Origin of the sequence: Methanobacterium petrolearium, from assembly GCF_017873625.1 — an archaeon.
Taxonomy (GTDB): Archaea; Methanobacteriota; Methanobacteria; order Methanobacteriales; family Methanobacteriaceae; genus Methanobacterium; species Methanobacterium petrolearium.
The window spans coordinates 140,343-198,013 of record NZ_JAGGKL010000001.1 but is presented as its reverse complement, the minus strand read 5'-3'; the positions used below and the strand labels follow the sequence as shown (position 1 = coordinate 198,013).

Below are 57,671 nucleotides of genomic sequence, written 5' to 3'. Positions count from 1 at the left end.
TTCACGGAGATGACTTTGTTCCGGAAATTCGAAACAAAAGAAAATCTCTTTAATCAGGTTTTAATAACAAACCGGGAAAGGTTAGTGAAAGATTTTGATTCTTTACTGGCCCCATATGATGCTGAAGATCCCAAAGTTCATTTTAAGACATTGATAATGAATCTTATGAATATGATGGATAAAAACTTTGAATTCGTTAATATAATAATCTACGAAAGGGAAAGGGTTTCACATTCGGTTACTAAAAGATTCGTTGCTCACCTTGCCCAGTATCTAGAAAAAACGTTTCCCCGTCCAAATTTAGATTACAGCATGCTGTCTTTTACGATTTTAAGTTTCCTCTTTTTCATTATTTTCAATAAAAAAATTGGAGACAACTCTTTTAAGGTTGAAGGTCCTGTTGAAGAGTTTATCAAATATCATTCCCACTGTTTACGACTGTAACAGTAGAATAATAGTAAAAATAGTATTTCCCCCTTTTTTTAATTTATTTTAATCCATCTAATTTATTTTTTAAAAAGTTTATACTCCCATTTCCCTCTTCAAATCGCTTAATCTGTTTTTGGAAAAATTAGCCTATAAGCCAGTTTAAAATGGCTTTTTGAACGTGTAAACGGTTCTCAGCCTGGTCCCATACCGCAGATTGTGGTCCGTTTAAGACTTCTTCCGTTATTTCCTGACCCCTGATAGCAGGCAGACAATGCAAAACCATGGCTTCAGGATCTGCTAGATCCAAAATGTCCTGGTTAACCTGATAACCCTGTAAATCCCTTACTCTCTGGGTCTCTTCAATTTCATCCCCCATACTAACCCAGACATCAGTGTAGATCACATTCACAGCATCCACAGCTTCCCGGACATTGTTGGTGACTTTGATGGTTGATCCAGATTCTTTAGCCACTTTTTTAGCTTCTTTTAAGATTATGGAGTCCGGTTCGTAGTTAGGGGGGCAGGCTACAGTGAAATCCATCCCTACCATGGCTGTAGCCAGTAAAAGGGAGTTGCAAACATTGTTACCATCACCCATGAAGGTCATTTGAAGGTCTAAAGTATTTTTCCGCTCCTGAATGGTGAAAATATCCGTGAAAGCCTGGCAAGGATGTTCAAGGTTGGTTAAACCGTTTATCACCGGCACATCTGCGTATCGGGCAAATTGAAGCACATCATCATGTTCACGTGCCCTGATCATAATGCCATCAACGTATCGACTCATGGCCCGGGCTGTGTCATCGATAATCTCTCCCCTACCCAATTGAAGGTCAGAAGCTGATAAATAGAGAGGATAACCCCCTAACTGATACATGCCAACTTCGAAAGATATGCGGGTTCGAGTGGAAGATTTTTCAAAAACCATGGCAAGAGATTTGCCACTTAATGGTTTTTCAGGACCCTGACCTTTTTTAAACTGCTCGGCTTTCTTCAGTATATCCCATACATGATCTCGTGCGTCTAACGCGGATAAAAGGTTTCTCATAGCCTCATCCCTTACAATCGTTGTCATATTATCTGAAATATGAATTAAAAATTTTATATGAACGGTGCCACTTGAATTAACACCTAGTTGAGTATTACTTTACTTATTTTTTTGAAGGAAGTTGTAATATCTACTTGTACCTTTACTTAAAGTTTATGAAAAAGCTATCACTCAACCAAATTCACGTTTGTAAACTCTTTTGATGGTTTCAAGCTGTTTTTCACATTTTTTTAGTTTTTCTTCATCTTTAATTGTTTCTTCAACATTTAGAATTCATTCATCACGATATTTCTGGGATTGGTTACTAAAACTATTTACCAGACGTTTTTGGGCTTCCTTTGCCACTTTTTCGTGTTCAAGGAGGGATAGTTACCTTCATCAATACAAGATTTTGACTGATTAAAAAGCTAAGATAGACCTTCACTGATCTGGTCATTGGCCCGCCCTGAATTTAATTAAACATTTGAATGAAGTTCGATTATCCACTAATTTCCTTCATATGCTGGATACGCTTTTCAATGAGTTCATTGGTCCCCACATCACTGCGATGATACAAATCTCCCTGTACATATTTTGTGGCCCTTTCACATCTTTCTTCAGCATCTTGTATGCTGTTCGCAGCAGTTACTACAGCCAAAGCTCGAGATCCAGTGGTTAAAACCTTATTATTCTTCTGATTTACTGCAGCGTAGAAAACCATTCCACCTTCGGCTTCTATTTTTTCTTCATCCACCCGTATGGGTTGACCTGCTTTTCCACTCTCAGGATACCCCTTAGGCACTAAATACTTACAAACTGTTGCTTGCGGATGGAACTGGGCTTTTTTCAGATTTCCATCAACTACACCCTGGCAAAGTTCAACCATACTGGTTTCCAGAAGTGGAAGAACATTCATGGCTTCAGGGTCTCCAAAACGGGCATTGTATTCCACCAGGCGGGGTCCATCCCGACAGAGCATGAACTGACCGTAAAGCACTCCTTTATAGGGATTTCCCTCTTTTTTAACCGCTTTTATGGTTTTTTCCATGACTTTAACCGACGCATCATAGTTTTTCTGATCCAAAAATGGCAATAAGCCGTTTTTTTCAGAGTATGATCCCATTCCACCAGTGATGGGTCCCTGGTCACCTTCATAGGCATGTGGATGATCCTGGACTGCAGGCATGGGCACCAGATTGTCTCCGTCTACCATGGCCTGTACTGTGAATTCTTCTCCCAGCAAACGTTCTTCAATAACCACACTGGCGTGTCCCCCAATTTTATTATTTATTATCTTTTTTACGTAAGTTTTAGCATCTTCAGAGTCTTTAAGATGTTCTCCTACGATTTTAACACCTTTACCCCCAGTTAAACCTACAGGTTTTACTACAACGTCCTCTCCAAAGTCATCGATGAAATCCCCAGCATCTTTTAGATTGTCAAATACTCCATAGGCTATAGACCCAGGAATTTTATGTTCTTCAAAAAGATCCCTCATGAATGCCTTGTCAGTCTCGATCCGGGCAGCTTGACTGGTTGGTCCCACACAGGGAATTCCGGCCTCCTGGAGCGTGTCCACAATACCGTGTTCTAAAGGTGCTTCTGGTCCGATTACGGCCATTTCCACCCTCATTTTAAGGGCGTGTTCTTTTACTCCTTCAATATCCATTTCACTTCCAATCTTAAATTGGGAAATTCGAGCTATTCCCGGGTTTTGGTTGCTCATTATAGAATAAAGTTCAGCTTCTTCATGCAACGCCTGGCAAATGGCGTGTTCCCTTGCTCCAGTTCCTACCACCAGAATCTTCATATTAATAATCCTCCATTGTATCCTAGTTAAACATCTTTAATTTCACACATATATTCCTGTCTTTTTTATGCACTAGTTCAGATTGTAGCCTTCATGAGAAAGTCATAATCTTACATGAAAATACATATACCATGAAAAGTAAAACCGGCATATAAGTAAAATTATGTCATGGATTTTTTTTCTATTGCCATGAACTTTTGTAAAACGAAACACAAATGGTGTTAAAAATGAAAGGCAGTCAAGCCATAATTAAGTCACTAACCGATGAGGGAGTGGACGTAGTCTTCGGATATCCTGGAGGAGTTCTACTCCCCTTGTACGATGTAATCTACGATTCAGATCTCAAACACATACTAGTAAGACACGAACAGTGTGCGGCCCATGCAGCAGATGGATATGCTCGGGCTTCAGGCAAAGTAGGTGTCTGCATAGGTACCTCTGGTCCCGGTGCCACTAACCTGGTAACCGGCATAGCCACCGCATACATGGATTCAGCTCCTATTGTAGCTCTGGCAGGACAGGTAGGTACTTCTATGATTGGTAATGACGCTTTTCAGGAAGTAGATACCATCGGCATGACCATGCCCATTAGCAAACACAATTATCAGGCCATGGGTGCATCAGAAATTCCTCAGATGATAAGATCATCCTTTTACATAGCCAGAACCGGAAGACCCGGGCCTGTGGTGGTGGATCTTCCTAAAGATGTTCAGGAAGGAGAATTAGATTACCCTGAAAACATAACCATTGATCTACCCGGGTACAAGCCCACCAAAAAAGGACATCCCCTCCAGGTGAAAAAAGCATCTGAACTTATATTGAAATCTAAAAAACCGGTGATACTTGCCGGTGGCGGAATAATTCATTCTGAATCATCGAAAGAGCTTCAACATCTATCAGAATTGATTGGAGCTCCAGTTACCACCACTTTAATGGGTAAAGGCTGTTTCCCAGAGGACCATCCTTTAGCCTTAGGTATGCTGGGAATGCACGGGCGTGTGGCATCCAACATGATAGTGGATGAGTGTGACTGCCTCATTGCTGTAGGTTGTCGGTTTTCAGACCGTACCACTGGAGATGTGACCAAATTCGCCCCTAATGCTAAAGTGATTCATATTGACGTGGACCCGGCCGAGATTGGGAAAAATGTGGCTGTGGATTTACCCATTGTGGGTGATGCTAAGATCATCCTCTCCCATCTTGTGCGGGTGATATCCCAGACTAAAGACCAGGGCCCCCCTGACTGGGTGGATTATGTTAAGAGTTTCCGTGCCAGTTGCATGCCACGAATTTCATTTGATGATGTTCCTTTAAAACCTCAACAGGTTATAAAGGAAATATCTGAAGCAGTTACTGATGACACCATCCTCACCACGGATGTTGGTCAGAACCAGATGTGGATGGCCCATTATTTCACCTCCATGAATCCCCGAAAATTCCTATCATCAGGAGGTCTGGGAACCATGGGATTCGGATTCCCATCCGCCATGGGGGCAAAGGTGGCCATGCCAGATAATGACGTGGTAGCGGTTTGTGGAGATGGGGGTTTTTTAATGGTCTGCCAAGATCTGGCCACTGTTAAAGAATATGACATCCCCGTGGTGGTTTGTGTACTGGACAACCGGTATCTGGGAATGGTGGCCCAGTGGCAAAAATTATTCTATGATGAACGTATTTCCCATACCAAACTCAAAGCCATGCCTGACTTTGTTAAACTGGCCGAATCATTTGGAGTTGGTGCTTACCGTGTTGAACGTCCAGGTGAGATGAAAGAAACACTCCAAGAGGCCTTAAAATCTGGAGAGCCCAGTCTGATTGATGTTATGATCGATCCTGACGAAATTCTTCCCATGGTGCCACCAGGATGTGGTATAACCGAGATTGTGGGAGAATATAAGGTTGAACGGGAAAATCCAAATGAAATACCCTACCGGCCCTCTGCCCAGGAAACTGGAGGTGACTAAAAATGGATGAGCAACGGAATCATATCATAAGTGCTCTTGTAATGCACCGACCCGGTGTATTACAGCGTGTTGCTGGTCTTTTCACCCGTCGAGGTTTCAACATCGACAGTATCACTGTTGGTCCCTCAGAACAGGACGGATTGGCGCGTATGACCATCATCTCTACCGGTGATGAAAGGGTTCTGGAACAGATTACCAAGCAACTGAACAAGATCATCGAAGTGATTAAAGTCCGGGACCTGGATGCAGAAGGTACAGTGACCAGGGAATTGTGCCTGATCAAGACCCATGCCACTTCTGAAAGGGCCCGTTCAGAGATCATTCAGTATGCCAACATATTCCGGGGAAGAATCGTTGATGTGGGGCCTGAAAATCTCACACTGGAGATCACAGGAACACCTGAAAAAATAGACGCTCTTATAGACCTTCTTAAGAGTTATGGTATTAAAGAAATTGCCCGTACAGGTCCAACCGCCATATCAAGAGGTTCAAAAACTATTTAAGAGTTTAAATAGACGAAGTCCTCTTTTCTATTTTTTTACAGCCAATTTACGATCAAAAGTTGCTACCGTGATTTTTATTCTAAAATATTTGATTTCATTACGGTATTTTAGATTTTAAGAGCATTTTATCCCCAGTTTTTCAGGGTAAACTTTATTAATGAAATTCCAACAATTATTAGACATAGCGATTTGAGGTAAAAGTATTTCTTATAACCCCGAAACGGTATTTCTTTTCAATTTTAAAAGAGGTGACCTTATATGAAGATTTATTATGAAAAAGATGTGAATATGGATGTACTTAAGGATAAAACCGTAGCCGTTATAGGATACGGAAGTCAGGGAATGGCCCAATCCCGAAACATGGCCGATAGTGGGTTAGATGTTATTGTAGGACTTAGGAAAGGCGGTGACTCATGGGAAACTGCAATTGAACATGATATGCCAGTTATGACTGTTGAAGCAGCGTCCAAAGAAGCGGATGTTATTCATATACTCATTCCAGATGAGATACAGGCCCAGGTTTACGAAAAAAACATCAAAGATGGTATTAAAGAGGGAAACACCATAAGCTTCTCCCACGGATACAACATTCACTATCAGTACATAAAACCACCAAAAAATGTCAATATTACCATGATAGCACCTAAAGGGCCTGGTTCCACAGTCAGACAACAATATTTAGATGGATTTGGTGTTCCTGGATTAGTAGCTGTGGAACAAGATTACACTGGTGATGCTCTGCAGATTGCTCTGGCCATGGGCCAGGGAAGCGGCCTCACCCGTGCAGGTGTTCTGGAAACTACTTTTAAAGAAGAGACCGAAACCGATCTCTTCGGAGAACAGGCCGTACTATGTGGAGGGGCCACTGAACTCATCAAAGCAGGTTTCCAGACCCTGGTGGAAGCTGGTTACCAGCCAGAAGTGGCGTACTTTGAAACCTGCCACGAACTCAAATTAATTGTAGATCTGATATACCAGAAAGGCTTCGCTGGCATGTGGAATGATGTGAGTAACACCGCAGAATTCGGAGGCCTGACCCGTAGAGATAGAGTTATAACCGAAGAATCCAGGAAAGAAATGAAACAAATCTTGAAAGAGATTCAGACTGGTAAGTTCGCTAAAGAATGGGCTATTGAGAACCAGGCGGGTCGACCTCAGCTTAACAGGATGCGTGCCATTGAAAGTGAACTGGAAATTGAAAAAAAGGGTAAAAAACTGCGGAAACTTTGCGGTTTAGAAGAATAACCCTTCTATTATTTTTTTATTCCCAATTTTTTTAAAATCTTCAATTAGATAAATTCCTTAATTTGATACTTAATAACCTAAATCTGTATGGTGGGCTAAAAATGGTATTCGTTGGTATGGATCATGGTACTACCGGTGTTTCTTTTACAGTTTTACACGATGAACCTGTTCATTTTAAGATTGGTAGGGATGAACTTTCAGCAGGTGATGTTTCCGCTGTTGAAGAACTTTCAAAAAGGGTCAAACTTGATTCCATCCAATTAATGGCCATCACTTATGCCATGGGGGATGGCATAAACAAAATAACCCCCTTAAGTAAGGTTAAAGATCGTGGGATTCTCTCCATTGAAGGGGCAGGGAAGGTTACTGGAGGAGGAACCGCAGTTTATGAAGATATTGAAAACTCAGGAATTCCCACTGTTTTAATTCCCGGGCTGCATAAAAACACCCCGTGTATGGATCCTCGTTTCAAAGCGGCTTATTCACATCATGCCAGTGCAGAAAAGGTGAGTATATGCTACAATGCCCATCTTGAAACCGGTTTTGAGAATTTCATTGTGTCTGATATTAGCTCCAACACTGTCAGCATTCTTCTGGAGAACAGGAAAATCAAAGGAGCTGTGGATGCCTGTCTTGGTTCCATGGGTATTGTTCATGGTCCCCTTGATCTGAAGATGATTCGTGATATTGATGAAGGCACGCGCACTGCCAATCAGTGTTTTTCCCGTGCAGGGGCGGTTAAAGTGGCAGGGATAGATGAAAAAGTTGCCCATGCCAAGGATGTGCTCCTGGAAAAGTATCGCAATGGAGATTCCCGTGCCCAGCTGGCAATGGAGACCATGCTCATGACCATAGTGATGGAAATTTGGGGTCTGTTTGGAGTTGCCCAGGAAGAACTTCAGGGAGTGGTACTCACTGGTTCAGTGGGATCCATGCAGGACCCATTTGATTTCTACAGTGCACTTAAAAAAAGAGTTGAAGATATGGGAAGAGTAGTTATGCTTCCACCCACCTCTGGATCAGTGGGCAGTGCACAGATTGCCAGGGATGTTTTTAAAGGTGCCAATGACATTCTTGGAATAGAAGTACTATAACCTCTTTTTTGACCGTTTTAACCAAAATAAACATTTTTTTGACCATATTCAATGGCTTCTACTGTAGAAAATATGCTCATTCTGCCAACCAATTCCAAGATAAATTTAATCTACAGTAGAAAATATTTTGATAAAAACCCAATAAGATCACCATTAAATTCATGGCTTTGGTCTACAGTAGAAGTGATGATCCTTGATGAACCCGGTTGAACAGAAAAATAGAGACTGGTGATACCCATCAAATCCAAGACCATGAACTACTGATTAACCTCCACCATACCCCGGACCATCATTATGATCAGAGATCTCAGTGGGAGCTATGGATCTGAATCCTCTGGAACGCAATACCTTCTCTTTGATACTCATTTTCTTTTTTGATTTTTTTTGAGGCTGTTGTTGGCCATCAAACAACTCCAGATAATCAGAACGGTACAAAAGTCCTGTGGAATCTATTCGAACCCATGTTCGGTTATTGTTTGTGGATATTTCTTCTACTTTTCCTTGGGTTCTGGTTCCAATGTATTGTACCAGGGATCCCTTCTTTATTATCCTGTTACGGACGTCTCGGGCCATCATCAAATCACTTTAATAAACAAACTATTTTCTGTTGAATACTTTGATAGTCATGGAAAATATCCTTTGGGAAATCCGAACTAATTAGCTAAATGGTTCGATTGCTTCCATCATCCCCAAAAAAATTGTACTTGTATTAAAAATAATCCAATTATTCCAGCCAATCATTCATTAGATCGAGAGGAGATGTAGAATCCAAAGTAATAGGGGTTACTGTTGCACATTTTTCGCGTTTAAGTGTGTGTACATCGGTGCCTTTTTGATCATCCTCAACAGAATCCCCATCTATCCAGTAGTAGGGCCTTCCTCTGGGATCGAGGCGTTCTTGAATATGTATCCGGTACATTCTCTCACCCAAACTTGTAAGCTTGATTTCGTCACTTTTAGGGTGAGATGGAATGTTAAGATTTAAAAAATCAACTCCACTTGGTAAACCTTTATCCAGTATCATCTTGGCCACTTTCTCTGTCATTTTTTCAGCATGAGAAAAGTCTATTCCCACCTGACCGTCGTGGAATTTCATGTCATCCCTAGTCACTTGCAATGATACAGAAAGTGCAGGGACACCATGAACAGCAGCTTCCATGGCCGCTCCAATGGTCCCAGATGTCGTTAACTCAGATTTACCCAGGTTTTCTCCGATGTTAATTCCAGAAATAACTAAATCTGGCTTTTTTTGGGCAATTTGGAAGATTCCTATAATCACCGCATCGGTGGGGGTTCCAGAAACCATATGCGCTTCAGTTCCATCAGGCATGTTGGTGTTGGTAACTCTAACAGGCTCAAAAAGAGTCAATGCGTGTCCTATTCCACTTTGCTGAGTAGCTGGGGCCACTACAATAGATTCACCCAGGTTTTCGGCGGCTTTTTTGGCTGCCATGATGCCTGATGAGTTTACCCCATCATCATTAGTGAGGAGAATGGTCATAGGGGCAAATTTATACCTTCACCTCTAAATAGTTTGCGTGATGATTACTGGTTAAGGAAGGGAACAGTTTTAAGTATAAAGAAGTAGAAAACAAATAGTATAATCAAATAGATAATGAAATTATGATTTGATGTTAAATCATCCCTGTTTGAAGGTGGGGTAATTGGACAAAAACAGATTAATAAAGTTCATGGCAAGGATAATGGAAGAATCCGGCTTCAAGGTCTACCGAAACTTCCAGACCTCCAGACACATTATTGACATATATGGAGTTCTGCCCACCGTTCTTGGCGATATTGGAGTAGTTGTAGCCTGTAAAAACTATGATGACCGATGGGAAGTTGGTTTAGACGTTTTGAAGGAAATGGAAATGGTTGCAAAAACCCTTAAAGCTTCTAAGGTCGTGGTGGTAACCACTTCCTACTTCACCAACAGTGCAATTAATTATGCTGGTAGAAGGAACATTAAAACCATTGATAAAGATGGTTTAATGGTGTTAGCCAAGAAATTCTCCGCTCAAAGGAGTGAATATGGTGGAGCTGAAGTATATGAGGGAGAAGAGGCAGGTGCTGCCGAAACAACCGAAGAATACACGCCGTCTTCAAAAACTGCGTCATCATTTCCAAAAAATTCTTCCAGTTTCTTCAGTCGTGGGAAGGGTAGTTTAGATAGGGGTAAAACCCATGGCGCGTTCTCAAAATCCATTTCTTTACCTGAAACTCCTGGTTTAAAACCAATCCTCACCAATACCGTGTCATTAATCATTATTGTCTTTCTACTCTCATCGCTCATTACCTATTTCATGAGTAACGGGACAAACACAGCCACATTTGGCATTTATAAAATAATAATCGCTGCTTTGCTATCTTATGGCTTGGTGCTAGTTTCAGATCGTGATTTGAATACTATTCTAACCAAAGGAACCATTGTATTCTTCGTTGTCCTGGTGATCTACGTTCTTGCCATTATATTCTTTTAAACTATAAATTAACTTAAAATTTTTAAAAATTAGTTTTAAATAGGGAATACTCTAGTTTTAAATAGTAAAAATGGATTTTTGCCAACTTGAGAAATAACTTTTTCTACCAGTTAAGTGGAAGAATCCCATTTTTCTGCACACCGAAGAATTCTTAAAAAAGTGAAGAAGTATTTGAAGTGTGACCCAGTATGATGTTAATTTTATCATAGCCACACGTAATTTGTGAAGAGCAATATCCGAATCAGTTACAAGAAAGCAGAATGGGCCGGAGGAGATTCGAACTCCTGATCACCTCGGTGTGAGCGAGGTATCATACCCCTAGACCACCGGCCCTTAAAGATTTAATAAGATTTTAAAAGGATTTATCTACTTTTTTAAAGAAACAAAGACTAAATAAAGATTTTAAGAGTGGGCCGGAGGAGATTCGAACTCCTGATCACCTCGTTGTAAGCGAGGTATCATACCCCTAGACCACCGGCCCATAGTTAGCACTTCCATGGTTTGGCTGCTAGATTATATAAAGTTTTCCAAGATCAGACTTGTCATAAAAACAATGATGGGAAATACAATTTAATAACTAGTTTGACCAATAGATTTGGGAAGAATCTATCTAAATATATTTATTTTTTATGAGGGATATTAATGGCCTTTGACGAGTCAGGAAAAATATGGTTTAATGGAGAGTTCGTTGATTGGAAAGAAGCAAATGTTCACGCATTATCTCATGTGGTTCACTACGGATCAAGCGTGTTTGAAGGAATACGATGTTATAATACTAAAAAGGGGCCGGCAATACTCCGGTTAAAAGAACATGTGGAGCGACTGTATAATTCGGCCAAGATCTATCGGATGGAAATCCCTTACACCCAGGATGAATTCTGTCAAGCCATCGTTGACACCATAAAGATAAATGAACTTGATGCATGCTATATTCGCCCGGCCATATTCCGTGGATACGGAGAACTGGGAGTATATCCCTTGAATTGTCCTGTTGAGTCCATTATTGCTGTTTGGGCCTGGGGAAAATACTTGGGAGAGGAAGCCCTTGAACTGGGTGTGGATGTGGGTGTATCCACTTGGCGCCGTATGGCCCCTGACACCATGCCCAATATGGCCAAGGCAGGGTCCAACTACATGAACAGCCAGTTGGCCAAGATGGAAGCCGTAGCCAACAATTATGATGAAGCAATAATGCTGGATTACCAGGGAATGGTCAGTGAAGGAAGTGGAGAAAACATTTTTATAGTTAAAAACGGAGTTTTACAGACACCACCACGTGCTTCTTCCTTGCTGGATGGGATAACCAGGAATTCGATAATAACCCTGGCAAAAGATATGGATTTAGAAGTTAGAGAAGAAGAAATCCCTCGGGAAATGCTTTATACTGCTGATGAACTCTTCCTAACAGGCACTGCAGCAGAAGTCACCCCCATCAGATCTGTTGACCGCATAACTGTGGGTACTGGGAAACGTGGCGAAATAACAAAAAAACTACAGGAACGGTTTTTTGAAATTTTAAAAGCCGATGCAGATGATGTTTATGGTTGGCTGACCTTTATTTAGTTAAAAATACATGTATTTAGTTAAAATTTTATTTATTCCTTTTTACCGTTATTTTTTTCACACACCCAATTAGAGATTTATTCATCAAGAATACTATAACAGTTAGAGTTGGTTGGAAATTGCAGGTAAATTAAAGTAAAATGACACTGAAAACTGGAAAAACTTTATTTTACGGTTTAACAATTAATTAAATTGAATGTTCTGGATGTGTGCTGATCTGAATAAAATGCTAAAACTTTTAGGAAATAAGTAATTATAAATATTTGAAAAAAACCCCCATTAAAGGTGTAAAAATATTTTAACATGATTTAAAGCACGAATTAATAATAAGTTATAACTTATAAGTTACAATTTATAAGTTATAAGCACAGGGTTTACATGGAAAGGTAGTCATTAATTCTTGTAAGTGAGATGTAAGGAAAACCATCAAATTAACAAAATGAAAATAAAGATATTATCAAAGAAAGGGAGATTTATTCATGGACATTATTCAAGCAATTATCATGGGCGCTGTTCAGGGTTTAACTGAATTTTTACCCATCAGCAGCTCAGCTCATTTAGTTATAGTACCTGAAATAATGGGTGTAAAATCAAGTTTAGCCTTTGACACCCTTTTACATGTTGGAACAATAACCGCTGTGGTGGGATACTTCTGGAAAGATATTTTAGCCATGATACGGGCTTTTATATCCAGCATCATCGACATTTTCCAGGGAAACTTCAAAAAAAATCTCAAAGAAGACTCATTTAAAAGACTGACCTGGTTGGTGATCGTTGGTACCATCCCTGCCGGTTTGATGGGAGTGATCTTTAAAAATGAGTTTGAAACCCTCTTCAGTTCAGTTGCTGCAGTTGGTTTCTTCCTTCTCATAACTGGAGTTATTTTATGGGGTGCAGAATGGATTGCCAAAAGAAACAAGGATAAGGAAGATAAACAGATTAAAGAAGTTACTTTCACCAATTCGCTGGTCATAGGACTTTTCCAGGGATTTGCCATTGCCCCTGGAATATCCCGCTCTGGATCAACCATAGCTGCCGGAATATTCTCAGGATTGGAAAGAAAATTAGCAGCCCGTTACAGTTTCCTACTTTCCATACCTGCAATACTGGGTGCTGCGCTTATACAAGCAAAAGACATTGTTAGTTTTGATACGAACATGGGAGTGGCAGTTGCTGGGTTTTTATCGGCAATGATATTCAGCTACCTGGCTGTTAAATTTATGATGAGCTACATTCAAAAGCACAGCCTGGTAATATTTGCCTACTACTGCTGGATAGTTGGTGCTGTAACCTTAATTCTGACTTTCATGTGGAAATAACAGAACAGAATGATTCTCAATTTATGAATTTTTAAATTTAATCGATTTTATTTAATTTCATTTTTGAGAAATTTCAGCCAGAACTGTGCATGGAGCACCATCAAGATCTCCCACCTGCCAGGGCACAACCAGGACTTCCTGGATCTGAGTGTTATTATCAATGCCTGAAAGGTCCAAATCTTCCACAAACAACAAAGGTTTTCCAAAATCTTCATTCTTTCTAAAGGCAGTTTGATGAACTTCCATTGATTCTTTTGCATGACCATATCGAGACATAGATACTGAATCTATTCCAACACAGCGTAAATGAGGAAAATTATCCCTTAAATAGTAAACTGCCCCTGGAGAAATTCCAGGATTTTGTTCAAGATACAATTCCCGGTCTGTATCATGATACTGATGAAACCCTGTGCAAAGCAGGAGACAGTCCAGGTTATCATCAATAATTTTTGAAACATCTTCCACATCAACCAACTGCCCTGGTTTTTTAGGGCAATCCAAAACCAGAGGATGTGTAAATCTGAGTTCTTCTGGCCCGTAATCAGAAATAAATCTCCCACCAAGAACAAAGTGTGCTGGAGCATCTATGTGAGTTCCGCAATGGTTTTCAGCTGTGATTGAAGAAGTGTTATAGTTATCTCCCAGACTAATACGGTTGATGGGCTTAATTTTAAGTGGATTTAGCCCTATGTGAACCGGACTGTTTTCACGAAGAGTATATGAAAGCCGGATATATGGAAAATTTTTATTTTTACTATCTTCAGACATTAAACATCTCCCCCATCATTTGAGGTTATTGTTTTGAGTTGTTATATCCTTTTTCCAGGTCTAATTGGTGTATTTTTCCAGGAAGGCATCTTCAATTTTCCAACCTTCGGGTACTAGAAAAATGGTTGAATTTTCCCAACAAATTAGATAACGCATGGTAAAAGGGATAAATCCCTTTTTAATCCTCCCTTAAAAAATTTCCCGGCAAAGTTCCTCTGTTTTTAATCTGATATCATCTACCGAGACCCCTTTAAGATTAGCAGCTAGCATTGCCCCTCCAGCCCCAACACCTTCTTTAACCACTCCCCGGGTGTAATTTATAAGTCCATGGGTTTCTGATTTTTCAAATCCAGGGTCAACTGCAAATATGTTCAATGGTGCAATTTGCCGGGCAATGAAGTTGATATCGGAAGTTTCATCCTTGGCCACGAATATGGTGGTGGCAATAGAAACCTCATCAAAATTAAAATCAGTGATTGCTTCTTTTAAGAATGCACACACCGCAGTCATCTGTGTTCCGCCTGCCAAAATCACAGGTACAGTACTCCCTGCAGTGATCCCTGCCACTGCAGGAATCATTGGATCTCCAACAGCCCCCACTGCTTGGTATGGATCCAGAGGAATTTTATCCAGTAAACCAGCTGCCTGAAGACCTTTTTCCACGGTTTGGCGTTTGAGTGAGTGGGGGTTTTCCGGTGTGCTTCCACTGACCTTACCCCAGGCATCATAGCCCATGGCCTCCAGAACCCCTAAAGCAGTGGTGGTGCCGGCAGGAGTGCTTTCACCAATTACAACGTAACTGGTGAGTCTGGAAAGGGTTTCTCCCAACATTTTACCCTTGTTAAATATTTTACCGGGATTTTCAACTGCTTTGCCGGTTAAAATATTTTGTCCCTGTTTATCATTTATATTAACATAGGGAAGGTTGGGTTTGACAGCAGAACCCGCATCCGCTACTAAAAAAGGAATATCGGCCATTTCAAGGGATGCTTTAGTGATTACTGCTGGGGTGGGTGCGGCCTGATCTTCCACCACTGTTTGTGGTATGTCCGGAAGACATTTGGGTTCACCATGAGCAATCAACTCCACATCTGCGGCTGGTGTGTAATCAGTGAGCTCAGGTGAAGCTCCCGCACCAGTTATATCAGGTATACGTGATGTTAATGTAGATGCAATTACGCATAAAAATAATGAATCCTTATTCTGTAGTTTGTGTAGTATGTCTCGTGATCCGAAACTTTTAACGGTCTTATCCATGTTATCAATCCAAAATCCACTAGTGAACCTTCACTTATAAAGGATAGGGTGAGGTGATATATAAAATAAAAACTTGTTACCAGACAAATAAGTTACTGTATTTTGTAACCATAACATAGGAATTACAAGAAACTATCAATTAAACGTAACTAATCTAAATCAATTTATTGATTAAATTCATTAAAATAACATTTTCAGAATTTTAAAGTGTGATCCAATTGATATGTATAGGATTAGAGGGAACAGCCGAGAAAACTGGTGTGGGAATTGTAGATTCTGAAGGCAACATTCTGGCTTCCCAGGGTAATGCTCTCATTCCAGAGAAGGGAGGAATACATCCTCGTGAGGCAGCCGAACATCATGCTGAAAACCTGATTCCGCTTATTAAACAAGCACTGGAAGAAGCCAATCTAGAGCTTGACGATGTTGATCTGGTGTCTTTTGCCCGTGGACCGGGTCTGGGACCTGCTCTACGCACCGTGGCCACAGCTGCACGTAGCCTGGCTCTCATGCTAGGTGTGCCCATAATAGGTGTGAACCATTGCATAGGCCATGTAGAAATTGGCAGGCTGACTACTGGATGCCAGGACCCCCTGACACTCTACGTCAGTGGAGGGAACACCCAGGTGATTGCATTTGATTCTGGTCGTTACCAGATCTTCGGAGAGACCCTGGATATCGCCATTGGCAACTGTCTGGATCAGTTCGGCCGTGAAGTTGGTTTAGGACATCCTGGGGGCCCCAGAGTAGAAGAACTGGCCAAAAAATCTGAAAATTACATTAAATTACCCTACACTGTGAAGGGTATGGATTTATCCTTCTCAGGGTTGCTCACTGCTGCCATCCGTAAATATGAATCTGGATCTCGTCTGGAAGATGTCTGTTACAGTCTGCAGGAAACTGCTTTTTCCATGCTGGTGGAGGTGACTGAACGGGCACTGGCCCATGCCAATAAGTCAGAGGTACTGCTGGTGGGTGGTGTTGCCGCCAATCAGCACCTGCGCAAGATGCTGGAGATCATGGCCAGAGAACATTACGCAGAGTTTTACATGCCAGAAATGAAATACTGTGGAGATAATGGTGCTATGATAGCCTGGTTGGGTCTTTTAATGCACAAACATGGTGTTAAACAGGCCATCAAGGATACTAATGTTATACAGCGTTACCGTACCGACAAGGTGGATGTTCCCTGGAGGGAAAAATCATCCCTGAAACTGGAATTACCTCCAGAATTAGTGGCTAAAGGTGCAGAGGCCAACATCTACCCTGATCACTATCTTGGTGAGGAAGTGCTCCTAAAAAAGAGAATCCCCAAAGGATATAGAATCCGGGAGATTGACACCTATCTTCGCAAGAAGCGAACCAAAAAAGAAGCAAAGCTCCTGGGAGAAGCAAAACGTTGTGGGGTTGTTACCCCCCTGATTTACGATGTGGACCCGACTGAAAGCATCATCACCATGGAAAAAATTCCAGGAAAAGAAGTTAAAGAAGTTTTCAGCAAGAAAACTCCCCTAGATATATCAGAAATAATTTCAATTTCAGAAGGTATTGGTGAAAATGTGGCCCGCCTCCATGACTGCAGCATAATCCATGGGGATCTCACCACCAGTAACATTATTTTAAGTCCAAATACGGAAAATGAGGACTATAGACTGGTTTTTATCGACTTTGGCCTGGGAAAAATCTCTGATCTGGTTGAAGATAAGGGGGTGGATCTTCTTGTATTCAAGAAGGCCATTAATGGAATTCACCATGACATCAGTCAGATCTGTTTTGATGCCATAATTAAAGGATATGGCGGTGCTAGAGATAGTAAAGAAGTTGTGGGTAAAATTAATGAAATTGAAAGCAGGGGTCGTTACACCTCCTAAAAATAACTAGAAAGTTATAACTTATTAGTTATAAGTTATAATTTTTTTTATAACCACACAAAAAAATATTGAGTAGGAACATTCAAGGAAGATATAATTATATCAGCCCATTAACTCTACTAGTTTAGATCACACTAGTTTTTTAAATGTTTATTTCCATTTTAACAAGTATTTTAAAGTGATATTACGATTTAAAACTTCCATATAAAGCATCCCACATAATAATTTTTTGATCTAAGTTAATATAGAACCATGTTGTCGGAAAAAAATTATATGAAACCATCTCCATAAAATATACGCAGTGATTCTATGGAAAAAGAAATAATTGCAGCAATTATGGCTTCAACCTCCGATATAGATATGATGACCAATGATCGGATAGAAGCTCTGACCAAAGGTCATGGTATGTTAAACATCGCTGCCATATGCGCAGCAAACTCCATTGCTGAAGATGTTCTGAGGGGGACAGAAATAAGACTCACTGACCACAACGTCCAACGATTACCGATAGATGACGTATTAAGAAAAGCAATAGAAGCAGCAGAGCTCGCAGGAGCTGACCCAGCAAATGCCGCCCTCATAAGTGCTTGTCTTTGTTATTTCGCAGGTACCAATGCCCAGGCAGGAGTACCCGCAGGTAACAGGAAGTTAGGGGCAATGGCCAGGATAATCGCAGGAGTAGATCGTTGCGGTGTCATAGCCGTGCCCACCGCCAAGGTAAACAACAGGATATCTGGATATGCGGCAGTTAGAGCTGTATATGATGCTGTTTATGAGAATAAGATCATCCCCGAAGTAGACGGAAGCATCATGCCCATGGGTGTGGGTGGAGGGCCACTTTATGGCCACGGAGCCCTAGGAGAAGACGTAGCTTTCCCAGAAATTGCGAAAAATGGCGCGGCCGCAGGGGCAAAGGGTATGTTAAAAGCTTATGCCAACGTAGGCATGCCCCCCAGCCCAATAACCGCCGCAATATTTGGAGCTGCAGCTATACTGGAAATAGTCCATCCTGATTCCGAAGTCGGGGAGGAATACGGCGCAATTTTCAAAGACAACAGTGCATACGTTGCCGGAGTAGGTGCAGTTCAAGCAACGGGACTCCCTGAAAAACTTCATATCAGAGGAACCGGAGAGGAATATGACACCGCGCGCCTGGTGGGTGATTTGGGTGTTATATTAAAAGATATTGGAGGACCTTCAGTTATAGGTATGATGGCCTTCGAAGAAATGTTATCCTCATTCGAAGAATCCCTGGCCATTGGTGCAGGTTTCTCTGGTGGACCATTACAACCCCCACTAGGTCATATGACTGCAGATGCGGTACTGGCCATGAAAGTGCTCATCAGCAGCGATGGAGACTTGGAGGCTGCCTCAGAAAAAATAAAAGAAATCAAAGAAAACTTTTGGCTTGAACCAGAACTGGCCAAAGTAGCCACCAACACCATATCTCGTAAATCAGAACAGGTTAAAAGAGGACCAGTGACCAAAGCAATGATACTGGCCACAGATGGTGGACTAACACGTGCAGTATCTGACCGAGCTAAATTCACCTACGATAAACTGAAAGAAGGCAACAAACTGGATAACATTGTGCGCATGCTGGACGATGAGAAAGTGGAAAATGTGGAAAATGCCTGCAGTGTCCTTTTCAGTCAAATGATGGGAAAAGATATAAAGATAGATATAACCCGTTACCAAGGATGCGCTAGAAGAAGTCCTAATGCCTTCCTTAAAAGATACTGTGGATTCGACACAGACGCAGCAGTAGAAATAACCATTGATGGAAAAAAAATAGTACTGGATGGTTTATCCCAGAATGTGATCCCAGATGCAGTGATCAACAAAAAAACTGACATATTGGAAGTGATTCCATTAGCAGCTGTTCCAGTGACCGAATTACAACTGTGTGGCCATACTATTATAAACATCATAGTACCGTCAGCCGTGGCTGCTGCAATGGGAAGCGACCTAACACCAAACGAAATAGCCAAACAGGCCGTGAATGGAGCATACGTATCTTCAGCAATTCCTGGAGGAATTCAAAGAGCAGAAGAAGTTTGTAAACGTGCTATAAAAATAATGGCAGAACTTTAATCCATGAGGTAAACAATGCTGTTGATGACTACTGTTGATGATCTACCAGCCGAAGGCTTGCCTTACGTGATTGAAAGGACTATGGAGAAAGGAGCCAAAAACATACACGTCCTTAATGGTATCACTAAAAAAGGACGTGTTGAATATATTTTTTTAGTGGATGTTGACCAACAACACCAGGAAGATGTATCTGCTTTACTTGCCCTGGAATTAGGTACATTAGGAATAAAAACTTTTAAAACAGAACACATCCCCCTCCCATTTGAGATTAACTCCCGAAAAGTGACAATCGAAGCTGGAAATAAACTGTTTGAGTCAGAAGTACGCGTTAAATACCTGAAAAATGGTGATGATCAAGTTATATCCTTAAAAGCAGAATATGAGGATATTAAAAAAATTGCATTAGGCCTTGAATCTAAGGGGATACAACTTCCTCTATCAAAGTTAAAGACTATTATTGAGGCCGAAGCTTATAAAAAAATCCTTAATGAGGAAAATGTGGTTATTAAAGTTGATTAAATGACTATCCATTGAAATTTCTTTTTCTTAAACTTTTTATTAAATATGCCTTTACCTTTTAAAAACATAATTCTCTGTGATTAAAAATTTTGAATAAAAATTCTAAATAAGGAAATAAGTTCGCTTATTGTGATAAGATTTAAGCTATTACTAACCAAGAATCTATTATTTCGGTGAAACATTATGAATAAAAATGAAGATAGTTTAGTCATAACCTTTATAACTGGTAACCAACACAAAGTAAAAGAAGCTCAAGGAATCTTCCAAAAGTTCGATATCGAACTGGAACACATAGATCTGGGCTACCCAGAAATCCAAGGAGAACTGGCAGACGTTTCCATCTTCGGAGGAAAAGATGTTGCCAGACGATTGGAAAAACCAATCATTGTAGAAGATGCTGGTCTGTTTATTCGCTCTCTTAAATGGTTTCCGGGTACCTATTCATCTTACGTGCAAGACACCCTGGGTAATTCGGGCATTTTAAAACTGATGGACAATGTCCAAGACCGTTACGCTGAGTTCAGGTCGGTAATTGGGTTTGCAACACCCAAGACCGAGCCCAAGACTTTTTTAGGCGTAGTCGGAGGGCAAATAGCACATCAAGAAAAAGGAAAGCATGGCTTCGCATACGATCCACTTTTCATACCAGAAGGATACGATAAGACCTTCGGTGAGCTCACTAGAGAAGAAAAAAATGAGTTATCCCATCGCCGACGTTCCCTGGAGAATTTTGCCTGCTGGTATAAAGATTTATAGTCACCAGGAATTAATTAATCTTAAACCCCAGTTGACTTATAGATGAACTAATTAAAATGAACTAATTAAATATCAGGTTAATTGATTAATAAAGAAAATTGAAGATTATAGAGGTGATTTAATGGCAGCAAAGCCTGAATGGGTTGAATACTCAACCGAAGAAATAGAAGAAATAATTTTAAAACTTAGAAAAGAAGGAAAATCAACCAGTGTCATCGGAGTAATCCTGAGAGACCAGTACGGAATTCCGGACGTTAAAAGTGTAACAGACATGAAAATAACCAAGATCCTGGAAAAACACGGCCAGACCGAAGAATACCCTGAAGATCTCATGAACCTCATCCGTAAAGCAGTGAACATCAGGGACCACCTTAAAGAAAACCCCAAAGACCTACACACTAAACGGGGTCTGCAACTGGTTGAATCCCGAATCAGAAGACTGGTGAAATATTACACCCGAGAAGGAGTACTCCCTGAAGGATGGAGATATGAACCAAAACAAGCAGCACTACTTGTTAAATAGGGCTGAAGAAGCAGGTGTGCTCCTCAAAGAGCATTTAGATGGTGATCATGTGGTGAGAGTGATCTCCCACAATGATTCGGATGGCATATCGGCTGCAGGTGTTATCTGCAATGCCATATCACAAGAAGGAGGGAAATTTCATGTTACCATGGTCCCTCGACTTAAAGAGGAAGTCCTAAATCGTCTTGCCAGGGAAAAATATGAACTCTTCTTTTTCTGTGACATGGGTAGTGGTTTTGTGGAAAGAATCAGCCGACTCAATGGTCAGGCCATAATCGCAGACCACCATCAGACCATGGACCAAACCGGAGACGATGCGGAAAGTTTGATACATGTAAATCCACATCTATTTGGACTGGACGGAACCCGTGATGTAAGTGCATCCGGAGTAACATATCTAACTGTACGCCCATTAAAAAAAGTAGAATTGTCAGGATTGGCCCTGGTAGGTGCTTTTGGAGATATGCAATACTCTAATGGTTTTCAAGGAGTCAATCAAACCATCCTTACCGAGGCAACTAAATCTGGGGTGGTTGAAGAGCAAGAAGATCTCAAAATAGCCTCCAAGGTCGAACCACTCTACAAAGCCCTTGCTCACACCTTCCAACCGGCAATTCCTGGAATATCAGGAGATCTTGAAGGAAGCCAGGCCTTTCTGGAAAAAATAGGCATATCTTACGGTATAAAATTCACGGACCTGGCCAATGAAGAGAAAGACTTCCTCACAGAACAGTTAACCAAATTGAATCCCCAAATCTTCGGTAACGTGTACAGTATCCCTAAAGAAAACCCTGCACTGAGAAATCTGGAAAATTACGCTGAAATTTTAGATGCTTGTGGTAAAAACAAACGTTATTCTGTTGGTTTGAGCATTTGTTTAGGTGATCGGGAGTCTGCTGTAGCTGAAGGGGTGGAATTTCTCAACAAATACCATGACTCCCTTATCAAAGGTATCAGCTGGATCAGGAGAGAGGGTTCTCAGGAAATGGAATGTGTCCAGTACATCTACACTGAAGATAAGGAAAAAAAGAAGATCATGGGAACTTTAGCTAGTTTAGGCATTGACCTGGATCTTCTAAATCCTCAAAAGCCAGTTATAACCCTGTCACGAATGCATGACCAGATCAAGGTTTCTGGCCGCACCACTATGAAGATGACTGGTAAAGGAGTTAACCTAGGATTTGCACTTGAACAGGCGGCTAAAAGCTTTAACGGTGCTGGTGGCGGGCATACCATTGCTGCCGGTGCTGTGGTGCCCTACAGGGAACTTGAAAACTTCAAAAATTTGGTTAATGATATTGTAAGCACCCAACTCAGTGGCTGAATAAAACCAATGCAACATAATTTACAGTTACTGTCAATTTAACTCCTTTTCCAAATTTGAAGGAGATTTTAAGAACTAAAAAAGGATTCTGAGAACTAAATAAATATCTAAGAATTAAAAAATCTACAAATGAGGCATTTCATGCATCTTACCCGAGAAGAGGAAAAAATGTATGCAGGCGAATATGGGCCTGCTGTGGCAAAATCCATGGAAATTTTGGTTGCTCTGGGAGATATTTACCAAGCCAATGGTATGGTAGAAGTAGTATCCGCCCAAATATCCGGAGTTTCCTACAAAACCATTGGGGATGCAGGTTTAGAGTACCTGGAGGATCTGGTTGGTGAAGGTGCCCAGGTTCGTGTTCCCAGCACCCTCAACCCGGCAGGCGTTGATCTGGACCAGTGGCATGAACTTGGTTTTAGTGAAGAATTCACCAAAAAACAGCTCCTTATTGTAGACTCCTACCGTAAAATGGGAATCAGCACCACCTGCACCTGCACTCCCTACCTTGTAGGTAATGTGCCCATATTAGGCAGTCACGTTGCCTGGTCAGAGTCGTCTGCTGTTTGTTATGCTAACTCAGTTTTGGGAGCCCGGACCAACAGGGAAGGAGGTCCAGGAGCATTATCCGCAGCCATATGTGGAAGAACCCCTAATTACGGTTACCATTTGGATGAAGGAAGAATTCCCAACCTGCTGGTAGAGGTTGAAACCCCCTTAAATGGCTCTGATTACGGTGCACTGGGATACCAGGTTGGGAAAACAGTGGGAAGTGGTGTGCCCTATTTCCAATTAAAAAGTAACAAGCAAAAAATCCCAAAAGTTAACGAGTTAAAAGCCCTAGGTGCTGCGCTGGCTTCTTCAGGAGCTGTGGCTCTTTACCATGTGGAGAAGGTAACTCCAGAATATAAGGATGTAAATAAACAGCTTGCCAATTTGGATAAATTAACCATAACCCGGGAAAATGTCAAAGAAACCCGGGAAAAACTATCCATTTCCAGCAAAAAACCGGATTTGGTATGTCTTGGATGTCCTCATGCTTCTTTAGAAGAGATCGGTGAAGTTGCCAGGTTTTTAACGGATAAACGGCTTGACAATGAATTGTGGGTGTGCACCTCCATCTCCATTAAAGCTGCTTCTGATAGAATGGGCTACACTAAAACCATTGAAAAGGCAGGTGGTCATGTTGTCTGTGATACCTGCATGGTGGTAGCTCCTATAGAAGACCTGGGTTTTAAAGTGATCGGTGTTGATTCTGCCAAGGCAGCAAACTACGTGCCCAGTATGTGCGGATTAGATGTAGTATTTGATGACTGGAAGAATTTGATATCCATAAAAAGTTAATTTATGGGATTAACATTATTTTTCTTATTTTCCAAAGCTTTCAATTCAGATAAATCAATATACTAACCCCCTCCTCAACACTGAACTCTAGGAAAATTGGGGTTTGGTTGAATACTACCCCACACAACATTGAAAATGATTAGAAATCTAGAAACGTCACATAGTAGTAATGTCTGTGAGAAGACTTATTAGGAACAAAACTCAGCCTCCCCCCCCTGCTTTTTTTAAACTTTGTACTCTGATTTTTTAGAATTCGTGGTGATCGGGCGAAGATAAGGCTTATGAGGTTTCCACGCGGGGTAATTCTGGAACATCCGATTCTAGTTTGCATAATACATCCATAATTGGTGTGATTACCCCGTTTTTAATAAATTTAAATATCAAAAATGAAAATAAAGCTAAATTTCTAATTTTTAATCATGATAAATCGTGATTAATGTTTATGTAACTTAAATTTTATTTATTGAAAAATCGTGGAAAATCAATAATTTTTTATTACTTATTAAATTTGTATTACGATTAAACTCTATTTTTTATTTTAGTAATAAGATAAAAGTATATATATTGTATTACACTAGTAATGCTGACCCAAATATAATATTAAAAAAAAGGAGGTGAAAAAATATGAGAAAACAGGTGACAAAACAAATGTTTCTATTATTAACCTGCCTTGTTTTCACATTAGCTCTTTCTGGAGCAGTATCAGCAGAAAAAACCACGGATGGGGTGATAGAGCAGAATCCAATTTCAACAACAGACCCCCATGATATAGAAAATAATTCGGTTTCTGAAAACCAGTTGTTGAATACAGTGATTAAAGGGCAAGTTTTAGACTGTACAACCAATGAACCATTCCCTCAAGTGACTGTAAATGCGGAAAATGATGGTGAATTGCTGGCCAGTACTTTAACTGGTCCAGATGGAAAATACGAGTTACAATTTTTAAGTAATTTAACCGGTTTTAATGTAACCGCAAATTACCCCAATCATAAACCATCATCCCAGCAAGTAACAACCAATGTTTCCGAAAATAGCAGTCAACTACAGACAGGCAATGTTGATTTCCATCTTGGTAAACCAAAGGTTTTATTCCTTCTTGGAGGCCTTGGAGGAACTTCAAACATATCCCCTGCGTTAATTGCAGCCATAAACAATAGACAGGACATTGAAAGTACCATAATAAGAAAAAATGCCATACCATCAGATATGGACTTCAAAAGTTTCGACATGATCTTTGTAGATGCAATATGGCCCAGCACACCAGACTATGAATCTCTAAAAATTCGACTTCAGGAAGCCATGGCATCTAATACTATAGTCGCTACCCGAGCCATATACAGCATTGCTGATTGGAGAGAAGTGGGTAATGTTAACATGACCCAACATTCCTGGATCCCTACCTACTGGAAAAATACAAATTTGTACATGACCACCACCAGTGTTCACAATTCAAACAATCTGATAGATTATCTCTGCGTTAAATTATTGGATTTAAACTCAATTAATGCAGGTGGAAATCCACTAACCCCAATAAAACTTCCTAAAGAAGGAATATACCACCCTGATGCCACCACATACTTCACTAATTTAACCAGTTACTTAAGCTGGTATACGAACTATGACAGTGCCCAACCAACAGTAGCTATCTGTTTTGGACAAAGTGCCTACAATAATTTAAACACTGCAGTTATTGATGCACTGGTAAGAGCTTTTGAAGCACTTGATTACAACGTTGTACCTTACTTCTACGATCACGAAGGATATGCGCAAGGACAACCAGTCGTTGACCAATATCTAATAAAAGATGATGCATCCATTGCTGATCTAATAATCCACTACAGAGCAGCTAGCTGGAACACAGTGATCCCTTTGGATAACGTAACTGTCGAACTGGAACGTTTGAACGTGCCTATTGTAAAGGCATTGACTTCCGATGGAACATACGAAGAGTGGTTAAATGCAACTATAGGTGTTTCTTCTAGTGATCTATCTTACACTATGGCCAACATGGAAATACAGGGAATCATTGAACCAATTGTTATTGCTTCAGAAGAAAAAACCGCAGCGGGTATCACGATAAATGTTCCTATCGACAGACAAATTCAGTGGATGGTTGACTGCTGCAAGGCATGGATTAAACTCAACCCAAAATACACTCCAAACTCCGAGAAAAAAGTAGCTATTGTCTACTGGAGTCCAACTGGTAAAGATAAAGGAGTAGGAGCATCTCATTTAGATGTTTACGCCAGTATACCAGAACTATTGCAGGCTTTGAAAGACAGCGGATACAATTTAGGTAAGGAACCGTTACCTGATACTGAAACGTTGGTTAATCTCACCAGGAATCAGGGCTTGAACATTGGACTCTGGGCACCAGGAGAATTAAAAAAACTGGTTGAGAACTACCCAGTAATTTTAATATCTGAAGAAGAATATTTAAACTGGTTTAACAGTTTAAACGCCGCTAAACGTCAAGAAGTCATTGATATGTGGGGAGAACCACCAGGTGACATCATGATGTACGAAAAAAATGGTAAAAAATATCTGGTTCTACCCGTGATCCAGTTTGGTAATGTTATAATAGCACCAGAACCCTCACGTGGATACAACCAGGATCAGGACGCACTTTACCACAGTGGAACTGTGCCACCAACTCACCAATACCTGGCTTTCTACTTCTGGCTCAACAATGGATTCGGTGCAGATGCAGTAATTGACTTTGGAAAACACGGAACTGTAGCTTGGCTACCTGGTAAAAGTGGATCTGGACTTGACTGTGAAAATGACTGGCCAGCAATAGTCAGCCAGGACATGCCTGTGATATATGTATTCACGGTAGAAGGAAGTGAAAGTACTCTACCTAAAAGAAGGCAAAATGCAGTAATCATCAGTCATTTAATACCCTCAATGACCATAGCCGGGCTTTACGGAGACTTGGCCGTACTTTCAGATAAAATAGAACAGTACGAAACCACCATAGATCTCAGTGTTAAAGAAGAATACAAAAAAAGCATTACTCAACTGGTCCTGGATTTAAAACTCAACGAGGACCTTAACCTAGATATGACCCTGGCAACAACAAATTTCGATGCATTTGCAGATAAAATTCATGACTATCTGACAGAACTTGAATCGGAATTCATAACCAATGGTCTGCATATTCTGGGAACAGTTCCCACAGGAGATAAAATGCTCTACATGGTACAATCGCTCCTTGGATATAATTTTAGAGAGTACATGCAAAACAATAACTTAACCGATGAACAGATCTATCAGCTGCTAAATCAAACCTTAATACAGAACAAAACAGTTTCAGAGGCCCAAAACGCAGTTTTAGGAAAAGAATCTCCAGAAATGACTAATTACCTTAACCTAGCTATAAAATACAAAGGTTATTTAGGTGAATGTAATCAGGAAATTGATAGTTTACTCGAGGCACTTAATGGAGGTTATGTTCCTTCTGGAGCTATGGGTGATCCTATTAAGAATCCTGAAGTTCTTCCAACAGGTACTAACCTTTATTCCTTCGATCCTAGAGTAATGCCAACAGAAGAAGCGTGGAATATTGGAGTACAACTTGTTGATGAAATGCTTGCTCGTTATCTGCAAGAAAAAGGAGAGTGCCCAACCAAAATCGCCTTCATGCTCTGGGCCACACACACCATACAAGATAAAGGGGTTATGGAAGCAGAAATATTGTACCTTTTGGGTGTAAAACCTATTCGAGATCCTGTTTCCAAGTACATAACTGGTGTGGAACTCATTGAAAATCTGGGAAGACCAAGAATCGATGTCTTGGTAACTACAACTGCACTTTATCTCAACGACTATCCTTACACTTTAGACGTCTTGGATAAAGCCATTAGATTAGCAGCAACCGCTAATGACACTACATATCCCAATTATGTCAAGTTAAATTCTGAAGCCATCTATCAGCAACTAATTGCACTAGGATACAATGAAACCCAGGCTATAAATGCCAGCACGTCACGTATATTCTCACAAGAACCTGGAAATCATCATAATCCATTGGAAGATGCTATTGTTATGAGTGACACTTGGGAATCAGACGAAAAACTGGCTGACTCCTACATTGAAACCTTTGGAAATGTCTATGGATTAGGTGGAAGTTCAGTGCACACGTCTGACCTTTACAGCATGAACCTTGCTTCCAGTCAGGTTGCTATGTTCAGAAGGTACGTCGACGCCAACACGTTACTAAGTGGAGATGACTACGCTGCCTACTTTGGTGGTTTAGGACTGGCCATTAGAACTGTTTCTGGTAATGATCCCTTAATGTGGATCAGCAACCTAGAAAACCCAAATAATCCCCTTATTGAATCCCTTTCTGAATCTCTGGCTAAGGATGTGAGGACCACATACTATAACCCCAAATGGATTCTGGCCATGCAAGGTCACGGATCAGCGGGTGCCCGTGCAATCACTGGCTTTGTGGAAAATATGTTCATGTGGGATGTAACCAGTCCGGGTTCAGTGACTAATGGAATGTGGGATGATGCGTATAAGGTGTATGTGCAGGATAAATATGGTTTAGGTATTAAAAATTGGTTTAATTCCAACAATCCATATGCTGCACAATCCATGTATGCTAAAATGATGGATGCAGCTCGGAAAGAATACTGGCAGACTAATGACGCCATAAAAATGGATTTGGCTAATCAATGGGCTGAATCCGTTATTACCAGTGGGGTAGCTTGTTGTGATTGCACATGTGCTAACATGGCCCTAGTTGAGTGGGCATCCACTTATCTGAACCCAGACATGCTTTCCAAGTTGAATACTAAAATGTATGAAGCAACAGGACAAGCACGATTTGCTCCAAGTCCAACACCATCGCAGACTCAACCCCAATATTCAAGTCAGCCTCAATCTACTGGTACTACTTCCCAGTCCTCCTCTCAAAGTAGTGGAGTTGTTGGTGAAGCTAGTGAACAGTCCGAATCTCAAGAAAGTGTCAGTCCAGGTGAACAGGGACAGGCTAAAGCTTATGAAGTTTCAGAAGAAAGTAATTCTGGTACTTCTGATTCCAGTTTACCAGCCGCGGCTATTGTTGGTGTGATAGCGTTGGTCTGTTTGATAGGGTTTGGTTACTTCCGTGCTCGATAAAAAAATCTTCCCCCCTTTCTTTTTTTGGGGATTAACACTTATTTTTTATTATTCGATATAATCGTCTTCAAGTGAAAAAGGATCCACAATAAAATTTTACCCTAACTGATTTTAGTATCATTTTAAAGTTGATAAAATAGAATCCAAGTAAATATGATGTAACTATGGATATTCTCCTAAAAATCCACAAATCTTCTTTTAGACCGTGATTCCACATATTTAGAATAAATTTGATTATTTTATCGTCCATTGATTTTAATTTTTGTAATAGTTTTATAGATTGCAAACATAGTATTAGTTCAAGATATGTCATTCTAACAAACCAAACTCAGGATATTAAAAATGGTTGAAAATAAACATCAAAAAGAAACCCACCCTTCAACAAAATCGGTAAGGTGGATACAACACCCTCTAATAAACCCTGAAAAAATAGAAGCTCGTCTTTATCAGCAGGTACTCGCAGCTAATGTGATTAAAAAGGGGAATACTATGATAGTGGCCCCCACAGCTTTGGGTAAAACTATTGTGGCTGCTTTGGTGGCTGCAGAACGACTTAAAAAATATCCAGATAGTAAAATTCTCCTTTTAGCCCCTACCAAACCACTGGTAGTACAGCACGAAGAAACCTTCCGAAATTTCCTTAAAACAACAACCAGTAGTTTAACTGGCGCTATAAAGTTAGAAGAACGTGTTCAAAGATGGTATGATTCTCAAATCATCTGTGCCACTCCCCAAACCATTGAATCAGACATAATAGCCGGACGCTATTCTCTCAAAGATGTTTCACTGTTGATATTCGATGAATGTCACCGGGGGACTGGATCCTATTCCTACGTGTTTCTGGCAAACCGATACTCTCAAAAAGCTGAAAATCCCCTTGTACTGGGGTTAACTGCCTCACCAGGTGGGGAAGAAGAACGAATCCAGCAAGTGTGCCAGAATCTTTTCATCAACGAAGTAGTGGTGAAAAATGAGGATGACCCTGATGTCAAACCATACTTCAACCCCATTGAAGTAGAATGGGTCAAAGTAGACTTAAAAAAGGAACAACTGGCCATAAAAAGCCATCTGGATACTGTTCTTAAAAATCGTCTTAAGGGTTTGAAAAAACTGGGAGTGATCAGTTCCGTCCACCAGGTTACCAAGAAAGATATTCTAAGGGCCCGGGGAAAAGTACAAAACCGGATGTCACGAAGTGTAAAACCCCCCAGAAACTGTCTCCTGGCAATTTCCATGTTAACCGCTGTTTTCAGTGTGATACACGCATTGGAACTTTTAGAAACGCAGGGTATCAGTAACCTGGACTCTTACTTTCAAAGAATGCGACAAAAAAAGACCAAAGCAGCGAAAGGACTTTTTAATGATGAACACTTTAAAAACTCTGTTTATCTAACCAGAAAAGCTCATAAAAAAGGAGTGGAACATCCTAAACTGGGAAAACTGATGAAAATCCTTAAAAAAGCCGAAAAAAATAACCAACAGGTTATTGTGTTCAGCCAGTACCGGGATACAGTTAACGAGATCCATGATAAGTGCCAAAGTGAAGGTATTAAGGCTGTGAAGTTTTTTGGACAGGCAAATCGGGAGACAGAAAAAGGACTCACCCAAAAAGAGCAGAAAAAGATCATTAAATCATTCCGGATGAAGACTTACCAGGTACTGGTGTCCACCAGTGTAGCAGAGGAAGGTATAGACATTCCCACTGTGGATCTAGTGGTGCTATACGAACCAGTCCCCTCGGAGATAAGGATGATCCAGAGACGTGGCCGAACTGGAAGAACTACTAAGGGCCGTATGATAGTTCTCATCACCAAAAACACCAGGGACGAATCATTCTATTATTCCAGCGTACATCGAGAAAGAAGAATGAAACGACAACTGGCCGATGGATATGATCAGCCTGAAAAACCGTTGGTAGCTGATGAAGAGGATGTTAAAGTTCTGGACAGGAAAAAAAATACCGATAACAATGAAAAACAGTTGATGGTGTACATCGATCACCGTGAGGCCCGGTCAGGTGTTACCAGGGAATTAAGCAACATGGAGGTGAACGTTAAATTCACCAACCTTCCAGTTGCGGATTACCAAATAAGTTCCCAGGTGGCGGTGGAAAGAAAAAGTAGTAAAGACTTTGTAAGCTCATTACTTGATAAAAGATTGTACAAACAGGCCAAGGAACTGGTAAAGAACTTCCCCCGGCCAGTGATGATCTTGGAAGGACAAGATCTCTACAGCAGTGGATTACACCCAAACGCTATCCGAGGGGCTCTGGCTAGTCTGGCAGTTGATTTCAACCTACCCCTAATACCTACCCGCAATCCTGAGGATACTGCAGCCATGATCCATCGGCTTGCTAAGCGAGAAGTTGAAAGGGGCCCCCATGATGTGCAAGTACGGACAGAGAAAAAACCCTTAACCCTGAAAGAACAGCAACTTTTCATTGTTGAATCACTGCCCAATGTTGGCCCGGTAACTGCCCGAAAACTTTTAGAAGAGTTTAAAAGTGTAGATGGTGTTTTCAGTGCCAGTGCAGATGACCTGAAAAAGGTGGAAGGAATTGGAAATATAATCGCCAAAAGTATCCGGGAAATAATTGAATCTAATTACCTGCTTTCATCAGATGAATTTGACCAGTTGCAGACATCTATAGTGAAGGGTAAAGATAAACCCGAAAAAGAATATCAATTAAGAAAAAAAAGTAAGGGAAATGATGATAAATGAAAATACTAATCAATGAAAGGGGTAAAAAATTTTTGACAGGTAACGATGACCTGCACACTGATCATGGTTATATTAAAAAAGAGGAGATTGAAAATAGCAGCTCTGGAGATGTTTTAAAAACCCATCTTGGCAGGGAATTCAGAGTGTTAGAGGCCAATGTAAACGATTACATTGAACTCATGGAGCGGAGATGTTCCATAATCCTCCCTAAAGATTTGGGTGTTATGGCTGCCTACACAGGACTGGGATATGGGCAGCAAGTGGTGGAAGCCGGAACTGGTGCTGGTGCAGCCACCATATTCCTGGGAAATCTGGTGGGAGAAAATGGACATGTTTACTCCTATGAATTAAGGGAAGATTTTGCCCAGGTGGCGGAAAAAAACATACAAGGCTTCGACCTTCAGAATGTAACCCTGAAATGTCAGGATGTTAGTGAAGGTATTGATGAAGATGGAGTGAATCTGGTATTTCTGGATCTGCCCAAACCATGGGAGGTGGTGGAACATGCCAGAGCCTCCCTTAAAATTGGAGGATTTGTGGTGGCATACACTCCTTACATAGACCAGGTGAAACTCTTCACCAGAATCCTTAAAAAACGTGATTTTTCTGATTTGAAGAGTTTAGAATGTTTGGTGCGTGAGATGGAAGTGAAAGATAAGGGTGTACGTCCCAAAACAAGGATGACTGGCCATACAGGTTATTTAACCATTGGAAGGAAACTTTGAGGATTGATGAATGTCAATTGTTGTATTTTCAAACAAAGTAAGTTGAAAAATAAATAATCAAAAAAAACGTGATGTAAATGATAATGTTATTAAAGATATAATGTTTTAAAGAGAATAATAAAAGAATGTAAACAATATGTGGTGAACAGTATGGGGTTCAATTTAAAAAATATAATTTCCATTAAAGACTTTAGTAAGGGGGATATTGAATACATTCTAAAATTAGCAGAAGAAATGGAACCCGTTGCCCGTTCTCAAGAGAAATCTGATGTGCTTTCTGGATCTCTTCTGGGAATGTTGTTTTACGAAGCTTCCACCAGAACTCGCCTTTCATTTGAGACTGCCATGAAACGGTTAGGTGGGAGTACTGTTGGTTTTGCCGAGGCTGGAACAAGTTCTGTTGCTAAAGGTGAAAATTTAACTGACACTGTTCGTATCGTTGCAGAATACACTGATGCAATGGTAATTCGCCATAACATGGAAGGTACAGCCCGTTATGTGTCTGAAATGGTGGACGTTCCTGTGATCAATGCTGGTGATGGTGCAGGGCAACATCCTACCCAGACATTACTGGACTTATACACCATGAAAAGGATTTTAGGTGATATTGAAGAACTGCACGTGGCACTGGTGGGAGATTTGAAGTATGGTAGAACCGTACACTCTCTTTCATATGCACTGGCCATGTTCGGAGCCAAAATGAGTTTTGTGTCACCACCAGAACTTAAAATGCCCCGTGAAATTCTCCATGATCTGGCAGATGCCGGGGTGAGTGTTCAGGAAACAGAGGATATAAGAGATGTTCTGGCTTATGCTGATGTTTTGTATGTTACCAGAATACAGAAAGAAAGATTTCCGGATCCACAGGAATATTTGAAAATAAAAGGAGCTTATACCATTGACTCCCAGCTTCTTAGAGGGAGTGAAGCCATTGTAATGCATCCTCTACCCCGTGTTGATGAAATCTCCCATGACGTGGACAACACATCCTATGGAAGGTACTTCCAACAAGCTTTTTACGGAGTTCCCGTGCGTATGGCTCTGTTAAAAACAATTATCAAATAATGTATTTTAAAAACTATTGGCCTATACTAAATTTTAATACTGATTTTAGGATTGAAAAAAAGTGAATATGAATAATAAAAACGTTAATATGGACAATAAATACTTAAAATTGGTCGATTATCGTTTAAAAAGAGTGAAAAAGAATAAGAATATTATAAAAGTGTGGGAGAATTTAACATTCAACCACTCCACATTGCATCTTCCAATAGCTCCATGTCACATTGTAATGTAATAAGATTTGTTCTTCCCTTACCCCTTCCACGTGAAACTGTTTTTGTTGATATAAGTCCTAACATTTCTAGTTCATTGATAAAATCAAAAATTCGTCTGTATGATACAGAATCACCCTTAGTTATGTCTTTATACACATCGTAGAGTCTGCCTGATGTGATTTCTTCTTTATGTTTTGTTAAGAATATCAGTGACTCCAGGACTTTCTGCTGCTGACTGGGAAGGGTCATTACAATGTCAGTCACTTTATTGTGTTCGATCTGATCCTTTGCTTCCCTAACATAATCTTCATAGACCATTTCTGTTCCTTTTTCATCTGCTAATTCTCCAGATGTGCGTAACAAATCAAGAGCATAGCGAGCGTCGCCTTCTTCTTTGGCGGCAAGTGCTGCACAGAGGGGTATGACTTCTTCTTGGAGAACTCCGCTGTTGAAAGATAAATCAGAACGTTCATTTAGGATGTCCACCAGTTGTTGTGCATTGTAAGGGGGAAATACAATCTCCCGATCACGAAGACTGCTGCGCACTCTAGGTTTAATGAACTGTTTAAAATCAACGAAGTTACTTATAGAAGCAATGGAAACATTATCAGTTCGTGTAAGAGTGTAAAGAAGACCATCGCCATCATTTTTTAAGAGAATATCGATTTCATCAAGGATTATAATCAAAATTAGATCATTTCCAAAAACATTCCTCTTGAAAAGATTACGAAACGCGTTAATAACTTCTGCTTTGGTCCACCCACGGTAGGGAACATCTTGACCCATCTGTTGACATAATCTAGCAATGACTTGATATTCTGTTGTGAAATCCGTGCAACGGATGTATTCCACTCTTACATTAACATTTTTTTCTTTGGAAATTTGATCCAACTGTTTTTTAGCAAATTTAGCAACTGCTGTTTTACCTGTGCCTGTTTTACCATATATCGTCACATCAGGAGGTGTTACATTGGTTAATGCTTCAACCCAATATTTAGCCACCGATTTAATCTGATCTTCTCTGTGAGGAAGATTATCTGGCAAAAATCTGTGATCTAAGAATTTTTTACATTTAAAAACCGACTGTTTCTCGCCTAATTCCTCAAATATGTTCATATTCACCACTTCGTATGATAAAAATGATTTACGTGCTATGTGCAGTGAAAATGACCAATTTATAAAGATTTTGAATAATTTCAATACCCTAAAACCATGATTCATGGCTTTTAGATAATCCCATAAGTTGGTTGACAAAATGCGCAATTTACTGCATGTTTTCTTACACATAAATACATAAATAATTCGACTAGTTTCCCCCTATACTTCACATTGTCTAAAATTGAGTTGACACTTTGTGACTCAATGGATTTTTCATGATGGAGCAGTTTTTATGAATGTTATGTGAACAGTTGAAAATTACGAACGAACTGTCCAATGAAGTATCCAACAGAGAGCAATTTCAAGTGTAACATTACCATGTTGACTAAGTAAAGATGTACTTCAAGTGTAAGTAACTAATCCTATATTAATCATTATGGTGAGGGGTGCATTTCAAGTGTAAAAATTTAGTTTTTGATTTTCGTCTGAAGTAGAAAGAGGTGCATTTCAAGTGTAAAAAAATATGTTGTTGTTATGAGAACCACATGGAGAATGAGAGGTAGATTTCAACTGTATTTACACAAACAAATAAGAAATATTAAGTAATAAAAAAATAAATTAAATTATTATATTAATAAATATGAATAAAAAATGAAAATAATTATCATTTGTTCGTAAATAAAACAAAAATTTTGGGCTATTCAAAAAATACATACAAACAAACTATATTTTACTTCTTCACTACTTGAAAATATTTGTATGGACAAAGGGTGTGATATTGTCCACTAACAAAACAGGTTAAGATGCTATTAAATTAATTTATACTCAGTAATTAAATATTATTTTTACACTTGAAACGTATCTCTCCATAGAATGATTAGTATCTGAATTTAAATGTAAAATAATTATTTTATAATTAACTTCTTAAATACACTTGAAATTCACCTTTTATATAAAACATCAGACATATTTCAGAGATTTACACTTGCAATCGTCCTCTTTCTCACGTGTCTTACAAATGTTGTTATTTTTACAGTTGAAATGTACCTGTGAATCTCTACTCCACTTCAATGAAAATTTTTCGTACGAACTAAATTAATAAGTTATACTGACATTTTCTTATTCGAATCTGCGAGTGTTGGAGATATGTTACACTTGAAATGAGTGTCTTACTCTTTTTTTTATAAATAAATATTTTTTTTTCATTTTATATTATTATTATTATTATTATTATTATTATTATTATTATTATTTAACCATTAGCAAATGACTAATAGATAAACACCAACTATGGGCCGTAAAACTATATACATTCAGCACTATTATTGAATTGAGGGAAGCTAATGGAAATCATTTTTTTCACGTCATTATTAATCATTATTCTGCCGTTTTGCATTGATTTATTAACAGGTGAATTACCTGCTACCATCCACCCAGTAGTATGGATGGGAAAATCAATTGAAAAATTCAAACCAGTATTTTTAACTGAATCTCCAATTAAAAACAGATTTATGGGATTTTTCATGACTATGTTTCTTATTTTTGTGTTCGTCGGTGGATTTGATGCGGTATTGATTATTTCTTCTTTTAATCAAATTTTGTATTTAGTACTGGCGGTGTTGGTTTTGTCTACAACCTTTTCAGTTAAATATCTGTTAAGATCCGCCTGTGAAGTAGGTGAAAATCTCTCTGAAGATTTACAAAAAGGCAGAAAATCAGTATCATTTCTAGTCAGTAGAGATACATCTAATCTATCATCTCAAGAGGTTGTTTCTGCTACAATTGAAACTTTAACTGAGAATTTAACCGATTCTGTGATAGCTCCCCTATTTTACACTTTCATTTTTGTGTTAATTGGCTTATTTGCAGTTTCATCTTCGCAATCGGTTCCAAGTGAATTCATAAATCATTCATATCAAATTCCCATTCTTTTGGCTGTAACTACAGGATTGATTTATCGTGTGGTCAACACCTTAGATGCTATGGTGGGTTATAAAGACCCAGAAAACATTGACATTGGCTGGTTCCCAGCCAGGTTAGATGATTGTTTTAATTATATTCCTGCCAGACTGACAGGTTTACTTATGGTTGTGTCATCTTTCATCACCAGTTTGGATTATAAACAGGCATGGAATATCATGTTACGTGAAGCTCAAAACACTCCCAGTCCCAACTCCGGATATCCAATGGCTGCTGCTGCTGGAGCTTTAAATGTTCAACTGGTAAAACCAGGAGTTTATACATTGGGTAATTCTAATGTACCATTAACTAACGAAAAAATTGATGAATCCATTAAATTAAGCAAAGTCACAATATATCTGTTTCTGATGACGATTGTGATTATTTTGTTAATTGTTTTATTTTGCAGTTTTTAATAGAAGATTATAATAAAAATAAAAGATTATAATTAAAAAAAAAGATTATAATTAAAAAAAATTATAATAAAAAGATACTGAAAATTATAATTAAAATCATATCCAAACGTGGTTTCATGAATCTCGCAATTATTAGTGTCACTGATGAAGGACAGAAACTGGCTGAAATAATATCATCATACCTTGAAAATGATCCAACGGTGATAAATGTTGATGTATTCCATAAAAATGTTAAAAAAACACTACAACAGTCTTTCAGGAAATATGACTGTTGGGTTGGTATTATGGCCACTGGAATCATGGTTAGGAGTATTTGTCCGCTGATTGAATCCAAATTCAATGACCCTGCTGTCTTGGTTGTTGGAGAAAATGGTAAGCACATTATTAGTTTATTGTCTGGTCATATGGGAGGGGCTAATCATTTTGCTGTTAAATTAGCAGGATTAATTGGTGCTATTCCTGTTATAACTACCGCAACAGATTTGAATGGAAAAATAGGTATTGATACTTTAGCATATCAATATTGGCTGAATATTGGTCCAAGTAAACTCACTGAGAAAAGTGAACTTATTAAAAATATTAATCAGCACCTGGCTGCAGGGGGAAATGTGGATCTGTTTTTACCCCAACAATACACGTTTTTAGAGAACCATCCATTGATATCCACATCTTACCATACAAAAACATGGGGGAATTCGTTTATTCGGGCTTCTTTATGTGGGAATGATCTGGATTTAAGTCCTAAAAGGATGGTTGCTGGTGTTGGTAGTAGAAAAGGAGTGACAGAAGATCAAGTTTTTTTTGCCCTCCGTTCAGCTCTTCAAAGTCTTCATTTACCTGTTGATCGGTTAGATGCCATCGCCACTGCTGAAATTAAGAGTGAAGAAAAAGGTATTGAGCGTGCTGCTTCTAAAATTGGGTTAAATTTGGAAATAGTACCCTTGGATGATATTAAAAATTTTTCACATCCTGATTGCACACCATCAGACCTAGTTAATCGAAAGTTTGGTATTCCAGGGGTTGCTGAACCAGTGGCACTTATTGAAGCTGGGGAAAATTCACGTTTGATCCTGAGGAAAACAGCTTACAATGGGGTAACAGTTGCGGTAGCTGTTAATGAAGTTTGATTAATAAATTATCGAAAAAGAATTAATCATCGAAATAGTTTATACATAAGTGTTTATAGGTAAGTTATGTATTGATAAAGAAAAAGAACCGTTTATGGTTTGTTAAAGCCAAATAATGGGTTTTGAATCATTTTTTTCCAATTCTCTACCGAAACCTTTTTAAAGGCTAAGATATAAACCAACTAGGATAAGGCTTTTTATGAATTGTAGTTTTAAGCAAATTAAATCTAAACATAAATTTAAACAAGATTAACCCGACGGAGGCATTATTATGAGTACAGAATCATTTGAACGTTGTGATCAAATTTTGAAACATATTATGGGAGATACAAGTGTCCCTAGGAATATAAGAAGGGCTGCTGAAGAATCTAAGAATTTATTATCTCAGGAAGACGAAGAACCCACTATACGGGCGAGCACAGTTATTTCGATTTTAGATGAAATAAGCAATGATCCAAACATCCCTATACATGCCAGAACACTTATTTGGAATGTTTTAAGCGAATTAGAGTCTGTTCGTGAGTAAATTAATATAAATCTTTTTTCAATGATTTGTAAGCATACTTGACGTTATTTTTACGGGAAAAATTGATTTACATGCCTTTTGGTGGAATAAAAAAATTATAATAAAGTGGATAATAGAAGATTGGAGTTCAGATTTATTTTGGAATAAATAATTAATAGCGTATAAATTAATAGCACTATAACTCCATATCACTTAAAACACGAGAAATAAACTGGGTTTTTGCTACTTCTTCCACAAATTCTGCCAGGAGAGCTGCTTCAAATAAGTTGCTACCAGTTGCCACCAATCCATGGTTTCTTAAAATAATCACATCTTCTTCATTTAAACCGTTACTAACTGATGCTGCCAGTTCCATGCTGCCAGGTGGGTAATATTCAACCATTTTTAGAAATGGTACTTCACTTTTTTTAAGGCCTTCTACCCGTTCTATCATTTGCCCTGCACGGGCAAAACCTGTTGCGTAGGGTGAATGGGTGTGAACAATTCCCTGAACATCCTTCCTGTTTTTATAGACATCTAAGTGGAGTTGAAATTCTGATGAAGGTTTTTTTCTCCCGGCAAGTTTTTTTCCATCTATACTGAGTAGAACCACATCTTCAGGTTTCATGTAACCAAGAGACATTCCACTGGGGGTTATGGCTACAGTGTCATGGGATCGGACACTCATATTACCTGATTTACCTGGAGAAAGGCCTTTACTGTAAACATACTCACCAGTTTCACATATTTCAAGTGTTAATGGGCTTTGATTCATTTTTATACTCCAAAATCGGGTTAAATTAATTATAATTCAGTTATTTCCTTTTTAATGCATTTTTGAGGTTTTCACCTGTTTTATATGAATTTCAAATTAGATTATTTAATTATTGGTTTTTTTAATTTAGTTATAATTTACTAACTGAAATCCAGCATTTTTAGGCTGCCATTGTTAAGCACTGGGACCTGTGCACAGGTAGGGACTATGTTGTAGATTTTCTGAAACTCGGTCTGGGACTGGAAGGTTCCACTGTTTATAAGGTGGATTCCCTTGTATCTTTTATAACTGTTAATGTGAACGTGTCCAGTGTGAAAAACATCAGGAATCTCATCAATAACCAAATGGTCCTCAATTTCAGACGCTAAAGGAGTTCTTTCTCCATAGATAGGGGCCAGGTGTCGTTTTTCCAGAAGTTCTTTCATAATCAGATCTGACTGTTGGTGGCTCATTCCCTTAACAGTCATGGCCATATCATCAAAGCTGCGCCCATGATAGATCAGAACTTTCAAACCATCTAAACTCACCATAGAAGGATTACTTAAAAATTCAGCATTTTTCAGATCGTAAAGGTCTTTGGCATAATCTTCAGGTATGGCTGGCTGTGGTTCGGCTAATCGACTGGCATCGTGGTTTCCCGGGGTAATGATAATTTTAACATTACTTATGTCTCCAAATAATCTTGCAGCTTCCTCGTATTGCTGGTGAATGTCTTTTATGGTTAATTCTTTATCCTGGCTAGGGTACACTCCAATCCCATCTACAATGTCACCAGCCACCACTATGTACTTAACATTGTTGGCAATTTCCCGTTGCTCTTCATCACCATAATCTCCGTTAATCCAGCGGATAAACCGGTTGAATGCATCTTCAAGGAATGTGGAACTACCAATATGGGTGTCACTTAGAAAAACCGTCCCGAAGTCCATTTTTTTCTCATCCACACGAGGCACACCCGGATTTATGAGTTCACTGGCCATAATGAGACTTCCCTTTCTACTTCCAACCACACCAATTACTTCGTCTTTAACAATTCGTTCTGCCTGTTCAAAGAGTTCATGATTTTCATTGTGAATTAACACCGTTGCACTGCCAGTTTCATCTTCCAGTTCTATTATTTTATGGTTGTTTTTGGTGTTACGTATGTCATTTATCATGCCCACAATTTTCACCACATCGTCAAGACTGGTAGCTTCTTTAACAGAATTGGCATCGGAAAGCTCACGTTTACTGATGAGCATCTCTCTGAGTTTCTGGTAACGGTTTTTAAAGTAACTGGAAAGATCTTTTATTTCTCCATTGGTGTAAGATTTGTGGCTAGCATCTTTAATGATTTCAAAATCAAATTCCTGGGGCAACAACTTGCTTTGGGCCAGTTCACTAATTTTCCCATGACCATTTGATATTCCTAAGTAATTGTCCACTACTTCACCAGTGAGAATCATCATCTCCTGTGATGATATGGTTAGATGATCTATCAGCGAATCTACTAAATGGGAAGAATCTTCGTAATTTTTTATTTTATGATAAGCTGTCTCATCTAGAAGTATTTCCGCATCTGCGAATTTTGATATGATGTTGTTGGTCATGGTTGCTCCAGGAACAATTTATATTATGGAAATTATTTATAAGATTATTAATCTGCTTTAATCATATAATTGAACGGTTTACATCAGAATTACATGGTATTACAATTGAATCAATTCATAAAATTTATACTATATTTTATGTGAGATGAGTTTATCAATTTTATCAATTTGTATAATTTCATACCTTTTCATAGCTGTTTTAAATAATAATCTACTTCTTGGCTCAATTTCATAAAGTCTTTTCTGAATTTTTCCAATTCATCAATTGATGTTTTTAATTTAACAGATGCATCATCATTTAAACCATTTTTAGCTAGGTTAACATGCTCTGAGTTTGTGACCACAGATTCTTGTAAGGTAGTTGTCACAGATAATAAATTTATTTGCAATTGTTTACATTTTGAAGGGGGGTTTAACCTTTCAAATTTGAAAAACATGTTTTCTAACTGTTTTCTAACTTTTTCCAGTTTATGGTAGGCTTCTTCAAGGTCAATGTTTTCCTTGGTTTCTTGGGTGTAAAGTTCCCTTATTAAGAGTAGTTCAATTCCAAGGTCTTTCAGATAATTCTTACTTTTTTTTAGGAATTGTTTTTTGCTCATTCCAAACATTAAACATCGCCTAACCTGTTCATTTTAATGTTTTTGTTGTTGTTTGTTTCTGGTGAGGGGCTTGGTGTTTATATGTTAATATTTCTCAAATTTTGGGATTTTCCCAGATACAGAATTAAGTGTGTGATCATTGTATTGGATGATCTTCAAGCCATAGGTTTTTCTATGATCAAGATCTATAAATGGTTTGTCAGACTATAGATACTAAGATTTACTAAGATTGGTTTATGCCAGACCCTGATCATAGCTTCATTATAAATTAAATAGTCAAGTAATGGGTGTCAGTTAATTTATCCAATGTTTAATATCAAATCCGACATTAATTCAAATTAATCCAGAGTTTAAGGTGATATTTTGTCCAGAGCTATTAAAATAATACTTTTCCTAGTCTTTTTCTTCATTTTCTTTGAAGCAGGTTTATTTGCATCCTACACCATTGTAACACAACAACCACCCAATCCCAATGATCTCATTGAAATGCAACTTAACGGTATTAGTTCATTGTTAAACCTCAATACTCCAAAAATTGCAACTCAAAATAATCTGAAGATTGTTAATAAGAATGAAGTGGCCAGGGCTTTAGAGGCCAAAACTGGTGTTGATGGGATTAACCTAGAGACTCTTTCAGCTCAATCATATCAGAATGTTGATGATGAGAATATAACTGTTAACATCACTGCTGTGGGTTATAAGGATTCACAGAGTGGTACTTCAAGCAATACAAGCACTATTGTGATTAAATCAAATGAAACATACAGTATAACCGCAACTGCCCTTGCATCACCAGCAACTAATGGTGTGAAGATCAATGTGGCTACTATTGTTATTACTTCATCTCGTATAATCTACAACAAACAGTAGTACATTTTCTTGTAAATTGGTGAAAATATGATTAAAATTGTGGGTATTGGTCCTCGAAGGGAGGACATGACTATCATGGCACTGCAGGCCCTTGAAGAGGCAGACGTTGTTGTTGGATATGGAGGTTACACAAGGAAGATAAAGGATCTTCTGGAGGGTAAAAATGTTATCTCCAAAGGGATGGGCCAGGAAGTTAACAGAGCTGAACTTGCCATAGAATATTCTAAAAAAGGCCATAACGTGGTTTTGGTGAGTAGTGGTGACCCTGGAGTTTATGGAATGGCCAATGTACTGTATCAGATTATGGGCAAATATTCTGAAGTTGAGGTAGAGGTTGTACCCGGGGTGTCAGCGGTTAATTATTCTGCCGCTCTTTTAGGTGCACCTTTACACGATTTTGCAGTAATCAGTCTTAGTGATATACTCACTCCACTATCGGAGATTAAAAGAAAGATCCGTGCTGCTGCTGAGGCTGATTTTGTCATTGCTTTTTACAATCCCCGTAGTAAAAGAAGGACTGAACCATTTAAAGAAGCATTGAAAATACTTTTAAATGTTAGAAAGCCAGAAACATTGGTTGGTTTGGTTAAAACCCAGAATAACACTCCTTCAGTCAAAATTTTTCCTCTTAACCAGCTTAAAGAGGAAGATGTGGATATGAACACCACCCTAATTGTGGGTAACACCTTTACTTACTCTGATGGTGAAAATATGGTAACGCCCCGGGGTTATGTTCTTCCCCATTCTCTTCACCCCTTAGCATATGAATTTTACGAAAAATATCTTGCTGGAGAGGGAAATAAGGGGCCGAACACGAGTTGTGAGTACTATCCCTGCCACAATCACCCTCAAAACTGTACTTTCTGTTATTGTCCTTTCTATCCCTGTGGAGACCCATCTACAGGTGGAAGATGGATAAAAGAAAAGAAAGTGTGGAGTTGTGAGGAATGCACATGGATACATCAGGATGATACAGTGCAATGCATAGAGGCCAAGTTACCTAAACTTCTGGAGAAAACAGAAGACCTTCAGGATAATAAGAAAGAGCTTCTTAAATTAAGACGTGAATGTGTTTATCTGACTAAATAATTTGGACTTCAATTGAGTATTCTATAGGGATTTCTTAATCAAAATATTATATTTTGAAAATGATGACAGGGTATGGAATTACAGCCCTGACATGAAATGGTCATTTTTCCATCTGTTAATAGTACACTTCTTCAAATCCATACAGGGAGTTTATGATTATTAATTTTTTGATGGAAAATATGGCAACGATGTTATTTCACTGGGGTACTGACAATATTCCAAAAACTAATGTACCAGGTCAAACATATTTATGTTAGTGATATAATGATTCGAATAAAAAGAGCCTACCAATCTCCTGCCAAAAAAGATGGTTACAGGATAATGGTGGATCGAGTATGGCCTCGTGGAGTTTCTAAGCAGAGATTAAAAATGGATGCATGGTTTAAAGACATTGCCCCCAGCCACGATCTACGGAGATGGGTATCTCAAAATTCTCAAAAATGGGATGAATTTAAAAACAAATATCAAGAAGAGTTAAAAGACAAATCTGAACTTTTGAACCAGGTAATTGACTTGGAAAAAGAGAAAGAAACAATCACCCTGGTCTATACCTCTGGTAATACAGAACACAACAGTGCGATAGTACTAAGGGAAATTTTAGACAAATTAAAATCCTAAAATCAAATTATTTCTTTTTTTTAGTACACAGATTAATTCAGGGGTTTTTTTTCTTGATAACCCCTTCAAAAATGTCCAATGCTGTGTCTAATTGATCATCAGGAATTGTGAATGATGGTATCAACCTTAATATGGAAAGGTACCGGCCCTGACCTCCAGACATGGTGATAATTCCTTGTTTGAATAGTTCATTCTGGATTTGGGTCTTATACTCAGCCATTGGTTTATCTTTACCATCACGGAAATCAATAGCCTTAAGAAGTCCCCAGCCACGGCACTGCCACACATTCATATATTCAGTCCATTCACTGAAACGTTTTTCAATGACCTCCCCTAGTTTTTTAACTCTTTCCAGAAGCCTGTACTTATCAATGTACTCCAGGGCGGACATATTCCCTGCTAAAGAAATCGGAGCGCCACCATAAGTAGATCCATGATAGGCAGGAACGTTTTCCATAATTTCATCTTTTATAAAAGCCGCACTCAGGGGGCTGACTCCACCACCCAATGATTTGGCACTGGTGAAAATATCAGGCATAACCTGGTGGTGTTCATGGACCCACATCTTCCCACTGCGACCCATACCACTCTGCACCTCATCAAAAATCAGGACAATACCGTTATCGTCACATATCTCCCGGGCAGATTTGAGAAATTCCACAGGAGCAGGATTCATCAGCCCACCAGTGGTATAGGGCTCCATTATGAATGCCGCTACTTCTTCTGGACTAACCTGATAGGTCAGAACTCTGTCTTTAAGGAATTTTTCAATGCAATATCCGTTGCAGTCCTCAGGATGTTCACAGAACATGCAGTTGGGGCAGTTGGCACCCTCGGCAAAGTAGATGTTGTTGGAGCGTAGGGAACGGAAAGTATCAGCATCCTGGGATTTCTGGGCCATGCAGGATAAAGAACCCACAGTTCTACCGAAAAAACTCCCCATGAATGAAGTCACACAACTTCGCCCGGTGTAACTGACAGCAGTTTTGATGGCTGCTTCATTAGCTTCTGTACCGTCACATGCATAATGAACACGGTACTGAGAACCATTGGGGATAGTTGACAGCAATTTTTTGCTTGTATCAATCATTAGGGGTAAATTGTAGTCATTGGAAGGGAAAATGCCCAGCACACCATATTCTTCCATAATCTCCTGGGCACGATTCCAGATTTCTGGATTGTTGTAGCCAAAATTAGCGGTGGAAATACCAGCATTCAAATCGATATACACGTTTCCATCCACATCCTCAATGAGGCTATTGGCCACTCTATTAACGGTTAAAGGAAGATCCCAACCATCAAAGGACTCTTTTTTCTTACCAGTCCAGTAGCTAGTTACGTATTCTTTTGCTTCCTGAATTTTTTCCATAGATTTGGGTCCTGGAGGAGTTGTTTCAATGAATGGGACTCCATTATCATTTAAATTTCCTGACCAATCGTTTAAACTCATTGAAACACCTTTCAAATCATATTCTTGTTAAAATTCGAGTTAGTTTCTCTCATAATGAACATGTGTTAGAATTCAAGTTCCATTATTCCTTCGAACACTGAAACAGCATCGCCTTCCATGAATGCACCCAACTTACCATCCTTCTCATAGACAGTTATTTGGAGTAATCCACCTGGAAGGTGGACTAAAACATCTTTATTCAAAAGACCCAGACGATAACCACTGATAACCGTGCTGGTAGCTCCGGTACCACAGGCCATGGTGAAACCAGCACCCCTTTCCCAGGTGATCATCTCCACTTCCTTAGGACCGGTAACACTCACAAAATGGACGTTAATCCTCTCTGGAAATGCTTCATGATTCTCAATCAAAGGACCCAAATGATCCAAGGCTATTTTTTCCATGTTTTCAGTGAAAATAACTGCATGGGGGTTTCCAACACTAATGGATGTGAGTTTAATAGGTTCATCACCAACTTTCAGTTCTTGGTCAACAAATTCCTCAGCATCACTGATCATGGGTACATCTCTGGTTTTAAAGGAAGCTGTTCCCATATCAACCCTGATTAGTTCCACAACACCTCTTTCAACTTTTAGAACTAGTTCTTTAATTCCTCCCAGGGTTTCAACAGTCATTTTTTCCTGTTTAAAAACATCGTTCTCATAGACGTATTTTCCAAAACATCTGATTCCGTTACCGCACATCTCGGCTTCACTCCCATCACTGTTAAATATACGGAATTTGATGTCAGCTACGTTTGACGGAGATACGAATATAACTCCGTCAGCACCTATAGAAAAACCTCTCCTGCAAAGAGACGTGACAACTTCAGCTTTTTTATATTCAGGGATCAACTCTTCTGAAGATTCATCAATCACCACATAGTCATTTCCCAGACCGTGCATTTTATGGAAAAGCAGAACTATCCTTTCACTCATTTTAAAAACCTCAAAGGAACGTTTTGTTTTGATAAAAGGTCAGCATAAGTTTCTTTTTCCCTTATAACATCTGCTTCACCGTTCATTACAATAACTTCGGCAGGTAGGGGGCGTGAGTTATACTGGCTGGCCATGCTGAACGCGTATGCACCAGCATTCATGATGGAAAGAACATCTCCTTCCTTGATTTCAGGAACTGGCCGATCTCTGGCGAAAAGGTCTCCAGATTCACAGACATTCCCTGCCACATCAATGTTCTGGGTGGGTGTTGCTTCTGGTTTGTCTGCAACCATGATATGATGATATGACCCATACATGGTTGGACGTAGAAGGGTGTTAAAACCAGCATCTACTCCTACAAACTTCCGATAACTTTGTTTAACAGTGTTAACCCGTGTTAAGAGGTAAGATGCATCTCCAACAATGTAACGGCCTGGTTCTATGCACATGGTGGGATTATCAATACCGTACTCCTGAAGTTTGGTCCTGTACAGAGCCACAATTTCCCTGGCAAATTGTTCAATGTCCAGCACTGGTTCTTCTGGAGTGTAAGGTATTCCCAGGCCACCTCCAAAGTCGATAAATTCAAATTTAACACCAGCATCCTGGTGTACCCGGCCGGCAACATCCATCAATACCTCTACCGCCAGTTTGAATGGTTCCGGATCCAGAATACCTGAACCAATATGGGTGTGAATTCCTACAGGCTGAAAACCAAGGTCCTGAGCTTTTTGGTAAATTTCAACTGCTTCATGTTCCATTATCCCAAATTTAGATAGTTTTCCACCAGTTATGCAGTGGTCATGATGTCCTGCGCCCACCATAGGATTCACCCGGAAGGATATTTTAGTCCCTTCTGCTCCAGGTAATTTTACCAGGCGTTCCAGCATGGACACAGAATCCAGATTCATGCGTACCCCAGCATCCAGGGCATATTTCAACTCAGGGGTGGTGACATTATTCCCAGTAAATAGTATTCTATCTGGATCGAATCCAGCTAGAAGGGCGGTATATATTTCACCAGGGGAAACTGCATCAATTCCACTTCCTTCCTGTTCTAATATCTTCATAACTGCCAGGTTGGTGTTGGCTTTGGCAGCGTAGAATATTTGAAAGTCTGCATATTCCTGGCTGAATGCCTGGTGCACTCTTTGGTAGTTATCCCGCACCCTCATCTCATCTATAACATAAAGGGGTGTTCCATATTCTTTGGCAAGTTCAAGGGCATCGGCTCCACCGATATCCAGGTTGCCTCTTTCATTGGTCTTAAAGTGTAAGTTCATTATTATCCTCCGAAAAGAAGTAAACATCAAATATATCATTTTGTCATTATATATTTGTTACGATTAAAATTGTAGGAAAACCAGTCACCCTTCGCATAAACATGTTTCATATTAAAAAAATGAGATAAAACAACAAGGGGAGATAAACGTAGAACAGGAGCTACAAGTTCAAGATCACAAAAACATAAGATACAAGTTTAAAATCACAAAAAAGAGGAGATACAAGTTAAAAATCACAAAAAACAGGAGATAAATATTAAAAAAACACGAAAATAAAGGATAAAAGTTTTAGAACTGTAGTTAACCGGACACACGTACTAAAACTTCATCCAAATGGTCAATCACGTTATTAATCTGCTCCTGGGTGATTACCAGTGGAGGAACGAATCTGAGAACATTGTCTGCTGTGCAGTTCACCAGAACCCCCTGTTCGCGCATGTCATCAACCATGTGGGCACATGGCATATCCATTTCCATACCAAGCATCAGACCCACACCCCGCACATCTTCAACCAGTCCATATGCCTGGAAGATTTCTTTTAACTCATTTTTGAAGTAAAGTCCGTTTTCCCGTGATTTCTGGAGTAATCCTTCTTGCCGGATGGTTTCAACCGAAGCAATTCCAGCGGCACATGCCAGTGGTCCTCCCCCAAAAGTTGCGGCGTGGTCACCCGGTTGAAATGCATTTCCCACTTCTTCACTGGCTAAAATGGCTCCCATTGGGAAACCACCAGCTATGGCTTTGGCTAAGGTAGTTATATCTGGGGTTACTTTGAAGGTCTGTGATGCAAACATCTCCCCAGTCCGCCCAAAACCAGTTTGTACTTCGTCAAATATGAGTAAAACATCATTTTCATGGCAGAGTTTCTTTAAATCATCAAGATAACCTTCAGGAGGTATTATTATCCCACCTTCTCCTTGTACCGGTTCTACCAACACCGCTGCAGTTTTTTCAGTTATTGCCTCAGCCACAGCTTCAAGGTTTCCATAGGGGACATGTGTAAATCCGGGGGGGAGTGGTCCGAATCCTTTTTTATATTTGTGCTGGCCAGTGGCAGTGATGGTGGTTATGGTTCGTCCGTGGAAACTGTTTTCCATGGCTATGATGTCTCCTTTACCAGTGTATTTTCGGGCCAGTTTGATAGCTCCTTCATTGGCTTCTGCTCCGCTGTTGCAGAAGAAGGCTTTCTGATGGGGAGAGACTTCTACTAGGAGTTTTGCTAAACGTACCTGTTTTTCAGTGTAGTAAAGATTGGAGGTGTGGATCAGTTTTTGGGCCTGCTGGCAGATGGCCTCAACAACACGAGGATGGGCATGTCCTACATTGTTCACCGCAATACCCGCCACACAGTCAATATAAGGATTGCCTTCTACATCCCATACAACAGCACCCTTTCCTTCTTTAAGGGCCAGGGGCTGACGACCGTAAGTTTGCATGACATAATCTTTATCTAAAGCTATAATTTCTTCTGTGTTCATCCTATCACCCACATAAATGTAATTTAATTACCTATAAATCTTAAATGAAGTTTTACTATCCAATGTCAGGTTTTACTTCTCATGATCTGGCTGATGAGAAATATTATTCATTTTGGTAAACCACGTAATTTAAGGCTGTTTGTAAACTTCAAGATATATATTAACTGTATAATCTGTATAACTGGTCATGGTTATAAACATTTTAATCATATAGAGTACCACTGTAATGTAATACTATGGCAATGGTTAAATATGAGGTAAGACAATGGATATTACTGTAAAATCTATTTAATGGAAATTCTTCTGCAAATGTTATTTTAACTAGCATATAATATCCATTAATATCATTGGGGAGGTTTAAAGGCAATGGATAATCGGAAACTCATTTTGTACATAGGATCGATTCTTCTGTTGATTATAGGAATTTACACAGTATACATTGGCCAATTATCTCAGGGTGTGGTCTGGTTTGTTTTAGGCATAATATTCCTTTCAGTTTCCCCGCAACTTGGACGCCCTATTAAAGCAGTAAAAATAAGAAAAACTATCATTTTGCTATGTGCCATTATATTGTTAGGTATAGGTGGATTCATGCTTTACGCGGGGGATTTATTAGCTGGAATAGCTTGGATAGTTGCCGGAATCCTCGGATTGCTAATTTCATTCATGTTAGTAGGGCATCAAGGGGTTTTGGATCCAAATCAGCCTTAAATACTCTTTTGTCATTATTCATTCTTCGAAATCTAAATGACTATCTTTAAATTATTGCATCAAACATTTATAAACAAGGAAAGTGAACGTTGTTTAGGTGAATGATCATGAAAAAAGCCATTATCGAAACAGATAAAGGAAACATTGAACTTGCACTTTTTGAAAAGGAAGCACCTAACACGGTTGCTAACTTCGAAAAACTGGCTAACAGTGGTTTCTACAATGGATTAACCTTCCACAGAGTCATCCCCAATTTTGTAATTCAGGGTGGATGTCCTAAGGGTAACGGAACCGGAGGGCCCGGTTACACTATAAAATGTGAGATAAATCCCCATAAACATGGCACAGGAGCCCTTTCAATGGCCCATGCAGGTAAGGACACTGGTGGAAGCCAGTTTTTCATCACTCACTCCCCGCAACCCCACCTGGATGGTGTACACACCGTCTTCGGCAAAGTGGTCAAGGGAATGGATGTGGTTAATGCCATCAAACCGGGCGACGTGATGAACAAAGTTACGGTCACTGATGAATAATTAAAATCCTTTATAATAACCAAAAATCCTCTATTTTTTATATTTTTAATCTTATTATTTTTATTTAGAAAAAATTATTATATAAATTAGATTTTAGGGCTATTTTTCATTGTAAAGCAGTTCTTTGAGGATCACGGCATAAATATCTGCTATTTTCTCAGCAATTTCCACAGATTTCTGGGTGTAATCTTCTTCAGGATTCCCAGCCACGATTTGTCCAAGAATATCTTCATTATAAAGCACAGGAACTGATAAAAATTGATCAACCGGGTCATGGCCGGGTGGAATACCATGGGCAGCAGGGTGACTGTTTATATCATGAACATATATTGATTTACCAGTATCCAGGGAGTAACCTAAAAGTCCACCATAGGTTCCATCTTTTAGGACCTTGAATCTGGCTTCACCCATCTCTTCGTACATCTGACAGGATTTTGTTAAATGGGAAAAGGATATGCCTACACTGTCTCCATTTTCTGGGTCGATAAATGCCACATAACAGCTTCTACTTTTAAGATTTTTTTTGGTTTCTTCCAGAACAAGATCGGATACTTCTTTTAGGGTGCAATCAGGCAACATAGACAGTGCTTCAGTTCTGAAAACATCAAAATTATTTTTGATGGAATCATTGTTGATAGACATCTAACCCTCCTCGAAAACTTTTATTAACACGCCGAAAACTGATTCTAATGGGAGTATTCGTTCATTGTCTGTTTCAACATACCAAAAGTTACCTTCATGGTATGTTTTTTGTACCCGTGCTGTCTGGAATGGAAAACCAGCAACCAAGGCACAAGTGCCTACTAAAGGATGGTCTGATTGTTCATCTGGTATTAGTATTTCATCACCAACCCGTACACGTTTTGGATTTACTTTAACTTTTATCCAGCTATCAGGAGCCAAATCAGTATTTTGCCAAGCTTCAACCTTCAAAATGATCGTTTTTTCTCTTTGGTTCCCACCCTGATGTTTAATCCTTTTTTTAAGCATCCTATTCATTAATGCTTCTAGTTCAACCGAGACAACTCCGGTTTCAACTAACTGGCTGATGATCCCTTCTTCTAATGCTTCCTGGAGCAATCGTCCAGAGTGAAGCTCACGACATCGTGATTGGGTGCTGGTGCTGCGCATTGGGCATTTCCAACAGTACTTATCCTCTAGGATCTTCATGATCTCGGAGTATGCAGTTTTGCAGTGTTCTTCAAAGTCCATCTGCCGTTTCTGGAGGACTCCCATATAATCACTATTTTTCGTGTAACAGCCCATTAATATGCGAATCTTTTTAAGTTACTTTTCCTTCTTGATTATAGGTTGAAGGCCTACATTATTATTAATGACGGCATAATCTAATAAACCATCAAAATCAATAGAATTTAATATTCAAATTTGATTAATTGGGAGAATTATTAATGGCGAAGGATCCCCTCAATGACTTAGATGATTTAACTAAACAAAACATTGCCCTGGCCCTCGGGATGAAGGAATTCAAGGCTAAAAAAGTACCTAAAAATGTGAAAAAACAGATTTTAAGTAATAAAAACAGTCCTGAAAGCTTCGGTAAGCGGATGCATCACCGTATACAGGATCTTCTGGATAATCCTGATTCTTTCACTCCTAACTACAGGAAAAGGTATGAAAAACTTCTTGAACACTGTAACCTGCTCACTCCCCTGCAGGCATATGCCATGAACCATCTTTTAGGGACAGATAGTAGCAGAGGCTACCAGAAAATACCTGATGAATCAAACATAGAGTTTCCCAGGGATTTCACCCCACAACTCGGATACCAGGTAGGCTGGCACTTCTTTGTGGGCAACTGCCGTGACACCCTGAGAAGGGAATACGGAATTTTGGTTTCATTTTATCGTTACTCACTCTTACCCCCAGAGATGGCACACAGTTTTGGTTTAACAGACCTGGATAATCAAATATTTGAAATGCAACTAGCAGTGGCCAGGGCAGGTGAAAAACACCTTCAGGCACGGCCTTTTGCTATTGCAGGAACCACCGGATTATTAAATATCTCCAACGAACCCTTCTGTTATGGGGCGGGGAATAACAGGATAACATCCCTACAAGAGGATGAATTATTCCCCCTCAGAGTCCAAACCTGGGGAGTGAACCAGGGAGGAGAGGAAGAAGTGGAGATGGAGGTAGATTTGGGATTTTCCTCCAACAAGGACTTTTTACTCCAGGGAAACAAGGGATGCCTCCCATGCTGCTGTGGAATAGGTACCTTGTATTATTCTGCCACAAACCTTCGTCTGGAGCCGGGTAGTCTCTTGAAACTAGATGGAGAGGAGATTATTCTTAATCAGGGTCAGTTCTGGTTCGACCACCAGTGGGGTAATGCTTTGGAACCATTGGGTAACAGCCGATGCAAGGTGGTAAGAGCAGCCAACCTTCTTTCAAAATCATCCCAATCCAGGGGATGGGACTGGTTCATGGCTCAATTCGACGGTGACCGGGAAATGACCATGTACGCACCCCACACGGATAAAAACCTAGGATATTACTGGCAAACCGGGGAAAAACCACCAGACACCATGACAGTGCCGGTGAAAGGACAGTACATTGATGCTGAACACAACGTAGTGGATATAAAAGGAACATTGAACATTGATAAATGGGTTAAGAGTGTTAAATCTTCCAATCCAGAAAATTACTTCATCACCAACACTTGGTACCCGGACCGGTGGGAATTCCAGTTCCAAAATATGGTTCCAGAGGATATAAGACATTTCACCATGAACCCCATAGTTAAAGGGGGGCAGACTGGCTACAATGCCAGTGGAGCACAGTACTCTGAAGGAGGAGTGAATATCAGGAATTTTGAGGGGAAGTTCCTGGGTAAAGGTTTTGCTGAGTCAGTTTACTATGCAGATGCACACACCAACTTATTCCACCTTGCTGGTATCCCTGATACTCCGAAAATGCGGAAGTTAATGGAAACACCCAAACCATCGGCTTTGTTGAAGTTGAAGGCTTTATTGTACACTGCCTGGCCACCTCACCAGAGGAAAATTAAAAAAGTGCTTGAAAAATGCCTGGAACAGGGTTTACCTGCGGATTTCCTTGATTAAAAAAATGTCTTGATAAAACAAATATGGGTGCAAGAGATTAATATTTGAGTTGAAATCTTTGACAGCTAAGGGAAAGTTGAAAAGGCAGCATAAACCGTACATAACCGTGCCCAAGGAATGGGCCTGCACAGAATCTACTGGACCCGGACCATTCATCACCCGGGCCAAGTTCAAAACAGCCACAAATAAAGTTGTTTCTTGGAGCTCACGCCAATACCGGAAACACCATTTTAGGCTGGACACGAGCTTCGGATCTACTTGGTGGGCTCCTGGAGCAATTGGATGGTGGATAGGGGTTTTGTTTGCAATAGGTGCCACCTTTTTCGCCCTGGGATCTATACCACCCTATGCCAGTGCTGTGGGTAATTTTTATGACAGTTTAACCTATTTTATTGGTTCCATATTTTTTACCAGCGCAGCTCTCCTGCAGTATTTGGAAACATCCAGCACACCCCACCAGTTCGGAGGAAAAATCACAGAAGAAATCCATTTCCTGATTTGGGAACCAAAACGGATTGATTGGTGGTCAACTTTAATACAACTGGTGGGAACGGTTTTTTTTAACATCAACACCTTCACTGCCATGCTCATCACCTTCTCAGCAGTGCAGACCGAATTTTATGTATGGGGTCCGGATCTTTACGGTTCTATATGTTTTTTGGTGTCCAGTTATCTGGCCTATTCTGAGGTGGGGCATGCTTTTTTCTCATTCAACATCAGAGATCTGTCTTGGTGGATAGCGTTCCTTAATTTATTGGGTTCAATATCATTTGGTGTCTCAGCTGTCGGTGCTTTCATAGTTTTACCCACATTTCAACCATTTGATCCTTTCTTAATGAATTTGGGAACATTTACAGGAGCAATATGTTTCTTTTTAGGGGCGACACTTTTACTGCCAGAACGTACCCAGATGTGCAGAGCAAGGACCATAAAAAACTGAAAATAAGAAAATTGATGGGAATATAGGGTGTAAGGAATCATTTGAGAAATAATATGGTTTTATTTTTTACGGAGTGATTCTAATAAGCCTGATTTCCGGGCATAATGAAAAAGATACAGCTGCACATAACCAGCATAATCACCAAACCTTTCCATCCCAAATTCACGAGCCTTTTGTGGTTTCAACTCTTCATGGGGGAAGTAAAGGTGTTCTATTATTCTTTTGATCCACACATCCACAGGGAAAGCCTCTCCCATACCAAAACCATAGAGGAGGATGCAATCTGCCACTTTCGGTCCCACACCGGGTAGCCCCTGGACAGCATCAAAGGCATTATGGTATTCCATTCTTGCCAGTTTATCCAAATTCATATCCGATTCAACCATCCGGGAGGCATTAATAATGTATTTAGCCCGGTAACCCACTCCACATGCTTTAAGATTGTTTTTGAAAATGTAATCTTCAGGAAGGTCATCCTCGCATCGTTGCATTTCCTCCAAGTCATGTTCAGGCACTTTACCCAGGATTTCAGGGGAGGGAAAAGTGTAAAAATCATCAGAACTAAAACGGAATCCTTCACCCCATTTCTGTTTAATATCCCTGATGGAACGAGTCCAGCGGATTATGGAACAGTTAGAGGATGAAATAGATGAAATAATGCATTCAAATTGATTATGGGCCTTGAAAAGCCGAAGACCCTGGCAAAAGTCAATGGTGGGTGCTAATTTCGGGTCGTCACTTAAAAAATCGTACAACTGGCTAAGATCATCGGTAAGGCCAAATATTTCCCTGATTCTCTCTTTGATACTTTTTTCAGGAATCTTTTCCAAAGATTCGGCAATGATATGCACATCATCTTCAGGATTAGAATCTTCATGCCTGATTTTCACCAGACAGGGGTTACCCTCCACCAGGATCAGTTCCTGAAAATATTTATTCTCTTTTTTCCAGGGCGGCTGGCTGGTTTGACCACTGTTCATGGTAAGGGATAAGTTAAGGGGTCCCTTGAATTCTTTGGTGGAGATATAAAATTCAGTCATCATCACTAATGTGATTGGTTTTGGTGATTTAAAAAAAGTTATCCTCAACTTATGGAAATCTGCAAAATATGAAAAATGGAAAAATAAAGCAGATAATCAGAGAGTGTCCAAGGATTATCTGCAAAATAATTTAGTTTTTTTAACCCTGTTTAATTGAACCCTGACCATTAACTTGTTGGTTCACCTGGGGGCTGCCAGTATAGGTTATGGAACCCCCACCATTTACAACTGCGTTGAGGGTAGAAATGACATTTACATTGGCTTTACCATCTCCGTTAATAGTTACAGTGGCACTTTGAGCTTCTAAATCATTAGCGGCAATGTTACCGCCTCCATTAATGGTAGCGATTAGATTCTCTGCTTTACCAGTCAGGGTCATTTTACCATTGTCCAGGGTCACCGTAAGTTTATCTGTGTCTAGGCCAGTCACCTCAGAGTTACCACCACCATTGGTAGTGAGAGTATTTAAATCTTTAAGGGTGATGTAGATTTTCACAGCTCCATTCCCAACACTGTTCAAGTTACTGACGGATAATGTGTTCCCAGAGACTGTGGTGGAAATTTGGGCCATAAGGTCCTCTTTTGCTTCAATTCTATATGATTCATTATCTCCCTGCTGAATAATCAATGTTCCAGGGCCATTTAACGTAACGCTGGTAACTCCACTGACGTCCGGGGTCTGGTTCCCAGTTCCGGTTTGGTTAGTACAGCCTGATGCAGCTACAACAATACACAACAATATACCTAATATAACAATGCAAAACATTTTTCCCATAAACTCACCTCTGTATGATTATTAGTTGATTATAACTAAATATTTTTTCATGAACTATCAAGGTTACAACAGTTAATTCATCAATAACTCTCAACAATCCTGTATTTCATATATCCATTCTTATGAATCTGGTTTATTTGGATTATCCTCACGATTTAAAAAGTTAGCAAAGCAGATAAAAAATAATAAAACACATTATCTTTAGAATCTCATATTGTGTGGTGATCAAAGTAGTAGTAATAATTATAGCACGGATTTAACACTTAAAACAATATTTTAACAAAAAAAAGTTAAAAAGGGAAAAAATGGATGTTTTTATCTCCTTTTGGGCATTATCATACCACTGACAATCAACAGGATGACCAGTATCATGTAGTTGATTGGTGTTCCTGTATTTTGCATGCCAACAGTATTTCCTGTTTTGGTAGCTGCTGTTACTTGTGTGTTTTTGGGTGTGGTTGCGTTGCTGGTGATGGGTGTTATGCCCAGTTGTTGGCGTTGTAGGTTTTTGAGGTGATGGATGCAGTGAATGGATATTCTCCAGTGGTGGTGAACCATCCGGTAAGGTACAGGTAGGGATCGGTCACGTTGAGGGTGGTGAAGTTCCAGATTATGGTTCTGTTGTTTTCATTATAGTTCCAGATTCCATCCCCCTCTATATTTGCTATTTTAAATCCATCAGGTACCACTATGTAAACTGTCACATTTTCAGCTGGATCAGGTCCTTTGTTTCCCAGTCAATAGGTTAAAGTGAACTTTTCACCCACCAAAGGATTCTTTTCACTGTAATCATGAATTTGAGGAAAAGTGAACTTTATTATGAAGCAGAGACATATAAATCGATATTGTAATTATGGGAAGTAACTCTTAGAAATTACTACGGGATTTCTTGATTTCTTGGACTCTAATATGGATTTAGGGGGTTATCCACATAAAAAATTTAACTTCACGGTTAAAGGGAACCTTATTTAGTGGTTTATTACCCCTGGACCGCAGCAGATTCATACCTGAACTGATTGCAGGCATAGTCATGGCTGCAATATTCATTCCAGAAGTC

At 39.6% G+C, this 57,671-nt stretch carries 51 protein-coding genes and 2 tRNA genes (2 of these 53 cut by a window edge); 30 read left to right on the top strand and 23 right to left on the bottom strand.

All coding sequences use genetic code 11. From position 1 onward, the window contains the following. On the top strand, positions 1-444 hold the 3' portion of the coding sequence (locus tag J2743_RS00925; protein WP_245247899.1) for a TetR/AcrR family transcriptional regulator. The gene continues 138 nt to the left of window position 1, outside the view; 444 of the gene's 582 nt are visible here — the last part of the coding sequence; its start codon lies beyond the left edge, outside the window; it ends in the stop codon at positions 442-444. A 127-nt stretch (positions 445-571) separates the two neighbouring features. Here J2743_RS00925 and argF read toward each other — a convergent pair whose 3' ends face one another. Beyond that, positions 572-1,474 carry an ornithine carbamoyltransferase gene (gene argF, locus J2743_RS00920; protein WP_209624880.1) on the bottom strand — a complete coding sequence of 301 codons (903 nt, stop codon included), beginning with the start codon at positions 1,472-1,474 and terminating at the stop codon, positions 572-574. A 478-nt stretch (positions 1,475-1,952) separates the two neighbouring features. Further along, entirely contained in the window at positions 1,953-3,263 is a 1,311-nt protein-coding gene (gene purD, locus J2743_RS00915; RefSeq protein ID WP_209624464.1) for a phosphoribosylamine--glycine ligase, read from the bottom strand. 227 nt (positions 3,264-3,490) lie between these two features. Between purD and J2743_RS00910 the strand changes: the two genes are divergently transcribed. From J2743_RS00910 to J2743_RS00895, 4 genes are all read left to right on the top strand, one after another. Further along, positions 3,491-5,227 carry an acetolactate synthase large subunit gene (locus J2743_RS00910; protein ID WP_209624461.1) on the top strand — a complete coding sequence of 579 codons (1,737 nt, stop codon included), beginning with the start codon at positions 3,491-3,493 and terminating at the stop codon, positions 5,225-5,227. Between the two features lie 2 nt (positions 5,228-5,229). Then, a complete protein-coding gene (gene ilvN, locus J2743_RS00905) occupies positions 5,230-5,730 on the top strand; it encodes an acetolactate synthase small subunit (RefSeq protein WP_209624459.1) in 501 nt (166 codons plus the stop codon). A gap of 258 nt (positions 5,731-5,988) precedes the next feature. Further along, entirely contained in the window at positions 5,989-6,975 is a 987-nt protein-coding gene (ilvC, locus tag J2743_RS00900; protein WP_209624457.1) for a ketol-acid reductoisomerase, read from the top strand. A 101-nt stretch (positions 6,976-7,076) separates the two neighbouring features. Continuing rightward, on the top strand, positions 7,077-8,069 hold the full coding sequence (locus J2743_RS00895; protein ID WP_209624456.1) for a methanogenesis marker 12 protein: 993 nt from the start codon (positions 7,077-7,079) through the stop codon (positions 8,067-8,069). A gap of 110 nt (positions 8,070-8,179) precedes the next feature. Here the strand turns inward: J2743_RS00895 and J2743_RS00890 are convergent, their stop codons facing one another. The 3 genes from J2743_RS00890 to surE all read right to left on the bottom strand — a co-directional run bounded on the left by J2743_RS00890 (position 8,180) and on the right by surE (position 9,570). Further along, the gene (locus tag J2743_RS00890; RefSeq protein WP_209624454.1) at positions 8,180-8,323 is read right to left on the bottom strand and encodes a hypothetical protein; all 144 of its coding nucleotides are present in this window, start codon (positions 8,321-8,323) and stop codon (positions 8,180-8,182) included. Between the two features lie 10 nt (positions 8,324-8,333). Next, positions 8,334-8,645 carry a DUF2098 family protein gene (locus tag J2743_RS00885; RefSeq protein WP_209624452.1) on the bottom strand — a complete coding sequence of 104 codons (312 nt, stop codon included), beginning with the start codon at positions 8,643-8,645 and terminating at the stop codon, positions 8,334-8,336. A 148-nt stretch (positions 8,646-8,793) separates the two neighbouring features. Beyond that, positions 8,794-9,570: a 5'/3'-nucleotidase SurE gene (gene surE, locus J2743_RS00880; protein ID WP_209624450.1), complete on the bottom strand. Its 777-nt coding sequence runs from the start codon at positions 9,568-9,570 to the stop codon at positions 8,794-8,796. 163 nt (positions 9,571-9,733) lie between these two features. Here surE and J2743_RS00875 point away from each other — a divergent pair, with 163 nt between their 5' ends. Next, positions 9,734-10,549, top strand: coding sequence for a restriction endonuclease (locus J2743_RS00875; RefSeq protein ID WP_245247898.1), 816 nt, complete (start codon positions 9,734-9,736; stop codon positions 10,547-10,549). Positions 10,550-10,810: 261 nt separating this feature from the next. On the opposite strand, the gene J2743_RS00870 is transcribed toward J2743_RS00875, so the two are convergent. Both J2743_RS00870 and J2743_RS00865 read right to left on the bottom strand, forming a co-directional pair. Further along, positions 10,811-10,882, bottom strand: a tRNA-Val gene (locus tag J2743_RS00870). A gap of 76 nt (positions 10,883-10,958) precedes the next feature. After that, positions 10,959-11,030, bottom strand: a tRNA-Val gene (locus J2743_RS00865). 161 nt (positions 11,031-11,191) lie between these two features. On the opposite strand from J2743_RS00865, the gene ilvE reads away from it, so the two are divergent. Together ilvE and uppP are read left to right on the top strand one after the other, a co-directional pair. Next, positions 11,192-12,112, top strand: coding sequence for a branched-chain-amino-acid transaminase (gene ilvE, locus J2743_RS00860; protein WP_209624448.1), 921 nt, complete (start codon positions 11,192-11,194; stop codon positions 12,110-12,112). A 479-nt stretch (positions 12,113-12,591) separates the two neighbouring features. Further along, positions 12,592-13,431: an undecaprenyl-diphosphatase UppP gene (gene uppP / locus J2743_RS00855; RefSeq protein WP_209624446.1), complete on the top strand. Its 840-nt coding sequence runs from the start codon at positions 12,592-12,594 to the stop codon at positions 13,429-13,431. A 57-nt stretch (positions 13,432-13,488) separates the two neighbouring features. On the opposite strand, the gene J2743_RS00850 is transcribed toward uppP, so the two are convergent. After that, the gene (locus tag J2743_RS00850; protein WP_209624444.1) at positions 13,489-14,199 is read right to left on the bottom strand and encodes a cyclase family protein; all 711 of its coding nucleotides are present in this window, start codon (positions 14,197-14,199) and stop codon (positions 13,489-13,491) included. Positions 14,200-14,388: 189 nt separating this feature from the next. Then, entirely contained in the window at positions 14,389-15,456 is a 1,068-nt protein-coding gene (gene cobT / locus J2743_RS00845; RefSeq protein WP_209624442.1) for a nicotinate mononucleotide-dependent phosphoribosyltransferase CobT, read from the bottom strand. A 209-nt stretch (positions 15,457-15,665) separates the two neighbouring features. Between cobT and J2743_RS00840 the strand changes: the two genes are divergently transcribed. The 11 genes from J2743_RS00840 (at position 15,666) to pyrB (ending at position 33,525) form a co-directional block, all read left to right on the top strand. Continuing rightward, positions 15,666-17,327 (top strand): bifunctional N(6)-L-threonylcarbamoyladenine synthase/serine/threonine protein kinase, encoded by a 1,662-nt coding sequence (locus J2743_RS00840; protein WP_209624440.1) that lies wholly within the window; start codon positions 15,666-15,668, stop codon positions 17,325-17,327. Positions 17,328-17,636: 309 nt separating this feature from the next. Continuing rightward, complete coding sequence (locus tag J2743_RS00835) at positions 17,637-19,421, top strand: hypothetical protein (RefSeq protein WP_209624438.1); 1,785 nt, start codon at positions 17,637-17,639, stop codon at positions 19,419-19,421. A 15-nt stretch (positions 19,422-19,436) separates the two neighbouring features. Beyond that, positions 19,437-19,940: a nickel pincer cofactor biosynthesis protein LarC2 gene (gene larC2 / locus J2743_RS00830; protein WP_209624436.1), complete on the top strand. Its 504-nt coding sequence runs from the start codon at positions 19,437-19,439 to the stop codon at positions 19,938-19,940. Positions 19,941-20,123: 183 nt separating this feature from the next. Then, positions 20,124-20,696: an XTP/dITP diphosphatase gene (locus tag J2743_RS00825; protein ID WP_209624434.1), complete on the top strand. Its 573-nt coding sequence runs from the start codon at positions 20,124-20,126 to the stop codon at positions 20,694-20,696. A 121-nt stretch (positions 20,697-20,817) separates the two neighbouring features. Then, on the top strand, positions 20,818-21,219 hold the full coding sequence (locus tag J2743_RS00820) for a 30S ribosomal protein S15 (protein WP_209624432.1): 402 nt from the start codon (positions 20,818-20,820) through the stop codon (positions 21,217-21,219). After that, complete coding sequence (recJ, locus tag J2743_RS00815; RefSeq protein WP_209624430.1) at positions 21,185-22,543, top strand: RecJ family nuclease; 1,359 nt, start codon at positions 21,185-21,187, stop codon at positions 22,541-22,543. Before J2743_RS00820 ends, recJ begins: the two co-directional genes overlap by 35 nt. Before the next feature lie 141 nt (positions 22,544-22,684). Continuing rightward, on the top strand, positions 22,685-23,887 hold the full coding sequence (locus J2743_RS00810; protein WP_209624428.1) for an aconitase X: 1,203 nt from the start codon (positions 22,685-22,687) through the stop codon (positions 23,885-23,887). Positions 23,888-24,511: 624 nt separating this feature from the next. Beyond that, the gene (locus J2743_RS00805; protein ID WP_209624426.1) at positions 24,512-29,014 is read left to right on the top strand and encodes a cobaltochelatase subunit CobN; all 4,503 of its coding nucleotides are present in this window, start codon (positions 24,512-24,514) and stop codon (positions 29,012-29,014) included. A 342-nt stretch (positions 29,015-29,356) separates the two neighbouring features. Next, positions 29,357-31,735, top strand: coding sequence for a DEAD/DEAH box helicase (locus tag J2743_RS00800; RefSeq protein WP_209624424.1), 2,379 nt, complete (start codon positions 29,357-29,359; stop codon positions 31,733-31,735). Further along, positions 31,732-32,460: a tRNA (adenine-N1)-methyltransferase gene (locus tag J2743_RS00795; protein ID WP_209624422.1), complete on the top strand. Its 729-nt coding sequence runs from the start codon at positions 31,732-31,734 to the stop codon at positions 32,458-32,460. The genes J2743_RS00800 and J2743_RS00795 overlap by 4 nt, the downstream gene beginning before the upstream one ends. 150 nt (positions 32,461-32,610) lie before the next feature. Next, on the top strand, positions 32,611-33,525 hold the full coding sequence (gene pyrB, locus J2743_RS00790) for an aspartate carbamoyltransferase (RefSeq protein WP_209624419.1): 915 nt from the start codon (positions 32,611-32,613) through the stop codon (positions 33,523-33,525). A gap of 179 nt (positions 33,526-33,704) precedes the next feature. Here the strand turns inward: pyrB and J2743_RS00785 are convergent, their stop codons facing one another. Further along, positions 33,705-34,853 carry an orc1/cdc6 family replication initiation protein gene (locus J2743_RS00785; protein ID WP_209624417.1) on the bottom strand — a complete coding sequence of 383 codons (1,149 nt, stop codon included), beginning with the start codon at positions 34,851-34,853 and terminating at the stop codon, positions 33,705-33,707. 1,325 nt (positions 34,854-36,178) lie between these two features. On the opposite strand from J2743_RS00785, the gene J2743_RS00780 reads away from it, so the two are divergent. The 3 genes from J2743_RS00780 (at position 36,179) to J2743_RS00770 (ending at position 38,863) form a co-directional block, all read left to right on the top strand. Next, positions 36,179-37,210: a cobalamin biosynthesis protein gene (locus tag J2743_RS00780; RefSeq protein WP_209624415.1), complete on the top strand. Its 1,032-nt coding sequence runs from the start codon at positions 36,179-36,181 to the stop codon at positions 37,208-37,210. Positions 37,211-37,326: 116 nt separating this feature from the next. Then, on the top strand, positions 37,327-38,337 hold the full coding sequence (locus J2743_RS00775) for a cobalt-precorrin 5A hydrolase (RefSeq protein WP_209624412.1): 1,011 nt from the start codon (positions 37,327-37,329) through the stop codon (positions 38,335-38,337). A 271-nt stretch (positions 38,338-38,608) separates the two neighbouring features. Further along, entirely contained in the window at positions 38,609-38,863 is a 255-nt protein-coding gene (locus J2743_RS00770) for a stationary phase-response protein (RefSeq protein ID WP_209624410.1), read from the top strand. A gap of 175 nt (positions 38,864-39,038) precedes the next feature. On the opposite strand, the gene J2743_RS00765 is transcribed toward J2743_RS00770, so the two are convergent. From J2743_RS00765 to J2743_RS00755, 3 genes are all read right to left on the bottom strand, one after another. Next, entirely contained in the window at positions 39,039-39,617 is a 579-nt protein-coding gene (locus J2743_RS00765; RefSeq protein WP_209624408.1) for a class II aldolase/adducin family protein, read from the bottom strand. A gap of 140 nt (positions 39,618-39,757) precedes the next feature. Beyond that, positions 39,758-41,206 carry a DNA-directed DNA polymerase II small subunit gene (locus tag J2743_RS00760; protein ID WP_209624406.1) on the bottom strand — a complete coding sequence of 483 codons (1,449 nt, stop codon included), beginning with the start codon at positions 41,204-41,206 and terminating at the stop codon, positions 39,758-39,760. Positions 41,207-41,394: 188 nt separating this feature from the next. Next, positions 41,395-41,814 carry a hypothetical protein gene (locus J2743_RS00755; RefSeq protein ID WP_209624404.1) on the bottom strand — a complete coding sequence of 140 codons (420 nt, stop codon included), beginning with the start codon at positions 41,812-41,814 and terminating at the stop codon, positions 41,395-41,397. A gap of 354 nt (positions 41,815-42,168) precedes the next feature. Here J2743_RS00755 and J2743_RS00750 point away from each other — a divergent pair, with 354 nt between their 5' ends. The 3 genes from J2743_RS00750 (at position 42,169) to J2743_RS00740 (ending at position 44,382) form a co-directional block, all read left to right on the top strand. Beyond that, positions 42,169-42,675: a hypothetical protein gene (locus tag J2743_RS00750; protein ID WP_209624402.1), complete on the top strand. Its 507-nt coding sequence runs from the start codon at positions 42,169-42,171 to the stop codon at positions 42,673-42,675. Between the two features lie 27 nt (positions 42,676-42,702). Continuing rightward, positions 42,703-43,764, top strand: coding sequence for a precorrin-3B C(17)-methyltransferase (gene cobJ, locus J2743_RS00745; RefSeq protein ID WP_209624401.1), 1,062 nt, complete (start codon positions 42,703-42,705; stop codon positions 43,762-43,764). A gap of 264 nt (positions 43,765-44,028) precedes the next feature. After that, the gene (locus tag J2743_RS00740; protein WP_209624399.1) at positions 44,029-44,382 is read left to right on the top strand and encodes a DUF488 domain-containing protein; all 354 of its coding nucleotides are present in this window, start codon (positions 44,029-44,031) and stop codon (positions 44,380-44,382) included. Between the two features lie 37 nt (positions 44,383-44,419). On the opposite strand, the gene J2743_RS00735 is transcribed toward J2743_RS00740, so the two are convergent. The 4 genes from J2743_RS00735 to J2743_RS00720 form a co-directional block, all read right to left on the bottom strand. Beyond that, on the bottom strand, positions 44,420-45,832 hold the full coding sequence (locus J2743_RS00735) for an aspartate aminotransferase family protein (protein WP_209624397.1): 1,413 nt from the start codon (positions 45,830-45,832) through the stop codon (positions 44,420-44,422). Between the two features lie 65 nt (positions 45,833-45,897). Then, a complete protein-coding gene (gene dapF / locus J2743_RS00730; RefSeq protein ID WP_209624394.1) occupies positions 45,898-46,770 on the bottom strand; it encodes a diaminopimelate epimerase in 873 nt (290 codons plus the stop codon). Then, positions 46,767-48,053 carry a diaminopimelate decarboxylase gene (lysA, locus tag J2743_RS00725; RefSeq protein WP_209624392.1) on the bottom strand — a complete coding sequence of 429 codons (1,287 nt, stop codon included), beginning with the start codon at positions 48,051-48,053 and terminating at the stop codon, positions 46,767-46,769. Before lysA ends, dapF begins: the two co-directional genes overlap by 4 nt. 300 nt (positions 48,054-48,353) lie before the next feature. Continuing rightward, positions 48,354-49,532, bottom strand: coding sequence for an acetylornithine transaminase (locus J2743_RS00720; RefSeq protein WP_209624390.1), 1,179 nt, complete (start codon positions 49,530-49,532; stop codon positions 48,354-48,356). A gap of 366 nt (positions 49,533-49,898) precedes the next feature. Here J2743_RS00720 and J2743_RS00715 point away from each other — a divergent pair, with 366 nt between their 5' ends. Beyond that, complete coding sequence (locus J2743_RS00715; RefSeq protein ID WP_209624388.1) at positions 49,899-50,243, top strand: hypothetical protein; 345 nt, start codon at positions 49,899-49,901, stop codon at positions 50,241-50,243. A gap of 107 nt (positions 50,244-50,350) precedes the next feature. After that, a complete protein-coding gene (locus J2743_RS00710) occupies positions 50,351-50,776 on the top strand; it encodes a peptidylprolyl isomerase (protein ID WP_209624386.1) in 426 nt (141 codons plus the stop codon). 99 nt (positions 50,777-50,875) lie between these two features. Here the strand turns inward: J2743_RS00710 and J2743_RS00705 are convergent, their stop codons facing one another. Next, positions 50,876-51,418 (bottom strand): GAF domain-containing protein, encoded by a 543-nt coding sequence (locus J2743_RS00705; protein ID WP_209624384.1) that lies wholly within the window; start codon positions 51,416-51,418, stop codon positions 50,876-50,878. Beyond that, complete coding sequence (locus J2743_RS00700; protein ID WP_209624382.1) at positions 51,419-52,012, bottom strand: hypothetical protein; 594 nt, start codon at positions 52,010-52,012, stop codon at positions 51,419-51,421. 173 nt (positions 52,013-52,185) lie between these two features. On the opposite strand from J2743_RS00700, the gene J2743_RS00695 reads away from it, so the two are divergent. Together J2743_RS00695 and J2743_RS00690 are read left to right on the top strand one after the other, a co-directional pair. Further along, positions 52,186-53,859, top strand: coding sequence for a lipocalin-like domain-containing protein (locus J2743_RS00695; RefSeq protein ID WP_209624380.1), 1,674 nt, complete (start codon positions 52,186-52,188; stop codon positions 53,857-53,859). A gap of 58 nt (positions 53,860-53,917) precedes the next feature. Continuing rightward, positions 53,918-54,799 (top strand): hypothetical protein, encoded by an 882-nt coding sequence (locus J2743_RS00690; protein WP_245247894.1) that lies wholly within the window; start codon positions 53,918-53,920, stop codon positions 54,797-54,799. Between the two features lie 59 nt (positions 54,800-54,858). On the opposite strand, the gene J2743_RS00685 is transcribed toward J2743_RS00690, so the two are convergent. The 4 genes from J2743_RS00685 to J2743_RS00670 form a co-directional block, all read right to left on the bottom strand. After that, positions 54,859-55,842, bottom strand: a complete 984-nt coding sequence (locus J2743_RS00685; protein WP_209624876.1) for a DNA glycosylase — start codon at positions 55,840-55,842, stop codon at positions 54,859-54,861. A gap of 136 nt (positions 55,843-55,978) precedes the next feature. Then, positions 55,979-56,614, bottom strand: coding sequence for a head GIN domain-containing protein (locus J2743_RS00680; RefSeq protein ID WP_209624377.1), 636 nt, complete (start codon positions 56,612-56,614; stop codon positions 55,979-55,981). 315 nt (positions 56,615-56,929) lie between these two features. Beyond that, positions 56,930-57,172 (bottom strand): hypothetical protein, encoded by a 243-nt coding sequence (locus J2743_RS00675; RefSeq protein WP_209624375.1) that lies wholly within the window; start codon positions 57,170-57,172, stop codon positions 56,930-56,932. Further along, positions 57,094-57,318 carry a hypothetical protein gene (locus J2743_RS00670; protein ID WP_209624373.1) on the bottom strand — a complete coding sequence of 75 codons (225 nt, stop codon included), beginning with the start codon at positions 57,316-57,318 and terminating at the stop codon, positions 57,094-57,096. The genes J2743_RS00675 and J2743_RS00670 overlap by 79 nt, the downstream gene beginning before the upstream one ends. Positions 57,319-57,539: 221 nt before the next feature. Here J2743_RS00670 and J2743_RS00665 point away from each other — a divergent pair, with 221 nt between their 5' ends. Next, on the top strand, positions 57,540-57,671 hold the 5' end (the start) of the coding sequence (locus J2743_RS00665) for a SulP family inorganic anion transporter (RefSeq protein ID WP_342451625.1). The gene runs 1,554 nt beyond the window's last position; 132 of the gene's 1,686 nt are visible here — the first part of the coding sequence; the start codon lies at positions 57,540-57,542; its stop codon lies beyond the right edge, outside the window.

Coding starts and splice junctions, on each gene's coding strand:
- argF (WP_209624880.1), bottom strand. CDS start 1,474: ATGAGAAACCTTTTATCCGCGTTAGACGCACGAGATCATGTATGGGAT.
- purD (WP_209624464.1), bottom strand. CDS start 3,263: ATGAAGATTCTGGTGGTAGGAACTGGAGCAAGGGAACACGCCATTTGC.
- J2743_RS00910 (WP_209624461.1), top strand. CDS start 3,491: ATGAAAGGCAGTCAAGCCATAATTAAGTCACTAACCGATGAGGGAGTG.
- ilvN (WP_209624459.1), top strand. CDS start 5,230: ATGGATGAGCAACGGAATCATATCATAAGTGCTCTTGTAATGCACCGA.
- ilvC (WP_209624457.1), top strand. CDS start 5,989: ATGAAGATTTATTATGAAAAAGATGTGAATATGGATGTACTTAAGGAT.
- J2743_RS00895 (WP_209624456.1), top strand. CDS start 7,077: ATGGTATTCGTTGGTATGGATCATGGTACTACCGGTGTTTCTTTTACA.
- J2743_RS00890 (WP_209624454.1), bottom strand. CDS start 8,323: ATGGTCTTGGATTTGATGGGTATCACCAGTCTCTATTTTTCTGTTCAA.
- J2743_RS00885 (WP_209624452.1), bottom strand. CDS start 8,645: ATGATGGCCCGAGACGTCCGTAACAGGATAATAAAGAAGGGATCCCTG.
- surE (WP_209624450.1), bottom strand. CDS start 9,570: ATGACCATTCTCCTCACTAATGATGATGGGGTAAACTCATCAGGCATC.
- ilvE (WP_209624448.1), top strand. CDS start 11,192: ATGGCCTTTGACGAGTCAGGAAAAATATGGTTTAATGGAGAGTTCGTT.
- uppP (WP_209624446.1), top strand. CDS start 12,592: ATGGACATTATTCAAGCAATTATCATGGGCGCTGTTCAGGGTTTAACT.
- J2743_RS00850 (WP_209624444.1), bottom strand. CDS start 14,199: ATGTCTGAAGATAGTAAAAATAAAAATTTTCCATATATCCGGCTTTCA.
- cobT (WP_209624442.1), bottom strand. CDS start 15,456: ATGGATAAGACCGTTAAAAGTTTCGGATCACGAGACATACTACACAAA.
- J2743_RS00835 (WP_209624438.1), top strand. CDS start 17,637: ATGGAAAAAGAAATAATTGCAGCAATTATGGCTTCAACCTCCGATATA.
- larC2 (WP_209624436.1), top strand. CDS start 19,437: ATGCTGTTGATGACTACTGTTGATGATCTACCAGCCGAAGGCTTGCCT.
- J2743_RS00825 (WP_209624434.1), top strand. CDS start 20,124: ATGAATAAAAATGAAGATAGTTTAGTCATAACCTTTATAACTGGTAAC.
- J2743_RS00820 (WP_209624432.1), top strand. CDS start 20,818: ATGGCAGCAAAGCCTGAATGGGTTGAATACTCAACCGAAGAAATAGAA.
- recJ (WP_209624430.1), top strand. CDS start 21,185: ATGAACCAAAACAAGCAGCACTACTTGTTAAATAGGGCTGAAGAAGCA.
- J2743_RS00810 (WP_209624428.1), top strand. CDS start 22,685: ATGCATCTTACCCGAGAAGAGGAAAAAATGTATGCAGGCGAATATGGG.
- J2743_RS00805 (WP_209624426.1), top strand. CDS start 24,512: ATGAGAAAACAGGTGACAAAACAAATGTTTCTATTATTAACCTGCCTT.
- J2743_RS00800 (WP_209624424.1), top strand. CDS start 29,357: ATGGTTGAAAATAAACATCAAAAAGAAACCCACCCTTCAACAAAATCG.
- J2743_RS00795 (WP_209624422.1), top strand. CDS start 31,732: ATGAAAATACTAATCAATGAAAGGGGTAAAAAATTTTTGACAGGTAAC.
- pyrB (WP_209624419.1), top strand. CDS start 32,611: ATGGGGTTCAATTTAAAAAATATAATTTCCATTAAAGACTTTAGTAAG.
- J2743_RS00785 (WP_209624417.1), bottom strand. CDS start 34,853: ATGAACATATTTGAGGAATTAGGCGAGAAACAGTCGGTTTTTAAATGT.
- J2743_RS00780 (WP_209624415.1), top strand. CDS start 36,179: ATGGAAATCATTTTTTTCACGTCATTATTAATCATTATTCTGCCGTTT.
- J2743_RS00775 (WP_209624412.1), top strand. CDS start 37,327: ATGAATCTCGCAATTATTAGTGTCACTGATGAAGGACAGAAACTGGCT.
- J2743_RS00770 (WP_209624410.1), top strand. CDS start 38,609: ATGAGTACAGAATCATTTGAACGTTGTGATCAAATTTTGAAACATATT.
- J2743_RS00765 (WP_209624408.1), bottom strand. CDS start 39,617: ATGAATCAAAGCCCATTAACACTTGAAATATGTGAAACTGGTGAGTAT.
- J2743_RS00760 (WP_209624406.1), bottom strand. CDS start 41,206: ATGACCAACAACATCATATCAAAATTCGCAGATGCGGAAATACTTCTA.
- J2743_RS00755 (WP_209624404.1), bottom strand. CDS start 41,814: ATGTTTGGAATGAGCAAAAAACAATTCCTAAAAAAAAGTAAGAATTAT.
- cobJ (WP_209624401.1), top strand. CDS start 42,703: ATGATTAAAATTGTGGGTATTGGTCCTCGAAGGGAGGACATGACTATC.
- J2743_RS00740 (WP_209624399.1), top strand. CDS start 44,029: ATGATTCGAATAAAAAGAGCCTACCAATCTCCTGCCAAAAAAGATGGT.
- J2743_RS00735 (WP_209624397.1), bottom strand. CDS start 45,832: ATGAGTTTAAACGATTGGTCAGGAAATTTAAATGATAATGGAGTCCCA.
- dapF (WP_209624394.1), bottom strand. CDS start 46,770: ATGAGTGAAAGGATAGTTCTGCTTTTCCATAAAATGCACGGTCTGGGA.
- lysA (WP_209624392.1), bottom strand. CDS start 48,053: ATGAACTTACACTTTAAGACCAATGAAAGAGGCAACCTGGATATCGGT.
- J2743_RS00720 (WP_209624390.1), bottom strand. CDS start 49,532: ATGAACACAGAAGAAATTATAGCTTTAGATAAAGATTATGTCATGCAA.
- J2743_RS00715 (WP_209624388.1), top strand. CDS start 49,899: ATGGATAATCGGAAACTCATTTTGTACATAGGATCGATTCTTCTGTTG.
- J2743_RS00710 (WP_209624386.1), top strand. CDS start 50,351: ATGAAAAAAGCCATTATCGAAACAGATAAAGGAAACATTGAACTTGCA.
- J2743_RS00705 (WP_209624384.1), bottom strand. CDS start 51,418: ATGTCTATCAACAATGATTCCATCAAAAATAATTTTGATGTTTTCAGA.
- J2743_RS00700 (WP_209624382.1), bottom strand. CDS start 52,012: ATGGGAGTCCTCCAGAAACGGCAGATGGACTTTGAAGAACACTGCAAA.
- J2743_RS00695 (WP_209624380.1), top strand. CDS start 52,186: ATGGCGAAGGATCCCCTCAATGACTTAGATGATTTAACTAAACAAAAC.
- J2743_RS00685 (WP_209624876.1), bottom strand. CDS start 55,842: ATGATGACTGAATTTTATATCTCCACCAAAGAATTCAAGGGACCCCTT.
- J2743_RS00680 (WP_209624377.1), bottom strand. CDS start 56,614: ATGGGAAAAATGTTTTGCATTGTTATATTAGGTATATTGTTGTGTATT.
- J2743_RS00675 (WP_209624375.1), bottom strand. CDS start 57,172: ATGGTTCACCACCACTGGAGAATATCCATTCACTGCATCCATCACCTC.